Source organism: Paraburkholderia sediminicola, from assembly GCF_046027355.1.
GTDB lineage: Bacteria > Pseudomonadota > Gammaproteobacteria > Burkholderiales > Burkholderiaceae > Paraburkholderia > Paraburkholderia sediminicola_B.
On record NZ_JAQQEK010000018.1, the window covers coordinates 56,399 to 112,337 of the forward strand.

Sequence of the window (55,939 nt, forward strand, 5' to 3'; positions counted from 1 at the left end):
TCGGGCAAATTGGCTGGAGATGCCCATTCCATGGGCACCCTGTCAGATTCGACCCGCTCGATGTCGTTAAAAAAAGTCAATCAAATCAATGCTTTCTGGGTGCGGCCCACAACGTACCTTTCAGTTGTTTCAAAATCTATCTGGAACGTGCGCGTGTGCATAAGTCAAGTCTTGACAGCATATTTTTTGCCTCATCAGGAGCCAAAAGCCCGGCGATATTGGATCGCTTCGCCGATCTGCGCGGCGCTCGGCATGGCCGTGCCGGCGAGGTCGGCGATGGTGCGCGCGACCTTCAGAACCCGGTAATACGCACGCGCCGACCAGCCGAAGCGCTCGCCGGCTTCGCGCAGCAAGGCTTCGCCCGCTGAGTCAGGGCGGCAGACCTCGTCCACTTCCCGTCCTCCCAGTTCACGGTTGGTTTTGCCCTGACGGCTCAATTGCCGCTCGCGGGCGAGACTGACGCGCGCCGCAATGGCCGCGCTTGTCTCGCCGGCCGCGGTCGGCCGGGCGGACAGTTCCGCCGGCGTGAGCGCCGGAATCTCGAGTTGGATGTCGATCCGGTCGAGCAAGGGGCCGGAGAGCTTGCGCAAATAGCGCGCAGCGATCTCGGGTGTACAGCGGCAGCGGCCGTTGGGATCGCCGCGCCAGCCGCATGGGCACGGATTCATGGCGGCGATTAACTGGCAGGCTGCTGGAAAATCCGCCTGCAAGGCGGCGCGTGAAATCGTGATGCGGCCGGCCTCGAGCGGTTCACGCAGCGTTTCGAGCACATGGCGATCGAACTCGGGAAGTTCGTCCAAAAAAAGTACACCCAGATGCGCCAGCGTGATTTCACCTGGCTGCGGCGGATTGCGCCCGCCGACCAGCGCCGCGGCGCTCGACGAATGATGCGGCGCGCGAAACGGCCGTCGACGCCATTGCGAGGGCGCGAAGCCGGCCCGGCTTGCGGACAGCAACGCAGCGGAGGCGAGCGCTTCGTCGTCGGTCATGGGCGGCAGCAGGCCCGGCAGGCGGGCGGCGAGCATCGATTTGCCCGCGCCGGGTGGTCCGACTAGCAAGACGTGATGCCCGCCGGCCGCGGCAACTTCGAGCGCCCGGCGCGCGCCGCGCTGGCCGATCACGTCGCCCATATCCGGGACGACCGCATCAGCGCTTTCAGCGAGGTCCGGCGCGGCAACCGGATACAGCCGCGCGTCCGCCGCTCCCGCGAGATGAGCGCACAACGAAGGCAGATCAGCGGCGCCGTAGACATCGACGCCGGGTACGAGCGCCGCTTCCGCCGCGCTCGCGGCGGGCAAGTAGAGCTGAGGCGTGGAATGCGCGGGCGCCTCGCATGCAGCAAGCTCGCTCGCAATCCCGGTGGATTGTGGCGCACCGCCTCCTTGAGCCACCGCGCTGCGCGCCGTTCCGCATGCCATGGCGAAAGCGCCGCGCATCGGCCTGAGCGCACCAGTCAACGACAGTTCGCCCGCGAATTCACGATGCAGCAAGGACTCGGCGGGAATCTGGCCGCTCGCCGCCAGAATGCCCAGCGCGATTGGCAGATCGAAGCGGCCGGATTCCTTCGGTAGATCAGCGGGCGCGAGATTGACGGTGATGCGTCGGACGGGGAAGTCGAAATTGCAGTTCTGCAGCGCCGCGCGCACGCGCTCGCGGCTTTCGCGCACTTCCAGATCAGGCAGGCCGACGATCGAAAAAGAGGGTAATCCGTTCGCGAGGTGGACCTCGACGGTTACTTCGGGCGCGCGGCCAGAGGCCGGCGCGCGACTGCGCACCACGGCAAGCGACATGTTTTCTCCCGTCGGACGGCGCGCCGAGGGCGCGCGCAAGTCCCCTAAAACGCTGATGACGTCACGGCTCGCTTGCCTGTGATGTGCAGCACTGCGCGGCTACTACGCCGCGAGCAAAGCGTTACGGCGTTTGCGTGACCGGCAGCTTCTGTTCGAGCTCGGCGACGCGGCGCTCCAGCTCTTCCAGGCGAGCGCGCGTGCGCACCAGCACCTGGGTCTGGGTATCGAATTCCTCACGCGTGACCAGATCGAGCTTCGAGAAACCCTGCGACAGCATGGCTTTGACGTTGCGTTCGACATCTTTGGCCGGCGAGTTCTTGAACAGCTCGCTCATGCGGGCCTGAAAGTCGTTAAAAACATCGTTCGGTTGTTTCATGGTGTTCCCCTTGGTGCACAAAAAATGTGCATGTTTCGTTACGCCTGTGCTTTGTGACAGCAAATGATCGGTGTTGGTGCATGTCCCGTTGCGTGCCGTTGCCGCATGAGCCCCTTTGGTGCGCGCCCGTGCGTTCAAAACCTTCGAACACTCTAGCAACGATCCATACGCCGCGCCAGCGTGCCCCCGCCAACGTTGGCCGTCCGGCCAGGGCGGCTTGCGCCCCTTTTGCAACGTCCACGGTGCGGAGTCTGACACAACATGGCATGCGAGTTGCTGTTACTGCCCCGCGCGCACTGCCGGCGCCTTTTTACCGGCAGCGGAACGAGACCACGCGAACGGTTTACAGGTACGCAACGAGAGTTACGCAAACGGGTTACGCAACTAAGCGAGGGATTTCATGAAACTCATTACCGCAATCATCAAGCCGTTCAAGCTCGATGAGGCGCGCGAAGCCTTGTCGGCCATCGGCGTCTCGGGCATCACGGTGACGGAAGTCAAAGGTTTCGGTCGCCAGAAGGGCCACACGGAACTGTATCGCGGCGCTGAATACGTCGTCGATTTTCTGCCGAAGGTGAAGATCGAGGCCGCGGTCTCGGACGACATCGTCGACCAGGCAATCGAGGCGCTTGAGCGCGCGGCACGCACCGGCAAGATCGGCGACGGCAAGATCTTCGTCACGCCGATCGAACAAGTGATTCGGATCCGTACCGGGGAGACCGGCGCGGACGCTCTGTAATACCAAAAGATAGCGACACAGATAGCGACAAGAGGAAACGAAAGATGCGCAAATTAATGATGTCCTTGCTGATGGCCGGTTCGCTGCTCGCGGGCGGTATCGGCGCCGCCCTCGCGGACGACGCTTCCGCCCCCGCAGCCGCTTCGGCCGCTGCTTCCGATACGACGGCGAGCGCGCCGGCACCGGACGCCTCGGCAGCACCCGCTGCCGCCGCGGCTTCGGCACCGGCCGCTGACGCGTCCGCCGCACCGGCTGCCAGCGCGGCCGCCGCCGCACCCGCAGCATCGGACGCTGCGCCGGCTGCCCCGACCGCGCCGTTCTCGGTCGATTCGTCGAAGATCAATTCGGGCGACACCGCCTGGATGCTGACCTCCACCGCGCTCGTGCTGTTCATGACGATCCCGGGTCTGGCGCTGTTCTACGGCGGCATGGTCCGCAAGAAGAACGTGCTCGCGACGCTGATGCAAAGCTTCGCGATCACCTGCCTCGTGACGATCATCTGGACGGTGGTGGGCTACAGCCTCGCCTTCACGCCGGGCGGTTCGTTCATCGGCGGCTTCTCGCGCGTCTTCATGGCGGGCATGAACTACATCAAGGGCGACAAGGCCACGACGCTGACCGTCAGCCATCTGGCCCCGACGATCCCGGAAACGGTCTACTTCGTCTATCAGATGACGTTCGCGATCATCACCCCGGCGCTGATCACGGGCGCGTTTGCCGATCGTATGAAGTTCTCGGCGATGCTGGTGTTCATGACGCTGTGGTCGATCATCGTCTACTCGCCGATCGCGCACATGGTCTGGGAACCGACCGGCTGGCTGGCTAGCGCGGGCATCCTCGACTTCGCGGGCGGCACGGTGGTGCACATCAACGCCGGTGTCGCGGGTCTGGTCTGCTGTCTGGTGCTCGGCAAGCGTGTCGGCTACGGCAAGGAAGTGATGGCTCCGCACAACCTGACGCTCACGCTGATCGGCGCGTCCATGCTGTGGGTGGGCTGGTTCGGCTTCAACGCGGGTTCGGCGGTGGCGGCTGACGGCCGTGCCGGTTTCGCGATGTTCGCAACGCAAGTGGCAACCGCTGCAGCAGCACTGGCCTGGATGTTCGCTGAATGGGCCGCCAAGGGTAAGCCTTCGGTGCTCGGTATCGTGTCGGGCGCGGTGGCAGGTCTGGTGGCGATCACGCCGGCTTCGGGCTTCGTCGGTACGCTCGGCGCGCTGGTGATCGGTATCGTGGCCGGCGTGGTCTGCTTCTGGTCGGCAACGTGGCTCAAGCACAAGTTCGGTTACGACGACTCGCTCGACGCGTTCGGCGTGCACTGCATCGGCGGTATCGTGGGTGCGCTCCTGACCGGCGTGTTCGCGGTCAAGGACATCGGCGGCGCGGACGGCAGCGTCATCCTGCAGGCCAAGGGCGTGCTGACGACGCTGATCTACAGCGGCGTGGTGAGCTTCATCCTGCTGAAGGTCATCGACATGGTGATGGGCATCCGCGTGACGGAAGAACAGGAACGCGAAGGTCTGGACGTGAGCCTGCACGGCGAACACGTCGAATAAGCAACACACTGCGAGCCCGCGCTCCCGGGCTCGCTGGATCACGACTAAGCGCAGCGATTTTGGCCCGCCTTCATGGCGGGCTTTTTTCTTGCGCGCTATCTTGTAAACAGTAGTTTTCCCCGCCTATGATGGCGATAGCGAGAATGCATTCGCGTCCGCTTGCGAATGGAGAAACCGTCCCCAAATGGACAAAGCATTTGCTCTACAATCTTTTTTCTCCAGTCTGCGAGTGATCAATGGTTCCGCACCTAGTTACGGCGTTAAACGGCCCGCTGCTCGATCTTGAGCGGAAGATCCTCGACGCTACCCCCGCCATCGAACGCTGGTTCCGGCTCGAATGGCAGGAGCACACGCCGCCGTTCTACTGTTCCGTCGATCTGCGCAACGCGGGCTTCAAGCTCGCGCCGGTCGACACCAATCTGTTTCCTGGCGCATTCAACAATCTGCCGCAGGAAGTGTTGCCGCTCGCGGTGCAGGCCGCGATGGCATCGATCGAGAAGATCTGCCCGGACGCCAAGAACCTGCTGGTGATTCCCGAGCGCCACACGCGCAACGCGTTTTATCTCGAGAATGTCGCCCGTCTGGCCGCGATCATGCGCCAGGCCGGCTTGAACGTGCGTTTCGGCACGCTCGACGAAACCATCAACGGACCGGTCACGATCGCGCTCTCCGACGGCCAGAAGCTCGTGCTCGAACCACTCGAGCGCTCGCAGCGGCGCCTCGGCCTGAAGAATTTCGACCCGTGCTCGATTCTGCTGAATAACGATCTGTCGGGCGGCATCCCGCCCGTGCTCGAAAACCTGCACGAGCAGTATTTGCTGCCGCCGCTGCACGCCGGCTGGGCCGTACGCCGTAAATCGACGCATTTTTCCTGCTATGACGACGTCGCGAAGAAGTTCGCGAAGATGGTCGAGATCGATCCGTGGATGATCAATCCGTACTTCGCGCATGTGGAGGGCGTCGACTTCCAGGAACGCACCGGCGAGGAAGCGCTGACGGACGCGATCGACGGCGTGCTGAAGAAGATCGCCAAGAAGTATCGCGAGTACGGCATCTCCGAAAAACCGTATGTCGTCATCAAGTCGGATGCGGGCACGTACGGCATGGGTGTGATGACCGTGCACGACGCGTCGGAAGTCGCCGCGCTCACCAAGCGCGAACGCGCCAAGATGGCCGCGACCAAAGACGGTCTGGAAGTGCATGACGTGATCGTGCAGGAAGGCGTGTACACCTTCGAGCGCATTGGCGAAGAAGTGGCAGAGCCGGTCGTGTACATGATCGACCGCTATGTGGTGGGCGGCTTCTATCGCGCGCACGGCAGCCGCGAGCGCGATCAGAATCTGAACGCGCCGGGCATGCACTTCGTGCCGCTCGGCTTCGAGCATACGGCGCTGCCCGATGCGCACGCCAAGCCCGGCGCGGCGCCGCCGAACCGCTTCTATATGTACGGCGTGGTGGCGCGGCTCGGACTGCTGGCCGCATCGGTGGAACTGGAAAAGACCGATCCGGAAGCGATTCAGGTCTAAGCCACCTTGGGTGGTCGATGGCGGCATGCGTGCCGCCATCGCCATTTTCAACGACTATATTTACGATCAATGCCAAGCCCGTCAGGGCGCACCGGGACCTTCATGGACATTCTTTTCATCGCCGATCCGCTCACGCAATTCAAGATCTACAAAGACTCGACCTACGCGATGATGGCCGAAGCGGCGCGCCGCGGTCACGTGCTGTACACGTGCGAGCCGAAGCATCTGGCGTGGACGGGTGGCGACGTCGAGGCGAACGTGCAGCGCTTTGCGATTGTCGGCGACGTCACCGATCTGCATCGCGAAGTCTGGTACGACGCCGAACCGGCCACGCCGCGCTCGCTCAAGAGCTTTAGCGCCGTGGTGATGCGCAAAGACCCGCCGTTCGACATGGAATATGTCACGTCCACGTGGCTTCTCGAAATGGCCGAACGCGGCGGCGCGCGCATCTTCAACAAACCGCAGGCGATTCGCGATCACTCGGAAAAGCTCGCGATCGGCGAGTTTGCGGAGTTCGTCGCGCCCACGCTGGTTACGCGCGACGCGAGCCGTTTGCGTGCGTTCCATGAAGAGCACGGCGACGTGATCCTGAAGCCGCTCGACGGCATGGGCGGTATGGGCGTGTTTCGCGTGAAGGCCGACGGCATGAACCTCGGTTCGATCATCGAAATGCTCAGCCACGACGGCGCGCGTTCGGTGATGGCGCAGAAATTCATCCCCGAGATCAAGGAGGGCGACAAGCGCATCCTGCTGATAGGTGGCGAAGCCGTGCCGTATTCGCTCGCGCGTATTCCTCAGGGTAATGAGGTGCGTGGCAATCTCGCGGCCGGTGGCCTTGGCGTGGCGCGTCCGCTGACCGAGCATGACCGCAAGATTGCCGATACGCTGGCGCCGGTGCTGGCCGCGCGAGGTTTGCTGCTGGTGGGGCTGGACGCGATTGGCGACTGGCTGACCGAAGTGAACGTGACGAGCCCGACGTGTTTCCGCGAGATCATGGATCAAACCGGCTTCGACGTCGCCGCCATGTTCATCGACGCATTGGAGCGCGCAGCGGGCTGATGGCGTGGCCCGGTGCGGGCACTTGAATGCCCGCCATGTCCCCCAAACTGTGTAGTAAATCCGCATCACGCAGCACGCCGGATTTGGCGCGAAAATGAGCCTGATACAATGCCCGCTCCTCCGCGCCAGGCGCAATTGCTGGCACCCAAACGGGTGTCACTGGCATGGTTTGCGGACTGTAGGCGAGCAATGTTTCGCTAGCGCAGGCGCGATGCCATGCGCGGCGGGCCGCTCGTCAAACGATGCGTTCCGGCCCTCATGGCCCACGGCCGGCAGAGGGCGCTGACGAACCGGGCTTCGGCCCGGTCCACGGTTCGGGGCCGTTCTTTTGCAGTAAGGCTGACATGGCAGGCATTCTGATCATTGCGCACGCTCCGTTCGCCACCGCGTTGCGCGATTGTATTTCGCACATCTATGGTGGCTTGCCGGCTCGCATCGGCGTGATCGACGTATCGCCGGATTGCGATCCCGCACAGCAGGTTGCGTTTGCGAATTCGGAAATCGAGCGTCTGAAGGAAGAAAACGGCGCGCTCGTCCTCACGGATATGTTCGGCGCCACGCCGGCGAATATCGCCGGACGGCTCGCGTCGCTGCCGGACGTGCGCGTGCTGTGCGGCGTCAATTTGCCGATGCTGGTGCGCGCGGTCTGTTATCGCGCCACGCCGCTCGACACGCTGGTCGACAAGGCACTCGCCGGCGCCACCAAGGGCGTGCATGCGATCGGACCGGCGACTCCGGCGCCCGTCGCGCCCACCGCGGAGTCCGGCGACTGTTTGCCGGCTCTGCCGCCCGATGCGGCGTGCGGTGGCGCTTGCATGCCCGCGTTGCCGGCCGACGCCGATCTGACGCAGAAAGCCGACTCGGCCGGCTTGTAAGTCGATCGGCCGCCTCGCCTGGGTGTCAAACGCATTGCAACCGGTTAGCAGTTTCACCTTTCACAACAACTTACCCGCGCTTCGGACCATCACATGCTGCAACACGAAACGACTATTGTGAACAAGCTGGGGCTGCACGCGCGCGCGTCGGCCAAGTTGACCCAACTCGCGGGCAACTATCAGGCGGAAATCTGGATGAGCCGCAATGGCCGCCGTATCAACGCCAAGAGCATCATGGGTGTGATGATGCTGGCCGCGGGCATCGGCAGCACGGTGCTGATCGAAACGGAAGGCTCGGACGAAAAAGAAGCGATGGACGCATTGTTGAAACTGATTGCCGATAAATTCGGCGAGGGCCAATAAGGCTAGCGCGTCCACGTTGCGATGAGCAAAAACGCCGCGGTTGTCCGCGGCGTTTTTTTTAGCGCGTGACAATGGACAGACGAAACGCGCGTGAGGGCGCGCGCGTCGACATGCACATGCAGGATTCGCGTTGCCGAAACGCGAGACGGATGAAGGCGCATCACTAAGGCTGCTTACGGTAATTCGTGCTGCACTGCACACAACCCCAGCGCGCCTGGAAAGGGCGCGGAATTTATAATGATGAACAGTGTCTGAGAGCATTGCAGCGGTTTGCCGCGGCATCACACAACTAGAGGAGGTGCGCGTGTCCTTCACGCTGCATGGAATTCCCGTGTCACGCGGTATCGCCATCGGGCGGGCTTATCTGATCGCCCCGGCTGCACTTGACGTAGACCACTATCTGATCGAACCCGCCCAGATCGAGAGCGAGATCGAACGCTTTCGCGTGGCCCAACAACACGTGCATTACGAGCTCGAGATGCTGCGCGCCGATCTCGCGGCGGACGCGCCCAGTGAAATGGGCGCGTTCATCACCGTTCATTCAATGATCCTGAACGATGCGATGCTCGTGCAGGAAACCTTCGACCTGATCCGCACGCGACGCTACAACGTGGAGTGGGCGCTGACCGAACAGCTCGAGCGCCTGTCGCGCCATTTCGACGATATCGAAGACGAGTACCTGCGCGAGCGCAAAGCCGACATCGAACAGGTGGTGGAGCGCGTGCTGAAGGCGCTTGCCGGCGCGTCGGTGGCGCTGGGCGATGGCGTGCACGGCGCCTGCGACGAGATGATCGTGGTCGCGCACGACATCGCGCCGGCCGACATGATGCAGTTCAAGACGCAGACGTTTCAGGGCTTCGTCACGGACCTCGGCGGCCGCACGTCGCATACGGCGATCGTCGCGCGCAGCCTGGGCATTCCAGCCGCGGTCGGCGTGCAGCACGCGAGCGCGCTGATTCGCCAGGATGACCTGATCATTGTCGACGGCGATCACGGCATTGTGATCGTCGACCCCGCGCCGATCGTGCTCGAAGAATACTCGTATCGGCAGAGCGAGAAAGCGCTCGAGCAGCGCAAGCTGCAGCGGCTGAAGTTTTCGCCCACGCAGACGCTGTGCGGCACCCGCATCGAACTGTGCGCGAACATCGAGTTGCCGGACGACGCGCTCGCCGCGATCGACGCGGGTGCGACGGGCGTCGGCCTGTTCCGCACCGAGTTCCTGTTCATGAATCACAAGGACCGTTTGCCGGAAGAGGAAGAACAGTTCGGCGCGTACCGTCGCGCGGTCGAGTTGATGAACGGACTGCCCGTTACCATCCGCACGATCGACGTGGGCGCCGACAAGCCGCTCGATTCGATGAGCGGGGGCGACGGTTACGAAACCGCCGCGAACCCTGCCTTGGGGCTGAGAGCGATTCGCTGGAGCCTCTCCGAGCCGCAGATGTTCCTCACGCAGTTGCGCGCGATTCTGCGTGCGTCGGCGTTCGGCTCGGTGAAGATTCTGATTCCGATGCTCGCGCATGCCCAGGAAATCGATCAGACGCTCGATCTGATTCGCGAAGCCAAGCGTCAGCTCGACGACGCGGGCATGGCCTACGATCCGAACGTGCAGGTCGGCGCGATGATCGAGATTCCGGCCGCCGCCATCGCCTTGCCGCTGTTCCTGAAACGGCTCGATTTTTTGTCGATCGGCACCAACGATCTGATCCAGTACACGCTCGCGATCGATCGCGCGGACAATTCGGTCGCGCATCTGTATGACCCGCTGCATCCGGCGGTGCTGCATCTGATCGCATTTACGCTGCGCGAAGCGAAGCGGGCGGGCGTGCCGGTTTCGGTGTGCGGTGAGATGGCGGGGGATCCGGCGTTGACGCGTCTATTGCTCGGCATGGGCCTCACTGAGTTCTCGATGCATCCGAGCCAGTTGCTGGTGGTCAAGCAGGAAGTGCTGCGCTCGCATCTGAAGACGCTTGAGAAGCCGGTGGCCGATGTGCTGGCTTCGTTCGAACCGGAAGAGGTGCAGGCTGCGCTCAAGCGTGTGATGCTGGCCTGAGTCGACGCGTTCGCTTCATCAGATAAGGAAACGCCGCCCATTGGGCGGCGTTTCTGTTTCAGCGTGCGGTTGAGGAGGCTCGAGTCAGGCGAGGTGCGTCTGCCCGCACACCGGGCAATCCGGCTGGCGCGCGATGCGCATTGTGGTCCACTCCATCCGCAGCGAATCGAGCATCATCAGGCGGCCGAGCAACGGCGTGCCGATTGTGCCGATTACCTTGAGCGCTTCGGCGGCCTGCATCGAACCGACAATGCCGACCGTCGGCGCGAACACGCCCATGGTCGAACAGGCGACTTCCTCGAACGGCTGGTCTTCAGGGAACACGCAGGCATAGCAGGGCGACGCTTCGTCGCGGAAATCGAAGGTGCTGATCTGGCCGTCGAAACGTAGCGCCGCGCCTGACACCAACGGCACGCCGTGCTTCACACAGGCGCGGTTGATCGCGTGGCGCGTCGCGAAGTTGTCGGTGCAATCGAGCACGACGGTCGCATTCGGCACGTGCGCGTCGAGCCACGCGTCGTCGACGCGCTCGGCCACCGCGTTCACCACGACTTCGGGATTGATCTGCGCGATCGCGTCGCGCCCGGACTCCACCTTTTTGCGCCCGATGGAAGCGGTCACATGCAGGATCTGCCGCTGCAGATTGGTCAGGTCGACCGTATCGGCATCGACCAGCGTCAAACGGCCGACGCCGGCCGCCGCCAGATACATCGCGGCGGGCGAACCCAGGCCGCCCGCGCCGACGATGATCGCGTGCGCATCGATAAAACGCTGCTGCGCCTCGATGCCGATTTCATCGACGAGGATGTGGCGGGAATAGCGAAGGAGTTGATCGTCGTTCATGGCGGGGCGCGTGAATGTGTCGCGCGATGTGATGCAGGACCGATGGGCCTGCCGTGCGCGTTTTCGATATTTTAATCGCGCCGGGAGCGGGTGTTCTTGCGGGTGCCGGGTATTACAGCGTGTCTTCGCAGCATGTTCCGCTGCGAAGACACGTCGGGCTTGCTGCTTAGTTGCTTTGCGAAGCAGGCGCCGATGCGCCCGGCACCGGTTGCGTCGGCTTCACCGCGACCGGCGCGGACGCCGACGTGGCCGGCTTGTTCTGCGCGAGACGGCGCTCGGTCAGCGACTTCGATTCCTGCACCGGCTTGCCTTCCAGCTTGTTCAGAGCCTGTTGCAGCATGAAGTCGTCGGTCGAACCGAATTCCACCGGCTTGCGCTCACGATCCTTCTGACGCTGTTCGGGCGTTTTCTTATCGTTCTGCTCTTCGAGCTGGCGCAACTGGTCCATGCGTTCCTGTTCGCGCTGTTCCGCTTCCTTCTTCTCGTTCGGGTCTTGCGTGTTCGCAAGGTGATTCGAGTAGTCGACTTCGCGCGTGACGAGCGCGTCGTCCGGATCGCCTTCTGCGTATTGATCGACCGCGATGTCAGGACGGATGCCCTTGTTCTGGATTGAACGGCCGCTCGGTGTGTAGTAGTACGCCGTGGTCAGACGCAGCGCGGTGTCCGCCGTCATGGGGCGCACGGTCTGCACCGAACCCTTGCCGAAGGTCGTCTTGCCGACGATCAGCGCACGATGCTGATCTTGCAGCGCGCCCGCGACGATTTCCGACGCCGACGCGGAGTAGGCGTTGGTCAGCACAATCATGGGCACGGTCTTGAAGATCGGCGCTTCGTCCTTCAGCGGATCGCTGTCGAAGGATTGCAGGCGGTAGTTGTCGTAGGTGTCGCGATAGACCTGCTTCGAATCCGGAATCTGGCCGTTGGTGGACACCACAACCGAATTCGGCGGGAGGAACGCGCCGGCCACACCGACCGCGCTTTGCAGCAGGCCGCCACCGTTATTACGCAGGTCGAGCACGAGACCCTTCAGATTCGGCTGCTGACGCGCAATGTCTTGCAGCTTCGCTGCGAGATCAGGCGTGGTGCGTTCCTGGAAGCTGGTGATCCGCACATAGGCGTAGCCCGGCGCGAGGATCTTCATCTTGACCGACTGGACCTTGATGATGGCGCGCGTCACGGTGAGCGGGAACGTGCGGTCGTCGGTCTTGCGGAAGATGGTGAGCGTGACCTTGGTGCCCGGGTCGCCGCGCATCTGCTTGACCGCCTGGTCGAGCGTCATGCCGCGCACGGGTTTGTCGTTGATACGCGTGATCAGGTCGCCCGGACGGATGCCGGCGCGGAACGCGGGCGTGTCCTCGATCGGCGAAATCACCTTGATCAGGCCGTCTTCCGACGAAATTTCGATGCCGAGACCGGCGAAGCGACCCTTGGTCTGCTCCTGCAGTTCTTCGTAATCGGTCTTGTCGAGATACGACGAGTGCGGGTCGAGGCTCGACACCATGCCCTTGATGGCGGCGGTGAGAAGCTTTTTATCGTCGACTGGTTCGACGTACTCGTGCTTGATTTGCCCGAAGACTTCGGCAAAGAGCCTGAGCTGGTCCAGCGGCAGCGGCGCAACAGCGTTCGACGCTGCGCTGGCGGGTTGCTGGGCCGAAGCCGAGAGTTGCAGGGTGGCAAATACACCGGTAGCAAGGCCCGCGGCAATCAGGCCGATATTTTTCAGGTTCTTTCGCATAGAGTCTGTTGCGGTCGGAAGCGCGTGGCAGCGTCGATAGAGATGGGGACGGACAAGTATAACTGCACACCCGCCAAGTCAGGGAGCGGCGCAGGCAATCGTGATTCGACAGCACGCGCCGGGCCTGGTTCGTGGGATTGCGCGCACAACGATGAAGTAATGTGCCGTAACGGATCGATGGCGGCCAGAACGGCGCGCTCGAATGACGCGAGCCGCGCTGACCGGTACGTCTTGCCGGTCGGCGCGGCCCTTGCGCCGCCCCTGCGCTGCATTTCTGACGGCAGCATGGCGGCAAGATGGCAGAATCAGCCCGCCTTACCCTGCTTGGCGACGGCGGCCTGCGCCTTGGCGATCGCTTCCTGGTCGCCCAGATAGTAGTGCTTGATAGGCTTCAGGTTTTCGTCGAGTTCATAGACGAGCGGCACGCCGTTCGGAATATTCAGGCCGACGATGTCGTCGTCCGAAATATTGTCCAGGTATTTCACCAGTGCGCGGATCGAGTTGCCGTGGGCGGCGATCACGATCTTGCGGCCCGACTTGATGGCCGGCGCAATCGACTCGTTCCACAGGGGCAGAACGCGCGCGACCGTGTCTTTCAGGCATTCGGTGAGCGGCAATTGCTCGCGCGGCACCTTGGCGTAACGCGGATCGTCGTACGGCGCGCGCTCGTCCGTCGGCTCGAGCGCCGGCGGCGGCGTGTCGTAGCTGCGGCGCCAGACCAGCACCTGTTCGTCGCCGAACTTGGCGGCCGTTTCCGCCTTGTTCAGACCCGACAGCGCGCCATAGTGGCGTTCATTCAGACGCCACGAATGCACCACCGGCAGGTACATCAGATCCATTTTGTCCTGCACGTGCCACAAGGTGCGGATCGCGCGTTTGAGCACCGACGTGTAGGCGATGTCGAACGTGTAGCCCGATTCCTTCAGCAGCACGCCCGCTTGCTGCGCCTCATTGTTGCCCTGCTCGGTGAGGTCGACGTCGACCCAGCCCGTGAAGCGGTTTTCCTTGTTCCACGTCGATTCGCCGTGGCGGATGAGAACGAGTTTGTACATGAGATTGCCGGTCGGTAGTGAGGAAGCGGTAAAGCGCTGCGGGGGTCCTCTGGAGGAGCGCCGCCATCGCGTCAGACGGTTATTTTATAATGGGTGGATTGCCCTTTTCGATTTCTCTCTTTTTCGGCGGATTTTCCGTGAAGTTTTTCACTGATTACACAAACCTTGTACTGATCGCGATCGTCCTCATCTCCGGTGGGTTGCTGCTGTGGCCGACGATCAGCCGGCGCGGCCGTGGCGGCCTGTCGGCCGCTGAAGCCACGCAACTGATCAACCGGCGCAATGCGGCGGTCATCGACCTGCGTCCGTCCGCCGACTACGCCAAAGGGCATTTGCCCGCGGCACGGCACCTTGAATTTGCAGAGTTGCAGGCGAAAGTCGCGCAACTCGTGAAGAACAAGAGCAACCCGGTGCTGCTGGTATGCCAGACCGGCCAGCAGTCGAACAAGGCAGCGCGTATCGTGCAGGATGCAGGTTACGCGGAAGTCCATGTTCTCGAAGGCGGTGTCGACGCCTGGCAGAAAGCCGGTATGCCGGTTGTGAAACAAGGAGCAGCCAAGTGAACAAAGTGATCATGTACAGCACCCAGGTGTGCCCGTATTGCCAGATGGCCGAACGTCTTTTAAAGTCGCGCGGCGTCGAGCACGTTGAAAAGGTACTGATCGACAAAGACCCGGCCCGTCGTGAGGAAATGATGACCCGGACCGGTCGCCGCACGGTGCCGCAAGTGTTCATCGGCGAGACGCATGTGGGCGGGTACGATGACCTCTCCGCGCTCGATCGCGCGGGCGGTTTGATGCCGCTGCTCGAAGCAACTGCCTGAATTCGCGCGCCCACGGGCGCGCGACAAGGGCGGGTGAACACCAAGCCGGCGCGGCCTCGCCTCTTCAGGGCGGGCGGCGCGCCGCAACGATCTGGCGGCCCATGCAAGCATGGGCCGCCGCCATGCATACCTATCAGGGAATCACTTCATCATGTCCGACGAGAATAACCAGCCGTTCTTCAACATCCAGCGCATCTATTTGAAGGACATGTCGCTCGAGCAGCCGAATTCGCCGGGCATCTTCCTCGAGCAGGAAATGCCCTCGGTCGAAGTCGAAGTCGACGTGAAGGCTGAGCGCCTCGCCGACACCGTGTTCGAAATCCTCGTCACGGGCACGGTCACGGCCAAGGTGTCGGACAAGGTTGCGTTCCTGATCGAAGCCAAGCAAGCCGGCATTTTCGACATCCGCAACATTCCGGCTGAGCAGATCGACCCGCTGGTCGGCATTGCCTGCCCGACCATCCTGTTCCCGTACCTGCGCTCGAACATCGCCGACGCGATCACGCGCGCCGGTTTCCCGCCGATCCACCTCGCCGAGATCAACTTCCAGGCGCTGTACGAGCAACGCCTCGCGCAGATGGGTGGCCAGGACGGCGCGGCGCAGAACGGCGTCACGCACTAACGTGTCGCAAGCAGTGCCGGCTATGAAGGTTGCTGTCCTTGGCGCCGGCGCATGGGGCACAGCGCTCGCCGGCCATCTGGCCGTACGGCACGACACGGTGTTGTGGGCGCGCGAGCCCGCGCTCATTGCCGATCTCTCCGCTTCGCACGAAAACGCCCGCTATCTGGCGGGCGTTGCTTTGCCGCCTGCGCTTCGCTATGAAGCCGATCTGAACGCAGCGCTCGACCACGCGCTCGCTGACGACGCGTTATGCGTCGTGGCGACGCCCGTCGCAGGACTGCGCGGTCTGTTTCAGGCCATGCGCGACGCGGGCAAAGTGCCGGCGCATGTGGTGTGGTTGTGCAAGGGTTTTGAAGCCGATTCGCAGTTGATGCCGCATCAGGTGGTCGCGGCCGAACTGCCGGAGCATGCCAGCAACGGCGTGCTGTCCGGTCCGAGCTTCGCGCGCGAAGTCGGGCAGGGCTTGCCGGTCGCGCTGACCATCGCGAGCGCGTCGGCGGCGTGCCGCGAGCGCACGGTCGCCGCGTTTCATCACGGCGCCATGCGCATCTATACCGGCGACGACGTCGTCGGGGTGGAAGTGGGCGGCGCGGTGAAAAACGTGCTGGCCATTGCAACGGGCATCGCCGACGGCCTCGGCCTCGGGCTCAATGCGCGCGCGGCGCTGATCACGCGCGGCCTCGCTGAAATGTCGCGCCTCGGCGTGACGCTTGGCGGACGGGCGGAAACGTTCACCGGTTTGACCGGCTTGGGCGATCTGATCCTGACCGCAACCGGTGATCTGTCGCGCAATCGTACGGTCGGCGTGCAACTCGCCGCGGGCCGCACGCTCGACGATATTCTCGGCGCCCTCGGTCACGTGGCGGAAGGCGTGCGTTGCGCGCAAGCCGTGCTCGCGATTGCTCGCGCGCATGCTATCGAGATGCCGATCACGCAAGCGGTCTGTGCCGTGCTGTTCGACGGCGTGGCGCCGCGCGACGCCGTCAGCGCCCTGCTGCGGCGCGACTCCAAAGCTGAATAAACCTTGTCTTTCAGCCGTTTAGCGCGCAATGCGCTGAACGGCTGCCCGCTCTCGCTGTCCACGTTTTTATCGACGCTTCGGATCAGCGAGGTTCCCATGCTCAGATTCAATCGTTGCACGCTGGAAGCACGCGTGGTCGACATCACCACGCTCGCCGTGGATGCGATCGTCAACGCCGCGAATACGTCGTTGTTGGGCGGAGGGGGCGTGGACGGCGCGATTCATCGCGCGGCCGGCACGGATTTGCTGCGCGAGTGCGAAACGCTCTGCGGCTGTGCGACCGGTGACGCGAAGCTGACCGGCGGCTACCGTCTGCCGGCTAAACATGTGATTCATGCCGTTGGCCCGGTCTGGCGGGGTGGTTCGCATGGCGAGGCCGACTTGCTCGCGTCCTGCTATCAGCGCTCGCTGGAGGTGGGGCGCGAGGCGCAGTGCAAGAGCATTGCGTTCCCCGCGATCAGTTGCGGCATCTACCATTTCCCCGCTGACGAGGCCGTGCGGATCGCGGTCGGCACGGTGCTCGACACTTTGGTGCGCACGCCGCAGATCGAACAGGTGCTGTTCGCCTGTTTCGACGACGCCATGTTCGCGCGCTACGAGGCCGAATTGGAACGCCGTCAGGCGCCGCCTTCGAAGCCGGTCTGACGCCACGCTTCGAACACCACGACCGCGACGGTATTCGACAGATTAAGGCTGCGGTTGCCCGGACGCATGGGCAGGCGCACCCGTTGCTCGTTGGCGAACTGGTCGAGCACCGAGTCGGGCAGGCCGCGCGTTTCGGCGCCGAACACGAACCAGTCGCCGGATTGAAACGCGTGCTCGTGAAAGCGGCCCGAGCCGCGCGTGGTGAACGCGAACATGCGCGCCGGGTCCGGCGATTCCTTGGCGATGAACGCCGCCCAGTCCGGATGCACGTTCATTTGCGCGTACTCGTGATAGTCGAGGCCGGCGCGGCGCAACTTGGCGTCGTCGAGTGGAAAGCCGAGCGGCTCGATCAGATGCAGCCGGGCGCCAGTGTTGGCGCACAGGCGGATCACGTTGCCGGTGTTCGGCGGGATTTCCGGTTCTACGAGAACGACATTGAACATGGTGAACTCAGGTGGAGACTAGTTTTTCGGCGTGCGCAGCGCGACGAAGTTGGTGACCCGCCGCGCGCCGGCCGCCTTGAGCGTGCGCGCCAGCGCTTCGAGCGTTGCGCCGGTCGTCATCACATCGTCGACGATGCCGACGTGCAGGCCTTGCACGGACCCGGCGACCTTGAACGCGCGGCCCACGTTCAGGCGGCGGGCGTCGAGATCGAGCCGCGACTGCGGCGCGGTGTGAATCACGCGATTCAGCAAGGTCGCGTCGCTGCGTACTTTCAGCGCGCGGGCGAGCGGTCTCGCGATCTGCCAGGCCTGGTTGTAGCCGCGCTCGGTGAGACGTTTGTTTGCAAGCGGCACGGGTGTGATCACATCCGGCCATTCAGCAAGGTCTTGCCCGGAATCCTGTGCAAGACGCGCGAGCCGTTGTGCAAACTCGCGCGCCAGCATCAGCCGGGCGCGAAATTTTAGACCGACCGCCAACGTGTCGAGCGGAGCGCGGTAGTCGGCGAGGGCGAAGGTTACGTCGAACGGCGGCGGCTCGCCGATGCAATCCGCGCAGCGATATTGCGCGTGCGCCGCCCATCGCGAACTGGATAAAGGCACCGCGCAGACGGTGCAGCGCAACCGCGCTTCGTTCCAGTAGGCTTCGTCGCAACCGGCGCACAGCGTCGTATGCGACAAATTGCCGCATAACGCGCAGAGGTTCGGCAACGCAGCGTGCATCACGCGCGGCCAGGCTGAATGTAAGCCGCGCGCGAAACGCGCGAATCTGCCGCCGGAAAATGACGAATTGGGCCGGATTGGCATGACTGGACCGCCCGCGAAGGCCTTTCACGCTGAATGGAAGGAAGCGAGCGAGTATACTTCCTGCTCCACGCCAGCACGACACTCATGTCCCCAACTCCCGCTCAATCAGGCCGTCCGGCCTATGATTCCCGGCGCCTCCGGCGGATCTTCGACCGCCGCGCAGCGACTTTCGGCGACGTCGCATTCCTGCCTCGCGAAATCGCGCAACGCATGCGCGAGCGCCTCGACTACATCAAGGTCACACCCGCGAGCGTGCTCGACGCCGGCTGCGGCGCGGGCGAAGACATTCCCGCTTTGCGCGAGCGTTTTCCCGAAGCGCCGGTGTTCGGCTCCGACCTGTCGCACGGCATGCTCACGCGCGCGCTGCAGCACGATTCCGGTGACACGAGCTGGCGGCGCTTTCTGCCGGCCTCGCTCGGCAAGGCGCTCGGCGCCCGCGGGCCGCGGTTCGCGCAAGCCGACTTTTCGGCGCTGCCGTTCGCGGCCGGCGCCTTCGAATTCATCTGGTCCAATCTGGCGCTGCACTGGCACTCGCGGCCCGATCTCGTGTTTCCCGAGTGGCAGCGCGTGCTCAAGGTCAATGGGCTGCTGATGTTCAGCACGCTCGGCCCCGACTCCCTCAAGGAATTGCGCGGCGCCTACGCCGAAGTCGAGGCCGCGCACGGCGTCGCCTCGCGCAAGCATGTGATCGATTTCGTCGACATGCACGATCTCGGCGACATGCTGGTCGAAAGCGGCTTCGAGATTCCCGTGATGGACCAGGAAGTCCTCACCATTACCTATCAGTCGCCGCAGTCGCTGCTCGCCGACGTGCGCCGCTGGGGCGCCTATCCGTTCGAGCGCGAAGCGTCGTCGAGCGCCGCCGCGCGTCGGCTGCACAAGGCTTTGCTGGCGGCCCTCGAAGCCCGCCGGCGCGCCGACGGTACGATCGCGCTGACCTTCGAGGTGATCTACGGACACGCATGGAAAGCCGTGCCGCGCACTACGGCGGAAGGTCATGGCATCGTCCGGATCGAGGACATCGGACGCGGTTCGTCGAGGAATCGTTGAGGAATCGACGAGGCGGTAAAGAGGACATCTGTTATGTCTGAAATTACCGCTTCAAAAGACGCGCAAATGGTGCGTCAAAACGGCGCGGAGGCTTGTCGCGCCTGGCTTGTGGGCCAATCGAGGCTTGCTTGTGGATGCTATGGATCGCGCCTATAATGCGTCAGTTTGTCGCCCGGAGTTCCCACATTTGGGGCGGCAGGCCCGAGGCACAGGGCAGCAAGATAAGATGACGCGGCGGTGATCGAGCGGCCGGAATAACGGTCGCGAGGAATGACCGCTGGCGGCGATTGGAGACAATCGGCGGGAGGCAGCGATGGAAGCATCAGATCTGCTGGCGGATTCAGAACCAGTTCTCAAAGACTGGACGATGAAACGCAACTGTTCGATATCGCCGCGGCAGTTCGTATGTTTCTACGTGTCGCTTGCGTTGTTCTCGTTGGCAATTGCTTTCATGCTGGTTCTGGTCGGCGCCTGGCTGGTGTTGCCGTTCACCGGTGTCGAATTGCTGGCGGTGGGCATCGCGTTTGCCATCTATGCGCGTCATGCTGTGGATTACGAGCGTATCCGGTTGTTTCAGAACCGGCTCGTCATCGAGCAGGTCAGCGCCGAGCAGCTCACGCAGTTCGAGTTCAATCCGCGCTGGGTGCGGATCGAGGCGGGCGCAACACCGCGTGACCGGATCAAACTGGTCTCGCGCGGCCAGACGATCATGATCGGGCAACATCTCGCGCAGTATCGGCGCGCGCAGTTCGCAGGCGAATTGCGTATGTGGCTCACGCGTTGTTAGACGTATGAAGTCACGCGGCGTTCACGGGGAGCGCGAGGCAACCTGCCAGCGGGGTCGAGGGTTTGAATGGAAATTTTGGGTAAGGAAGCTATGAAAACAATCAAGCGAGCCCTCATGGGCGTGCTGGCGATGAGCGGACTGCTTTTCGCCGGCGCGGCCCTGGCAGTGGGCGATGTTCCGGGCGGCCCTGCCGTCAACGAGATCAATCTCCAGCCGCCTGCGACCAAGATCGCTGAGGAGCTCTTCAGCCTCCACATGTTCATGCTGGTACTTTGCCTGGTCATCTTCGTCGGTGTGTTCGGCGTGATGTTCTATTCGATCTTTGCTCACCGCAAATCGAAAGGCCACAAAGCTTCCAACTTCCACGAAAGCACGACCGTCGAAATCATCTGGACGATCGTGCCGTTCATCATCGTCGTGTTGATGGCACTGCCCGCCACCAAGACGGTGGTCGCAATGAAAGACACCACCAACGCCGACGTCACCATCAAGGTCACCGGCTATCAGTGGAAATGGGGCTACGACTACGTCAAGGGCCCGGGCGAAGGCATCAACTTCCTGTCCACGCTGGCCACGCCGCGTGCGGAAACCGATGGCCGCGAGCCGATTTCCACCACGTATCTGCAGGAAGTCGACAATCCACTGGTCGTCCCGGTCGACAAGAAAATCCGCATCATCACCACCGCGAACGACGTGGTCCACTCCTGGTACGTGCCGGCTTTCGGCGTGAAGCAGGACGCGATTCCGGGTTTCGTGCGCGACACGTGGTTCAAGGCTGAGAAGACCGGCACGTTCCGCGGCTTCTGTACCGAACTGTGCGGCAAGGAACACGCGTTCATGCCGGTGGTGGTCGAAGTGCTGTCCGCCGACGACTACGCGAAGTGGGTCGACACGCAGAAGAAGAAAATGGCCGCCGGTCAGGACGATCCGAACAAGACCTACACCATGGCCGAGCTGATGGAGCGCGGCGGCAAGGTCTACGCGGCGAATTGCGCGGTCTGCCACCAGCCGACCGGCAAGGGCGCGGGCGCATTCCCGGCGCTCGACGGCAGCAAGATCGCCAATGGCGCGATCGCCGAGCACGTCAGCCTGGTGCTGAAGGGCAAGAACGCGATGCCGTCGTGGGCGCCTACGCTGAACGACGTCGAAATCGCTTCGGTGGTCACGTACGAACGTAACTCGTGGGGCAACCACACCGGCGATATTCTCCAGCCGAAGCAGGTCGCGGACGCCCGTAACGGCAAGCTGCCGGAAGGCGGCAACCATCTGGCCGACGCAGGTGCAGCGGCGAGCGGCGCGGAAGCGGCTTCGGGCGCGGCGGCAGCTTCGGGTGCCTCCGGTGCTGAAGCGGCAGCGGCCGGTTCGGACAGCGCGGCAACACAAGCGGCATTGCCGGCGAGCATCTACTTCGAAACCGGCAAGAGCACGTTGCCGGCCGACGCGAAAGCGGCGGTCGACGCAGCCGCGGCCTACGCGAAGGCGCATCCGGACGCGAAATTCACGCTGTCGGGCTTCACCGACGCCACCGGCTCCGCCGACCTCAACGCGAAGCTCGCGAAGAGTCGCGCCGAAGCCGTGCGCGACGCGTTGAAAGCAGCCGGCATTGCCGAAGACCATATTATTTTGAAGAAGCCGGAAACGATCACGGGCGGCAGCGACGCGAAAGAAGCCCGGCGTGTTCAGATCAGCCCGGCTGCCTGACGTGTTCATGGTCAGCACCGCAGTATTCGCTTTAGGAGATTGTCATGTCTAGCATCGGACACGATGTAGTCGCAGGCCACGAACACGTGCACGGCGACCATGCCCACGAAACGCCGCATGGCTGGCGCCGTTGGCTGTTCGCAACCAATCACAAGGACATCGGTACGCTGTACCTGATCTTCTCGTTCACCATGTTCCTCTCCGGGGGCGTGATGGCGCTGATGATCCGTGCCGAACTGTTCGAGCCGGGCTTGCAGATCATGCGTCCCGAGTTCTTCAACCAGTTGACCACCATGCATGGCCTGATCATGGTGTTCGGCGCGATCATGCCGGCTTTCGTCGGCTTCGCGAACTGGATGGTGCCGCTGCAGATCGGCGCATCGGACATGGCTTTCGCCCGCATGAACAACTTCAGCTTCTGGCTTCTGCCGGTGGCGGCTGTCCTGCTGGTCGGTTCGTTCTTCTCGCCGGGCGGCGCGACCGCCGCGGGCTGGACGCTGTACGCGCCGCTCTCCACGCAGATGGGCCCGGGCATGGACTTCGCGATTTTCGCGGTCCACTTGATGGGTGCTTCGTCGATCATGGGCGGGATCAACATCGTCGTGACGATCCTGAACATGCGCGCACCGGGCCTCACGCTGATGAAGATGCCGATGTTCGTCTGGACGTGGCTGATCACCGCCTACCTGCTGATCGCCGTGATGCCGGTTCTGGCAGGCGCGATCACCATGGTGCTGTTCGATCGTCACTTCGGCACGTCGTTCTTCAACGCGGCAGGCGGCGGCGACCCGGTCATGTACCAGCACATTTTCTGGTTCTTCGGGCACCCCGAGGTGTACATCATGATCTTGCCGGCGTTCGGGATCGTGTCGCAGGTGATTCCGGCGTTCTCGCGCAAGCCGCTGTTCGGCTATAGCTCGATGGTGTACGCAACGTCGTCGATCGCGATTCTGTCGTTCATGGTCTGGGCGCACCACATGTTCGCAACCGGTATGCCGGTCACGGGCCAGCTGTTCTTCATGTACGCCACCATGCTGATCGCCGTGCCGACGGGCGTGAAGGTGTTCAACTGGGTCGCGACGATGTGGCGCGGTTCGCTGAGCTTCGAAACGCCGATGTTGTTCGCGGTTGGCTTCCTGATCGTGTTCACGTTCGGTGGTCTGTCGGGTCTCATGCTGGCAATGGCCCCGCTCGACATCCAGTATCACGGTACTTATTTCGTCGTCGCGCACTTCCACTACGTGCTGGTGGCGGGCTCGCTCTTCGCGCTGTTCTCCGGGTGGTACTACTGGGCGCCGAAGTGGACCGGCTGGATGTACAACGAGACGCGCGGCAAGATCCACTTCTGGGCGTCGCTGTTCTTCTTCAACCTCGCGTTCCTGCCGATGCACTTCGTTGGTCTCGCAGGTATGCCGCGTCGTTATGCTGACTACCCGGCGCAGTTCACGGACTGGAACCAGGTCATCTCGATCGGCGCGTTCGGCTTCGGTCTGGCGCAGGTCTACTTCCTGTTCGCGGTTGCACTGCCGGCCTACCGTGGCGGCGGCGAACTCGAAAAGGCTGGCGACAAGCCGTGGGACGGCGCAACGGGCCTCGAATGGACCGTGCCGAGCCCGGCTCCGTTCCACACGTTCGAAAACCCGCCGACCGTCGAGTAATCGGCGCACGGTGAGATTGCCGGCTCCGGCAGCGCAGCAGTTCGTTACCTGAGCCGGCGATCACGAAAGTAGTGGCGGTACCCGTAGTCAAAAAGCATTCAGAAAGTCGAGCATGACGCGCAATCCTCAAGAAAGACGTACACCCGAGCAGATTCGCGCGGGCAACCGGCGGATCGGTTTCGTGATGTTCGTGATCGCCGCGGTCTTTTTCGCGAGCGTCATCATTCATCAGAAGTGGTTCACCTGACGGTGCGGTTCAAGTCCGTTTGCAGGTTTGTTGAGGATTGAGATGTCGACGCAACCGCCGGCTCAGGCCGACCGCTCTTTTAACCGTTCGATGCTGATCAAGCTGTTCATCGTCGCGTTGATGATGTTCGGTTTCGGTTTCGCGCTGGTGCCGATGTACCGCGCGATCTGTCAGATCACCGGTATCAACAACCTCGTGCAGCGTGATGCCACGGTGCGCGAGGCGAAGAATACGCAGGTCGACATGAGCCGCACGATTTCGATCGAATTCGATGCGAACGCGCGCGGCCCGCTGGGTTTCAAGCCGGAGCAGCGCAGTCTCGACGTGCATCCGGGCGAAGTGACGACGGTGATGTACGAGGTGAGCAACGAACAGGCGCGCACGATTCAGGCGCAAGCCATTCCGAGCTACGCGCCGAAGCAGGCCACCGAGTACTTCAAGAAGATCGAGTGTTTTTGCTTTACGCAGCAAACGTTGACGGCGAATCAGACGAAGCGCCTGCCGGTGGTGTTCGTGGTCGATCCGAAGTTGCCGAAAGACGTGAAAACGATCACGTTGTCGTACACGTTCTTTGAATTGAATACGCCGGCAGCGGCGACGGCCGGAGGCGCGGCGCCCACGGCCAATACGGCTACAAGCGCGGCCACCGCCGCCAATCCCGCCTGACGGCTCACGTCGCAGGCGAAGGAAGAAGAAACGAGATGAGCGATAACGGCGGCAGCCCGCGCAAGAGCAGTTTTGGTCAGTCGATGCGTGCGGTGTTCTGGTCGTTTTTCGGGGTGCGCAAGCGTCGCGATCTGGAGGCGGACGCCACGCAGTTGAACCCGCTGCATGTGATCGCGGCAGCGTTGATCTGCGCGGCAATTTTTATCGTGGCGCTGATTCTGATCGTGCGCGTCGTAGTAGGCTGAAGCACCAGACGCACACGTAGAATCGGGCGAAGCAGCGCCCAACAATTAGAGCGAAGCGGTGCGGTATCGACGCGCCGCCGAAGATACAGCCGGAAATTCCGGAACAACTGGACTGAAGTGGAGAATCAAGAATGAGCGGTCAAAACGAGAGCCCGTACTATTTCGTACCGCATCCGTCGCGGCATCCGATTAGCGCCGCTGTTGGGTTGCTGGTCATGCTCGGATCGCTTGCGGCCTGGATCAACGAACATGACTGGGCGCCGATCGGCGTCGTCGCCGGTTTGTTGTGGCTGCTCTTTACGCTGTGGCACTGGTTCGGCGACGCGATCGCCGAGTCGGAAGGCGGCATGTACGGCAAGAATGTCGACAAGTCGTACCGCTGGAGCATGAGCTGGTTCATCTTCTCCGAAGTGATGTTCTTCGGTGCGTTCTTCGGCGCGCTGTTCTATGCGCGTGAGATCGCGCTGCATCAACTGGGCAGCCTCGATTACAAACTGATCTGGCCGGATTTCTCGGCCGTGTGGCCGAACAACGGTCCGGCAGCGCTGGTCTCGACCTTCAAGTCGATGCAGCCGTGGCCGGTGCCGACCATCAACACGGCGCTGCTGCTTTCCTCGGGCGCGACGTTGACGGTCTCGCACCACGCGCTGCGTGAAGACCATCGCAAGAAGGCGATCATCTGGCTGGCCGCAACGCTCGTGCTCGGCGTCTGCTTCCTGTTCCTGCAAGGCTTCGAATACTTCCACGCATACAACGAGCTGAATCTGACGCTGTCGTCGGGCGTGTATGGTTCGACGTTCTTCCTGCTGACCGGTTTCCACGGCTTTCACGTGTTCCTCGGCGGCACGATGCTGGCAGTCGTGCTGGCGCGTATGATCCGCGGCCACTTCACGGCGGAGCATCACTTCGCGTTCGAAGGCGCGGCCTGGTATTGGCACTTTGTGGACGTCGTGTGGCTTGGGCTGTACGTCGTCGTGTACTGGCTGTAACGCAGTCTGGCCTGCGCCTACCGACAACTTCGGAATGTGTGCAGGCCGTTCGCGCCAGATCCTGCGGGGCGCTGCGCACGAGCAACCACGCAAGACAGCAGCAGTTCGTAAAACTACGCAGCGCCGCCCTCGACCCTGTCAGGGCGGCGTTTTGTTTGGCGGCGTGGAGATTTTTCCGCCGGGCTCAGCGCCCGTAAGGAATACCGGTCGACTGAATCCAGCCCATCCAGTGAGCGAACAGGATGAACAGGAACAGCGAGATCGACAGGCCCACCCGCGTGGCGAGCGACCAGACCATCCGCTTGGTTTTGCCCTTGTCATGCATCATGAAGTACAGCGCCGACACCATGCTGGCGATGATCAGGACGAAGGCGATGGGAACGAGAATGTGCATGGAACCAGCTGAAACCAGGAAGCGCAGAGGCAAGACGTTTATTATCGCACCGCGCGCCTGCGTTTGCCGTGGGCTCCCCGTGACGCCGCAGGTGTCGTTGGAGCGTGCGCGATGAAGTTCCGCCTCGTTCCCGCGCTGTTGATTCTGCTGGTGATCGTGGTGACCGTGCGGCTAGGTTTCTGGCAGCGCGACCGCGCGCATCAGAAGGAAGCGCTCGAAGCGCACATCACGCAGTTCGAGAACGCACCCGCGCAACCGGTGAGCGGCGCGCCGATCGAGCTAAAGGACATCGAGTTTCATCGCGTGAAGGCGCGTGGCAGTTTCGTCGCGGACAAGGTCGTCTACCTCGATAATCGTCCGTATAACGACCAGCCGGGCTTTTACGTCGTGATGCCTTTTAAACTGGCCGACGGCGGCTACGTGCTGGTCAATCGCGGCTGGTTACCGCGCAACATGAACAATCGCGAGACCATCGCGCCGTACACCACGCCGCAAGGCGACATCGAAATCGAAGGCATTGCGCGGGCCGACGCCTCACGCGCTTATGAGTTGGGGCAGGGTGGTTCGGCCGAGCATCAACTGATCCGCCAGAATCTGGATGTCGCTGCGTACGCCGCGGAAACCGGCCTGCCGCTGCAATCGTTCGTGATTCAACAGTTGAGCGATGACGGCGACAAACTGGTGCGCGATTGGCCCGCGCCTACTAGCGGCGTCGAGCGTAACTATGGCTACATGTTCCAATGGTGGGGTATGGCGGCCGCCGCGCTGGTCTTCGGCCTGTATGCCGCGCGCCGCGCCGCCAGGAAAGAGCACGTCCCGGGCGTATAACGCAGCACAGCACATGCGGTTTGCGGTCCAACTTCGCAAGCCGCGCAAATCATTGAAAGAGGTCCAGTAGTGTCGACGCAATCTCCCCGTTCACCGCAAGCCGGCAAACCCGCAGCGCCCCGAGCGATGCCCGGTCAACCCAACGGCAAAGGCTCGTGGAAGCGCGGCCGCTGGATGCTGCTGCTGGTGGCGATCATCTGCGCCGCTCCGATCGCCGTGTCGTATTTCACGTACTACGTGATCCGGCCGACCGGCGGCACCACGAGTTACGGCACGCTGGTCGAACCGCAACGCCCGATTCCCGATTCGCTCATGGTCACCGGCGAGGACGGCAAGCCCGTCAAGTTCGACACACTGCGCGGCCACTGGCTGATGATTTCGATCGACAACAGCGCGTGCGACAAAGCGTGCGTCACCAAGCTCTACTTCATGCGACAAATCCGCGCAGCTCAGGGCCCGGAACGCGAGCGCGTCGTGGAAGTGTGGCTGCGCACCGATGCAGGCAACGTCTCGGACGTGATACAAAAGGCCTATCCCGACACCGACATGATGATCGCCGATCCGGCGCAGGTGTCCGCATGGCTGCCAACGGATAGCGGCACCAAGGTTACCGACCACATCTACCTGGTCGATCCGAACGGCAATCTGATGATGCGTTTCCCGAAAGATCCGAACCCCAGCAAGATCAAAGGCGACCTGACCAAGCTGCTCAAATGGTCGCGCATCGGCTGATGCCGCAATATAGGTAAGAGAGATGTTCGTACTGCAACTGGCCCTGATCGGCTTGTGTATCGCGTTGTTGCCGCTGTCCTACGTGTGGGTCAAGGCTGACGACAACAAATTCCGCAAGCTGGTCTGGCTCACCACCTTTCTCACGCTCGATCTGGTGATGTTCGGCGGCTTCACGCGACTCACCGATTCCGGGCTCGGCTGTCCGGACTGGCCGGGCTGTTACGGCACCTCGTCGCCGTTCATCGCGCATGCGGCGATTACAGCCGCGCATCAGGCGATGCCCACCGGACCGGTCAGCATGACGAAAGCCTGGATCGAAATGATCCACCGTTACTTCGCGATGGCGATCGGCGTGCTGATCATCGCGCAGACCCTCATCGCGTGGACGGCGCGCATCAAGCGGCGTCCGTTGCATGTGTCGCCGTGGTGGCCCACCTCGCTGTTGCTGCTGATTCTGGTGCAAGGCGCGTTCGGCGCCTGGACCGTGACGATGAAGCTGCAACCGATCATCGTGACGACGCACCTACTGCTCGGACTCGCGCTACTGGGCACGCTCGGCTGGCTGGCCGCACGGCAAACGCCGTTGCCCGCTTACGAGCCCGAAGCCGCGCGCTGGCGCGCGGCGGCAATCGCAGGTCTGGTGCTGCTGATCGCGCAGATCGCGCTGGGCGGGTGGGTCAGCACGAACTACGCGGTGCTCGCGTGCACGGATTTCCCGACCTGCAACGGTCAATGGGTCCCGCCGATGGATTTCGCGCACGGCTTCCACCTCTGGCGCGCGCTCGGCATGACCGGCGACGGCGACATGATCACGCAGGATGCACTGGTGGCGATTCATTGGACGCATCGCACATTCGCCATCGTCGTGGTCGCCTATCTGGTGTGGTTCGCGCTGAAACTGCGCCGCTTCGAGTCGCTGCGGCGCCCCGCAAACGGCGTGCTGCTGGTCGTGCTGATCCAGTTCATCACCGGGCTGTCGAACATCGTTCTGCAATGGCCGTTGCCCATTGCGGTCGCGCATAACGGCGGGGCCGCGATCCTGCTGCTTCTGCTCGTTATGTTAAACTTTCGGATCGCTTATAGCCGTCCCGGCCGCGCCGTGCTCCCTGCGCGCGATGCCGCGCCAGCGTGACTCCACATGGACAGCACAACACTCTCCCAAACGCCCGGTAGCCGGGTCTCCCAGTACATCGCCCTGACGAAGCCGCGCGTCACGCAACTCGCCGTGTTCTGCGCCGTCATCGGCATGTTCCTGTCGACGCCCGGCATGGTGCCTTGGACTCCCCTGATCGGCGGCACCGTCGGCATCTGGTTACTGGCCGGCGCGGCGTTCGCCATCAATTGCCTCGTCGAGCAGAAGATCGACGCCAAGATGCGCCGCACCTCGTGGCGCCCGTCCGCGCGCGGCGAAATCACCACCACGCAGATTCTGCTGTTTTCGGCCGTACTCGGCGGCCTCGGCATGTGGACGCTCTACACGTTCGCCAATCCGCTCACCATGTGGCTCACGCTGGCCACGTTCGTCGGCTATGCCGTCGTCTATACGCTGCTGCTCAAGCCTGCCACGCCGCAGAACATCGTGATCGGCGGCGCCTCGGGCGCCATGCCGCCGGCGCTCGGCTGGGCCGCGGTCACCGGCCACGTGCCCGGCGACGCCTGGATCCTGGTGCTGATCATCTTCGTGTGGACGCCGCCGCATTTCTGGGCGCTCGCGCTGTATCGCCGCAAAGACTACGAAAACGCCGGCCTGCCGATGCTGCCGAACACGCACGGCGAGAAGTACACGCGCCTGCATATTCTGCTGTACACGGTGATCCTGTTCGCGGTCACCATGATGCCCTTCATCTCCGGCATGAGCGGCGTGGTGTATCTCGCGTCGGCCGTGTTACTGGGTGCCGTGTTTCTTGCCTATGCGTGGAAGATCTATCGCGAGTACTCGGACGATCTGGCGCGCAAGACCTTCCGTTATTCGATCGTCTATCTCTCGCTGCTGTTCGCCGCGCTGCTGATCGACCACTATGCGCGCGTCCTGATCGGCGCGTAATACCATGCTCAATAACCGCTTCGCGCGCACGGCGCGTGCTGCTGTGATCGCTTGCGCGCTCGGTGGCGCCTTGCTGGTCGCAGGCTGCGGCAAGCAGCCGCCGGCGTTCCAGAATCTCGACATCACCGGCAATACCCAGTTCGGAAGCAACTTCTCGCTGCCCGACACGGCCGGCCACATCCGCACCTTGGCGGATTACAAGGGCAAGGTGGTGGTGCTGTTCTTCGGCTACACGCATTGCCCGGACGTTTGCCCGACCACGATGGCCGAGCTCTCGCAAGCGTTGCAGCAACTCGGCCCCGAAGACGCGAAGCGCGTGCAGGTGCTGTTCGTCACCGTCGATCCCGAGCGCGATACGCCGACCTTGCTCGCGCAATACGTGCCGGCGTTCAACCCGACGTTCGTCGGCTTGCGCCCGGCCGATCAGGCGCAACTCACCAAGATCACGAAGGACTTCCGCGTCTACTACGCGAAGGTGCCGGGCAAGACGCCTGACAGCTACACGATGGATCACACGGCAGCGAGCTATGTGTTCGATACGGACGGCAAGCTGCGTCTGTTCGCGCGTGACGGCCAGGGCGCAACGCCGTGGGTGCACGACATCAAGCTGCTGCTCGACTGACACGCGCAGCAGTAAGGGCGCGTGTCGTATCACGCGTCCGTTTTCAAATTCCTCCGCGCTTCAAGACTCAAGCCGGCATCGGCAAACTCAATCCGGGCGCTAGCCGCGTCGCCTTGAACTCCGTCACCTCGTAACGCGCAAGGTTTTGTTGCGCGAACGGGTCGTTGGCGAGAATCTCATCCAGCTTATCGCGCTCGATGCGCACCGCCAGAATGATGCCGCCGTCGCGCGGCACTTTCGGTCCGGCGGCGATGAACACGCCCGCTTCGAACTGTTGCGTCAGAAACGCGCGATGGGCTTCCAGCGCGTCGTCGACGCGTTCGAGCGGTGCGGTGTAGATAAGGTCGATGACGTACATGGGCGTTCTCTCCAGCAATGGAATGTGCCGCTAAAACGTGCGGCCGCAGCCTCGGATTATCGGTCAGAGAACGATTCGGCGTGCGCGATCAGCCTGCACGCACGCCGCATTCGCCAGGCGGCTGGTTTCCTTACAGTGTCTCTCAAGTTGGCCGTTTGTCTTGCCGTTATATCGATAGCAATCGTTTGCGCGCGATACGTAGTCGCGCGCTTGCGACTGCGAACGGAACACGAATCACACGAGAGAGACCACAACAATGAGCAGGATGAGTTTGAATCGCAAACTATGGCTGTCGCTCGCGCTCGTCTGGCTGGGGCTGCTGGGTGTCGGGCTGTGGAGCGCGGTCGAAACGCGCAGCACGATGCTGGCCGAGCGCAAGGCGGGCATGGTGAATCTGGTCGATGCCGCGCAGGGCGTCGTGAACGGTTATTACGCGCTCTCGCAGAGCGGCAAGCTGAGCGAGGCCGATGCGCAGCGCGAAGCGCTCGCCCGTCTCGCGACCATGCGCTATGGCGAATCCGGCTATCTGTTCGTGATGGATTCGAAGCCCGTCGTGCTGATGCATCCCACGTTGCCGCAAATGACCGGCAAGCCGGTCGGCGACTTCAAGGACCCGGACGGCAAGCTCCTGTACGTGGCGATCGTCGACGCGGCCAAGGCAAGCGGCCGCGGCTTCGCGGAATATCGCGGACGCCTGCCGCACAGCGAAACGGCTGTGCCGAAAATCAGCTACGTGGTGCGTTTCGCGCCGTGGGACTGGAACATCACGAGCGGCGTGTTCATCAAGGACATTGACACTGTTTACTACGAGACGCTGCTCGGCCACCTGGCTGTGGTGCTGGTCATCGGCGCGATCATCTCGCTGGCGATGGTGCTGATCATCCGCAACGTGCGCGCGAGCCTCGGCGGCGAGCCGGACCAGGCGGCGCGGCTTGCGGCGAGTATCGCGCAAGGCGATCTGACGCAAGTCGTCGACGTTCGTCCGCAGGACAAGACCAGCATGATGGCGGCCATGCATGAAATGCAAAACCGGTTGCAGCGGACCATCGGCGAGATTCGTCGCTCGGCGGAATCCATTGCGTCGGCGACGCAGCAGATCGCGGCCGGCAACGGCGATCTGTCGCAGCGCACCGAGCAGCAGGCGGCTTCGTTGCAGGAGACGGCGGCGAGCATGGAAGAGCTCACCGCGACGGTCAAGCAGAACGCCGACAACGCGCGGCAGGCGAGCGGACTCGCGCATAACGCGTCCGAAATCGCAACGCGCGGCAACGATGTGGTGAGCCGCGTGATCGGCACGATGGGCGAGATCAACGACAGCTCGCGGCAGATCGCGGACATCATCGGCGTGATCGAAGGCATTGCGTTTCAGACCAACATTCTTGCGTTGAACGCGGCCGTGGAAGCGGCGCGCGCCGGTGAGCAGGGGCGCGGCTTCGCGGTCGTCGCGGGCGAGGTGCGCAGCCTCGCGCAACGCTCGGGAACGGCGGCGAAGGAGATCAAGCAGTTGATCAGCGCATCGGTCGAGCGCGTGCACAACGGTTCGACGCTGGTGCAGCAGGCCGGCACAACGATGGGCGAGATTCTGCAGGCGGTGCAGCGTGTCACCGACATCATGGGCGAGATCGCGGCGGCATCCGAAGAGCAGAGCAGCGGCATTTCCCAGGTCGGGCGCGCTGTCACGCAAATGGACGAAGTGACGCAGCAGAACGCGGCGCTGGTCGAGCAGGCGGCGGCCGCGGCGGCTTCGTTGCAGGATCAGGCGGGGCGTTTGCGCGACACGGTGAGCGCGTTTCGCGTGAATGGCGCTGAAGGCGCCGCGCCGGGTTCGGCGGCGGTCGCGGTGCGTAGAGTGACTGCGACGGTGGCGACCGCGACGGCTGCGGCGCCGCAAGCAGCCGCAGCGGCAGCGGCAGCGCGCGAAACCGGCGCGGCATCGCACTCTGCGTCGGCATCGCCGCGCGCGGAGCCGAAGCTGTCGGCACCTGCAAGGACGTCCACCGCGTCGGCTTCGGCATCGACCCGAGTCTCGGCATCGCCCGCGCATCTTACGAGCGCCAGGCCTGCCGCGACAAACGCGCCACGCGCATCAACCGAGGCAGTAAGAGCCACCCCGCCGGACGACGACTGGACCACCTTCTGATTCTCCGCTGGAGCGACCGCGTGCCTCTCATGAGCACGCGGTCCCGCGCCGTTCAAGGCGCATAACCATATGCGATCGTGATATTTCCCATCTCGCTGGGACTATGAGACCATTTCAGGTCCAGTTGGCGGCACATCGTCAAAAGCAATGTCCGCCGCCGGCTTCCACCCGAATCTGACACCGATCAGAAGTCGATGAGCCGTCGATCAAGTCACCGATCAAGCCATCGATTAGAAACAAGCGAGAATCACATGCAGCGCAGAAACATCCTCAAAGCCCTCTCGGCAGTCATCGCCAGCACGGCGATCCTCACCGGCTTCGGCGCGCACGCCGACGACAAAGTCATCAAGGTCGGCACCATCGGTGGCCCGGACGCGCAAATCTGGGAAGTCGTCACGAAAGTAGCGAAGCGCGAAGGCCTGAACGTGAAGGTCGTCGAATTCAACGACTACGTGCAGCCGAACGCCGCGCTCGACGCCGGCGACCTCGACGCGAACAGCTTCCAGCACCAGCCGTACCTCGATAGCCAGATCAAGCAGCGCGGCTACAAGATCGTCAACGCCGGTCTCACGTACATCTCGCCGCTCGGCATCTATTCGAAGAAGCTGAAGTCGCTGAAGGATCTGCCACAAGGTGCGAAGGTCGCGGTGCCGAACGATCCGTCGAACGAAAACCGCGCGCTGCTGTTGCTGCAAACGCAAGGCGTGATCAAGCTGAAGGCCGGTGCGGGCACGAACGGCAATAACGCGACGCCGCTCGACGTCGCCGACAATCCGAAGAAGATCAAACTGGTCGAACTCGACGCCGCGCAACTGCCGCGCTCGCTGTCGGACGTCGACGCCGCCGCGATCAACACGAACTTCGCGCTGGCCGCCGGCCTGCAACCGACCAAGGATGCGATCGCGCTCGAAGACGTGCATAGCCCGTACGCGAACCTGATCGCCGTGCGCACGCAGGACAAGGACAAGCCGTGGGTCAAGAAACTGGTTGCTGCTTACCAGTCGGAAGACGTGCGCCAGTTCATCAAGACGCAGTTCAAGGGTTCGGTGGTGCCGTCGTTCTAAGCAAATACGTTTCTACAAGCCCAATTCCCATCGCTCGACCGTCAGGTCCTTGCCGAAACGGCGCTCAGCCGCGGTGCCGGCAAGCCTGAACCCGGCGCGCTCGCACAGGCGCCGCGGTTGTTCGAGCGACGCGGCCGTTGTCAGCGTGAGCTTCGTATAGCCCGCACGCCTCGCAAAGCGCACGCATTCGCTCAGCAACTGCGAGCCGATCCCCAAACGCTGCACATCCGGCTCGACCCACAGGAGCCTCACGCCTGCCACCGTCGTCGACACGCCGACGATGCACACCGAGCCGACCACCACCCCTTCCTGATCGGCGACCCAGCACATCTCCCGCACCGGATCGTTGCGTTGCGTGTAATCGGCGACAACTCGCGCAAGCAATCCCTCGAACGATTGATCCCAGTCGTATTGGGCGGCAAACCACTGCGCCTGCCGATGCACGAGCCAGCCGCATTCGCCTGGGCGCGGCTGGCGGAGCACCACGAGTTCGTGCCTCGGCATGTCGCCGAGCAGCCGCTCGATGATCTTCATCGCGGCGATCAACTGATCCTGGGAGAGGGCGGTGAGGCCGGCAAGCAGCGTCGACACTTCTTCGATCGCCGCGTTATCGAGCGGTGCGTACGCTGCGTGACCGCTGTCCGTAAGCGCGATCAGCGACTGGCGCGCGTCCGTCTCGGACGGGCGGCGCGTGATCAGATCGCGTCGTTCGAAGCTGGTCAGGAGACGACTGAGATAGCCGCTGTCGAGACCGAGGGACCGCCCGAGCACCGAGGCCGTTTGCGCACGTCCGCGGGAGAGCTCGTGCAGTACGCGCACCTCGGTCAGTGAGAACGCGCTCTTTGCCAAATGCTCATGCAGTGCGCCGATGTGTCGGGTATAGAAGCGGTTGAAATGGCGGACGGCCTGAGCGCGCCGCAGCGCCTCGGAATCTGTCAAATGCTGCTCCCAGGGGAATTGTTATAGCTTGCTACCCAGCACTATATTGGAACGAACCCCTTTACAAAAGCCACGCCGGCAAAGGGTCGATCGGCACTGGTATTAAAAAGGTATCGATCACGGCCAAGATGTCAGCGTGTTGAAACCACGTTTGAGCCCGCAGGCGGCTTTCCGAAGCCCAGTGCGGGTAAATCCTGGGCTCCAAAAACTGCTCTCCAGTGCCTCCGTATGCCCCTCTAAGCCTTGTTCAGCAAGGCTTTGCGCCGGATCATACCAGCATGGAACCAATCCGTTGACTGGTATTATGTTGGTTATATAATGGGCTCTCATTTTTCGTAGGCCTTACCTTTTCGCGACGGCCGCCGGAGCCCCATGGAAACTCTCTGGTCCGCACTGATGCCTGACGCCCGCAACGTCACGCCGCTCTATTTGCAGCTCGCGCGCAATCTTGCGACAGCGATCCACTGCGGCGTGTGGTCGGCCGGTGAGGCGCTGCCCTCGGAGCGCACGCTCTCGGACGCGATCGGCGTGTCGCGCATCACGGCGCGCAAGGCGATCGAGTTGCTGGTCGAGCAAGGTTTGATCCGGCGGGCTCGCGGCGCGGGCAGCTTTATCACGCCGCGCGTCGAAGACCCGCTTTCGCGGCTCACCGGTTTCACGAAGAAGATGCAGCAGCGCGGTTTCCGGCCGGATTCGGTGTGGCTCGAGCGCGATATCCGCGCCGCCAACCGTGACGAGCTGGTGCACCTCGGGCTGTCGCCCGGCGCGGCGGTGACGAGTCTACGGCGCTTGCGGCGCGCCGATGGCATCGTCATGGCGGTCGAGCATTCGGCGTTGCCGGCGGCGATCGTGCCCGATCCGCACGCCATCGGCGACTCGCTTTACAGCTATCTCGAACGCCGTGGCGCCGCCGTCGTGCGCGCCTTGCAACACTTCCGCGCGGTCAACGCTTCGAGCGAGATCGCTTCGTTGATGGACATCGAACCGCGCTCGGCGCTGCTGGTCATTACCCGTATCGGCTATAGCGCCGACCAGCGCGCAATCGAACTGACCGATACGTATTGCCGCGACGATTACTACGACTTTGTCGCTGAATTGCGCACCTGAGCTGACCGGCTGAGCCCGTGCGCGAAGCCCGCAAGTTCAGATGCGGCGCAGGAAAAGCGCCATTCAGCCACGCCCCGTATCACGCCTCACCAGAGAGACTCATGCTGACCGGAAACATACTCACCACCGATGGGTGGATTCACGGCACGCTCGAATACGAAAACGGCCGCATCACGGCGCTCACCGGCGAACGCGTCGATCCGTCGACGAACGACGCGCCGTACATCCTGCCCGGCTTCATCGATCTGCACGTGCATGGCGGCGGCGGCTCGGACGTGATGGAAGGCGGCAACGCGATCGAAACCATCACGCGCACGCATGCGCGTTACGGCACGACCAGCCTGCTCGCCACCACCATGACGGCGCCGCGCGACGAACTGATGAGCGTCGTCGCGGAGCTGGGCAACAACGCGCGAATCCGCACGCCCGGCGGCGCGCGCGTGCTCGGCGTGCATCTGGAAGGGCCGTACATCAACCCCGGCAAGCTCGGCGCGCAACCGGACGCGGCCGTCTCGGCGGTGATGGACGAAGTGCTGAAGTATCTGTCCATCGCGCCGATTCGCGTGGTCACGCTGGCGCCGGAAATTGCCGGCCATATGGAGATCATCTCCGAGATGGCGGCGCGCGGCGTGCGCGTGCAACTGGGCCATTCGCTCGGCACCTACGACGACGCCGTCGCCGCGCTCAAGCACGGCGCCTGCGGCTTCACGCATCTGTTCAACGCCATGTCGCCGCTGCACCATCGCAATCCAGGCCTGGTCGGCGCGGCGCTCGCGCACGCCGAGTTCGCCGAAATCATTCCCGATCTGCTGCACGTCCATCCGGGTGCGATCCGCGCTGCGTTGCGCGCGATTCCGCGTCTCTATGTGGTGACGGACAGCACCTCGGCCACCGGCATGCCGGACGGCGAATACCGCCTCGGCAGCCAGCATGTGACGAAGTGCCTCGGCGGCGTGCGTCTCGCCGACGGCACGCTCGCCGGCAGCACCCTGACCATGGATCAGGCGCTGCGCAATCTTGTGTCGATCGGCTTGCCGATCGCCGATGTATCGAACCGTTTGTCGCGCTACGCCGCCGACTACCTGGGCATTGAAGACCGCGGCCGCATCGCGCGCGGTGCATGGGCCGATGTGGTCGTGTTCGATCGTGAACTGGCGTTGACCGCGACTTACGTCGAAGGAGAAGCAATTGTCGAATATGCTTAAAGAGGCGCTGGCGTCCGCTGAAACGGTCGCCGCGCAGCTCACGGATACCTCGCGCGTCGAGGCATTGGCGGCGAAGCTTGCACAGCAGCCGCGCCATGTCGCGCTGACGGTCGCGCGCGGCAGCTCCGATCACGCGGCGAGTTACTTCGCCAGCCTGACGATGAGCCGCCTCGGCGTGCCGGTCGCCTCGCTGCCGATGTCGGTCGCCACGCTGCAACAGGCGCCGCTGCAAGTGCGCGATCAGCTCGCGCTGGCGTTCTCGCAATCGGGCAAGAGCCCGGATCTCGTCGGCACGATGGAAGCGCTGCGCCAAGCCGGGGCACTAACTGTCGCCGCCGTGAACGTGTCGGGCTCACCCTTGGCCGACGCGTGCGAATTCGAGTTGCCGCTCGAAGCCGGTCCGGAACTCAGCGTCGCGGCCACCAAGAGCTACATCGCGATGCTGTCGATTTCCGCGCAGCTCGTCGCGCATTGGCAGAACGACGCTGAACTGCTCGCTGCGTTGAGGACGCTGCCCGAAGCACTGCGTACCGCGGGCGAACTCGACTGGTCGACCGCCGTAGAGGAGTTGCGCGGCGTCGAACGCATGATCGTGATCGGCCGCGGTCTCGGTCTTGCCATCGCGCAGGAAGCCGCGCTGAAACTGAAGGAAACCTCCGGCATCCAGGCCGAAGCATTTTCGAGCGCGGAAGTGCGTCACGGTCCGATGGAACTGATCGACCGCGACTACCCGCTGCTGGTCTTCGCACCGCGTGGACCCGAGCAGGCCGGCTTGCTGCAACTCGCGCGCGACATGAAGGCGCGCGGCGCCCGCGTTCTGCTCGCGGCGCCGGCCGACGTGCCGGAAGCCACGCTGCCGCTTGCCACCACCGCTCATGCGGCGCTCGATCCGATCGCCGCAATCCTGTCCTTTTACGTGATGGCCGCCGGCCTTGCCGCCGCGCGCGGGCGCAATCCCGATGCGCCGCGCCATCTCAACAAAGTCACCGAAACTCACTGACGAGAAATCAGATGCGACGTGTCGAGGAGTCCCGCTTGATGAGCCATTCTGAAGGCCATATTGTTTTACTCGCGCCCATGACCGGTCCGGTCGTGCCGCTCGCGAACGTGCCCGACCCTGTGTTTTCGGGCGGCATGTTCGGCGACGGCATCGGCATCGATCCGCTCGAGGGCCGACTCGTCGCGCCGTGCGACGGTACTGTCACCCATCTCGCGCGCACCGGTCACGCCGTGACGCTGGCCACCGCCGAGGGTGCCGAGATTCTGCTGCATATCGGTATCGATACGGTCGAACTGAACGGCAAGGGCTTTGCGCCGATGGTCGCTCAAGGCGCTCACGTGCGCGCCGGCGACGTGCTGATCGAGTTCGATCAGGATCAGGTCGCGCTGAATGCGCCGAGCCTCGTGTCGGTGATCGCGATTGCCAATTCGGATGCGTTCGAGATCGTCGAACGCGTGCAAGGCGGCGTGCTGAAGGCGGGTGAAACGCCGTTGCTGGTGCTGCGTGCGCGCAGTGGTGTGGCGGCCGAGGCCTCGCGCCAGGCGAGTGCGACGAACGTGACGGAAGAAGCCCGTCAGCAAGTCACGCTGGTCCACGCAGGCGGTCTGCATGCACGTCCGGCGGCGCGTGCGCGTGAAGCGGCACGCGGCTTCGATGCACGCGTGGAAGTGCGTTACGAAGGACGCAAGGCGGCGATCGAAAGCGTGGTTGGTTTGCTGGGCCTCGGTGCAGGCGAAGGCGCGACCATCGAGTTGCTCGGCGTCGGTCCGCAAGCAAAAGCTGCGATCGAAGCGATCGCGCATGAACTGACGCGTGAAGCACACGGCGAAGTCGAGGAAAAACCGGCACGTCAAAGTTCGCCGGCGCCGCAAGCGGTCGCGCATCCGGCCGGCGAAGCGCTCGCGCCGAATACGCTCGCCGGTGTCTGCGCGGCGCCGGGCGTCGCGGTCGGCAAGCTGGTGCGCTGGGACGACGCGGACATCGATCCGCCCGAAAAGGCGAGCGGCACGTCGGCTGCGGAGAGCCGCCTGCTCGACAAGGCGATTGCCACCGTCGATACAGACCTCGGCACGACCGTGCGTGACGCCTCGCAGCGCGGCGCAGTCGGCGAAGCGGGCATTTTCGCGGTGCATCGCGTGCTGCTCGAAGATCCGACGCTGCTCGACGCCGCGCGTGATCTGATCAGCCTCGGCAAGAGCGCCGGTTTTGCGTGGCGCGAAGCAATCCGCGCACAGATCGCCATCCTGACGAATATCGAAGACGCGTTGCTCGCGGAACGTGCCGCCGATCTGCGCGACATCGAAAAGCGTGTGCTGCGCGCGCTGGGTTACACGAACGCCTCGGCGCGTACGCTCCCGGAAGAAGCCGTGCTCGCGGCTGAAGAGTTCACGCCGTCTGATCTGTCCACACTGGATCGCTCGCGTGTCACCGCCTTGGTGATGGCACGCGGCGGCGCGACCTCGCACGCCGCGATTCTCGCGCGCCAGGCGGGCATTCCCGCGCTGGTGGCAGTCGGCGACGCGCTGCATGCGATTCCCGAAGGCACGCAAGTGGTGGTGAACGCCACGACCGGCCGCCTCGAATTCGCGCCGACTGATCTCGACGTAGAACGCGCGCGCACAGAGCGCACGCGTCTCGCCGATGTACGCGAAGCGAATCGCCGCACCTCGCAGCAAGCGGCGGCCACGTCCGACGGACGCGCAATCGAAGTCGCCGCGAACATCGCCACGCTCGACGACGCGAAAACCGCCGTCGAAAACGGCGCCGATTCCGTCGGCCTGTTGCGCACCGAACTGCTGTTCATTCACCGCGCGGCCGCACCAACCACGGACGAACATCGTCAGAGCTACCAGGGAATTGTCGATGCATTGAGCGGTCGCACCGCGATCATCCGCACGCTGGATGTCGGCGCGGACAAGGAAGTCGACTATCTGACGCTGCCGCCCGAACCGAATCCCGCGCTCGGCTTGCGCGGCATTCGCCTCGCGCAAGTGCGCCCGGATCTGCTCGACGATCAGTTGCGCGGTCTGCTGGCGGTGCAGCCGCTCGGCGCCGTGCGCATCCTGCTGCCGATGGTGACCGACGTCGGCGAACTGATCCGTATCCGTAAGCGCATCGACGAATTCGCGCGCGAGTTGGGCCGCACGGAGCCGATTGAAGTCGGCGTGATGATCGAAGTGCCGTCGGCGGCGCTGCTTGCCGATCAGCTGTCGCAACACGCGGATTTTCTGTCGATCGGCACCAACGATCTGACGCAATACACGCTCGCCATGGACCGTTGCCAGGCTGACCTGGCCGCTCAGGCGGACGGCTTGCACCCGGCCGTGCTGCGCCTGATCGCAGCCACCGTGCAAGGCGCGGACAAGCACGGCAAATGGGTCGGCGTGTGCGGCGCGCTTGCCGGCGATCCGCTCGCCGTGCCGCTGCTCGTCGGCCTCGGCGTGACCGAGCTTTCGGTGGATCCGGTCTCGGTGCCGGGCATCAAGGCGCGGGTGCGCAACCTCGATTATCAGCTGTGCCGTCAACGCGCCCAGGATGCCCTGGCGCTCGAATCGGCACAGGCGGTAAGAGCAGCAAGCCGCGAAACCTGGCCTTTGGACTGAACCCCACACGGTCCGCAGCCAGCTTCGCTCAGTCATTACACGTAGCTACAACACTCAACGACGCCGTTTAGCCACGGCGTTCAACGACGAGACAAGGATTGGAGGTATCAATGGATGGGAATCCGTTTCTGAAGATTCAGCGCCTGGGACGCGCGCTGATGCTGCCGATTGCGGTGCTGCCGGTTGCCGGCTTGCTGCTGCGCCTCGGCCAACCCGATGTGTTCAACATCAAGATGATCGCCGACGCCGGCGGCGCGATCTTCGACAACCTGCCGCTGCTGTTCGCGATCGGCGTGGCGGTCGGCTTCGCGAAAGACAACAACGGCGTGGCGGGTCTGGCGGGCGCGATCGGCTATCTGATCGAAGTCGCGGTGATGAAGGACATCAACGACAAGCTCAACATGGGCGTGTTGTCCGGGATCGTGGCGGGTATCGTCGCGGGCTTGCTGTACAACCGATACAAAGACATCAAGCTGCCCGACTACCTCGCTTTCTTCGGAGGGAAACGCTTCGTGCCGATTGTCACGGGGGTGGTCTGCCTCGTGCTCGGCATAGCGTTCGGCTACGTGTGGCAACCGGTGCAAGCTGTGATCGATACGGCCGGCCACTGGCTGACCACCGCGGGCGCGCTCGGCGCCTTCGTGTTCGGCGTGCTGAACCGCTTGTTGCTCGTCACGGGTTTGCATCACATCCTCAATTCGCTGACGTGGTTCGTGTTCGGCACGTTCACGCCGCCGGGCGGCGCCGCGGTGACGGGAGACCTGCACCGCTTCTTCGCGGGCGACCCGACTGCCGGAACCTTCATGACGGGCTTCTTCCCGGTCATGATGTTCGGCCTGCCGGCTGCGTGTCTCGCGATGTTCCATGAAGCGCCGAAGGAGCGCCGCGCGGTCGTCGGCGGCCTGCTGTTCTCGATGGCACTGACGTCGTTCCTGACGGGCGTGACCGAGCCGATCGAATTCAGCTTCATGTTCCTCGCACCGGTGCTGTACGTGATCCACGCGCTGTTGACGGGCCTCTCGCTCGCCATCTGTTCGGCGCTCGGCATTCACCTCGGCTTCACGTTCTCCGCGGGCGCAATCGACTACGTGCTGAACTACGGTCTGTCGACTCGCGGCTGGTGGGCGATTCCGATCGGCGTCGTCTACATGGTGGTGTACTACGGCCTGTTCCGCTTCTTCATCCGCAAATTCAACATGGCGACGCCGGGCCGCGAACCCGCCGCCGCCGATGAGCAAGTCGACTCGTTCGCCGCGGGTGGTTTCGTTTCGCCGGTCGCCGGTGCGGCTGTGCCGCGCGCGCAGCGTTATATCGCTGCGCTAGGTGGCGCGTCGAATCTGTCGGTAGTGGATGCTTGCACGACGCGTCTGCGTCTGTCGGTGGTCGATTCGAACAAGGTCTCCGAAAACGAGCTGAAGACGATCGGCGCGCGTGGTGTGCTCAAGCGCGGCTCGACCAACGTGCAGGTGATCATCGGACCGGAAGCGGACATCATCGCGGACGAAATTCGTACGGTGATCGCGCAAGGCGGTGGTGATGTGGTGAAGCCGACGGCTTCCGCTGCGGCTCCGGCTGTGGCGGCCGCGCCGGTTGCGGCAGCGGGTGCTCACGGTAGCGGTCCGCTCGATCCCGATCCGCTGCGCTGGCTCGCCGTGTTCGGCGGCGCGGACAACGTAGTGTCGCTGGATGCGATTGCGGCCACGCGTCTGCGTATCGTCGTGCGGGATCCGTCGTCGGTCGATCGTCAACGTCTGGCGACGCTCGATACGGCATGGATTTCCGCGGACACGTTTCATATCGTCGTCGGCGATGCAGCGCAACGCTACGCTGAAAAGCTGGCGACGCGCACGACGCAAAGCGGCGGTGCAACGCCTTTGCCGGCATGACGCAGTGCTGAAGCAGGAGCGGCTCGCGCTGCTTCGCCTCCAGTAGTCATGCAGCAATAAGAAAAGCGGCACCTTGAATCATTCAAGGTGCCGCTTTTCCGTTTACCGGCCCGTAGCCGGTACATGCTGTTCTAGCGTGTTTTCCGCGTGCCGGCTTCCGACGACCGGCGCGATTCCAACCACATCACGTTGATGACGCCGAACGCCAACGCCACGCCGATCCCGAGAATCCAACTGAAATACCACATCGTAAACTCCTGTTAAACGTCTTGCCGATCAATACATCGTATGGTGATTTTCTTCGAGCGCCGCGGCGGTGACCTTGCCGCGCATCACGCGATACACCCAGCTCGTGTAGATCAGGATGATCGGCAGGAAAATGATCACGGCGATCAGCATGATCTGCAGCGTCATGCGGCTCGAGGTCGAATCCCACACGGTGAGGCTGCTGCGGCCGTCGAGCGAGGAGGGCATGATGAATGGGAACATCGAGAAGCCCGCCGTCAGGATCACGCCGATGATCATCAGCGAAGTCGACAGGAAGGCGCTCTTTTCAAAGCGCGAGCGCGCGAGCAACGAGGCCAGCACGCCGCCGACGAGACCAGCCACCGGCGCGCTGACCATCCACGGATAGTTCGCGTAGTTGGTGAGCCACAGCCCGGGTGCGCCGATCACGTTCTTCATCAACGGATTGGCGACCGTGTCGAGCGGCGGGGCGTCGATTACCTGATAGCCGCCGATCATCGTGGCGATCAGCGCGCCGGCAATCAGGAACAGCACCACGCAAGAAAGCGAAGCGATCCGCAGCGCAAGCGAAGCGCGCTCGGCGACGATGTCGTCCGCTTTCATCTTGACGAAGGCGGCGCCGTGCGCGGCCAGCATCGAGACGCTGACGAGGCCGGACAACACCGCGAACGGGTTGAGCAACTCGAAGAAGCCGCCGTGATAGGTGACGCGCAGGTCGGTATCGAACGAGAACGGCACGCCTTGCAGCAGGTTGCCGAAGGCGACGCCGAACACCAGTGCCGGCACGAAGCCACCGACGAACAGCGCCCAGTCCCACGCAGTGCGCCAGCGCGGGTCTTCACGTTTGCCGCGATAGTCGAAGCCGACCGGCCGGAAGAACAGCGCGAACAGCACCAGCAGCATGGCGAAATAAAAACCGGAGAACGATGCCGCGTACACCAGCGGCCACGCGGCGAACATCGCGCCGCCCGCCGTGATGAGCCACACCTGATTGCCTTCCCACGTCGCACCCACCGTGTTCACGACGATGCGCCGCTCGGCGTCGGTCTTGCCGATGAACGGCAGCAGAATCGCCGCGCCCATGTCGAAGCCGTCGGTGAGCGCGAAGCCGATCAGCAGCACGCCGATCAGTGCCCACCAGATCAGTTTGAGGGTTGCGTAATCCATGATGATCTTTTCCCTTGAAACTCAGTGGCGGCGAATCATGCGGCCGTGTTGGTCGGCAGCGGCTGATTCAGCGGCTGTTGTTCGTGGTGATAGCGGCCCGTGTGCAGCGAGGAGGGACCGAGCCGCGCGTACTTGAACATCAGCATGATTTCGATGATGAACAGCACCGTGTAGAACACCACGAAGCCCGCGATACTCAGATACAGGTCATTTGGCGTCAGGCTCGAGGCCGACAGGTTGGTCGGCAGAATGCCCGCGATGGTCCACGGTTGACGGCCCACTTCAGCGACAATCCAGCCGAATTCCGCCGCGAGCCAGGGCAGTGGAATCGCCCACACGGCCCAGCGAAGGAACCAACGGCGCTTCTCCAGCAACAGGGAGCGCTGCGCGCAGAACCAGAACGCCAGCACGAAGGTGGCGAGGAACAGGATGCCGAGGCCCACCATCAGCCGGAACGAAAAGAACACGGGCGCCACGGGCGGGATCGTTTTCTTCGCGGCCTGGGTGATCTGATCCGGCGTGGCGTCGGTGACGTTCGCGGTGAACTGCTTGAGCATCAGGCCATAGCCGAGATCCTGCTTGTGCGCGTCGAAGGCGGCTTTGGCTTCGTCGGTGATGTCGCCTTGCTTCAGTTTCTGCAGGGCGGCGTAGGCCAGCATACCGTTCTTGATGCGCACCTCGTTGTGCGCCATCAAATCCTTCAGGCCGACCACCGGTTCATCGAGCGAACGGGTGGCGATGAGGCCGAGCGCGTACGGAATTCTAATAGCGTAGTCGGTGCGCTCTTCCTTCTGGTTCGGAATCCCGATGATCGTGAACGGGGCCGGCGCAGGCGCGGTTTCCCATTCGGATTCGATCGCGGCCAGTTTGACCTGCTGGACTTCGCCGGTGCGGTAGCCGGATTCGTCGCCGAGCACGATCACGCACAAGGTGGATGCCAAACCGAAGCCGGCGGCAATCGCGAACGAGCGCAACGCGAATTCAGTGTCGCGGCGCTTCAGCAGATACCACGACGATACGCCGAGCACGAACATCGAAGCCGTCACATAACCGGCCGACACGGTGTGCACGAACTTGACTTGCGCGACCGGATTGAACAGCACGGAGAAGATGCTGTCGAGCTCCATACGCATGGTCTGGTAGTTGAAGGTGGCGCCGACCGGATTGTTCATCCAGCCATTGGCCACCAGAATCCACAGCGCCGACAGGTTCGACCCGAGCGCCACGAGGAACGTGACGAATAAGTGCTGGACCTTCGAGAGCCGATTCCAGCCGAAGAAGAACAGGCCAACGAAGGTGGACTCGAGGAAGAACGCCATCAACCCTTCGACGGCGAGCGGCACGCCGAAAATATCGCCGACATAGTGCGAGTAATACGACCAGTTTGTGCCGAACTGAAATTCCAGCGTGAGGCCGGTGGTGACGCCCATCGCAAAGTTGATGCCGAACAGCTTGCCCCAGAACTGGGTCATGTCCTTGTAGATCTGCTTGCCGGTCATCACATAGACCGACTCCATGATGACGAGCAGCCAGGACAGGCCCAGCGTGAGCGGGACGAACAGAAAGTGGTAAAGCGCGGTGATGGCGAACTGGAGGCGCGACAGTTCTACGACTTCGCTAACGGGCATGTGGATCACCTTGGGACGAATGCGAGGCAGGCACGGACAACAGCGCCTGCGCGACTTGCTCAGGCGGCAGCGACATGTGCTCCGCCTGTGGATGATTGAAGAATGTGTACTTGAGCGCCATCAGCAGTACGAATTTGATGGCGAGGACGATGGCGATATCCCGCGCCAGCGTCGGACCGCGCACCCAGCCGTGGAACCGTTTGCGCAGGCTCGGGCGGCGGGTGGTGCTGCGATTGAGGGCTATGGTCATGATCGGTAGAAGGCAACTTCACACCGGTGAATCCGGCTGGCGCCAGGCCGCTTCGGCGGTTTGGCGAGTGCATCCCGATTCTAGGAGTAGAACCTCGCGCGCAACAGTTCGGCGCTGCGGCATTGGGTCGCGAGACTTGCCCCCTTCAACCAGTATTGCTGTCTGCTTTGTGATACGTCAAGAAACGCGTGTTGCTCGCTGATGTTCTTGCGTGAATGTGCGCGTGCGCGAAGACGCCGCGGCGTGGGCGAAAAAAAGCCCCGCCGTCTTGCGAGGGCGGGGCTTGGCGGCTGGATACCGCGCGCCGGGCGAACCGGCAGGCTGACAATCTTCAAACTTTACGCATATTCGGTGAGTGCACCGCGCATCTTCTTCATTGCGCTCGCCTCGATCTGGCGAATACGTTCGGCGGACACACCGAATTCGTCGGCCAATTCGTGCAGCGTCGAGCCGCCCGAACCGTCGTCTTCCACCTTCAGCCAGCGTGCCTCGATGATGCGGCGGCTGCGGGCGTCCAGTGCGTCCAGCGCGCTCGCGATACCGTCGCTTTGCAGCTTGTCGCGCTGACGCGAAGCCAGTACGGCGGTCGGTTCGCTATGCGAGTCGGCCAGATAGGCGATCGGCGCGTACGACTCTTCGCCGTCTTCGACCTGACCCTCCAGCGCGATGTCGCCGCCTGAGAGGCGCGTTTCCATTTCGGACACTTCTTCGCGCTTCACATTCAGCTCTTTGGCGAGACCTTCGATCTCGTCCGGCGTGAACGCGCCCAGCCCTTGCTTGTGGCTGCGCAGGTTGAAGAACAGCTTGCGCTGCGCCTTGGTCGTGGCGACCTTCACCATCCGCCAGTTGCGCAGAATGTATTCGTGGATCTCAGCCTTGATCCAGTGCATGGCGTACGACACGAGGCGTACGTTCTGCTCCGGATCGAAGCGCTTCACGGCCTTCATCAGGCCGATATTGCCTTCCTGGATCAGGTCGGCGTGCGGCAGTCCATACCCCAGATAGTTGCGCGCGATCGACACGACCAGCCGCAAATGCGACAGGACGAGACGGCGCGCGGACTCGAGATTGTCCTGCTCGCGAAATTCGGTGGCGAACTGGCGTTCTTCCGCCGGCGTCAGCATCGGAATCCGATTTACGGCCTGGATGTAGGCGTCGATATTGCCCAGTTGACCGGGCAGCAGCGAGGAATGCGAGAGCGCCAGTGCACCTGCCGAAGCGGCCTTAGCCGACGACGGGCTCAAAGTACTCGGAAGGGTCATTGCATGGCTCACGTAGGAAACTCCTTTGGAATCAGACAAAAGCTTATTCAGGTAACGACTCCAGCGTTGGATGTTAGCACTCTGATTTGCCGAGTGCTAATACTTAGAGGCCGTAGGGGCATCCAAGTTCCGTAAATTCCTATTGAAATTCACGATTCAATAGCCATGGTACGCCTCCCTTGGTTTCTCTGCACGGAGCGTAGAAGTTACCTAACAAATCACCTTCATTGTTATAAATACCCGATTTTTTATGGTTTTGAAGTGACTAATTGCGGAAAGTCGGGTTTCTTCATACGATCCACTAAATTGAGATTGTCTTTACAATACGCAAAACAGTTACGGATTGTTCAACGTTCGACGGAGCTCGGGTGTTAGATGAACAACAAAAAGAATGCTTTGCGTGATCTGGCTCTAAAAATCACGGCGGGCGCCGTGCTAGTGGGAACTTCAGGATGGGCTTCGGCGGACCAGTTCGGCGTGCAGGTAGCCGGTGGCCTCGGCGATCGCCACGTCAAGAAACTCGACCTCGGGTTCGTCTGGGACCCGGATCTGACCTGGTGGCAGATCGGTGACTGGCATTTCTCGCTGATCGGGGAAGCGCATGTGGCCTGGTGGCACACCAACGAAGGCAACGTGCACGACAACATCGGCGAAGTCGGCGTGACGCCGATCATCCGCTTCATCAAGGGATCGGGCTCGATCCGCCCGTACGCCGAACTGGGCGCGGGCATCCGGCTCCTGTCGAGTCCCCGGATTTCTTCGACCTTCACATTGGGCACTGCGTTCCAGTTCGCAGAAATGGCCGGTGTGGGCATGCAGTTCGGCAGCCACCAGCAGTACCAGGCGGGCTATCGCTTCCAGCATGTTTCCAACGGCGGTATCAAAGAGCCGAATCCTGGTATAAATTTCCACCAGCTATATCTGCAATATAACTTCTGACAACCGTGGCCACGTTCGGCTCACCGGTGCGAGGGGCTGAGCGATGACGGCAAAGATAATCGAAACGGTTCGCGAGCTGGAGCGAGAGCGTTTTCGCGCGATGGTCGACGGCGACGGGCAATCGCTCGACACGCTGCTCGCGGAGAACGTGAGCTACGTTCACACGAACGGCAAGCGGGAAATGAAACGGCAGTTCATCGACGGGATTACCGCGGGCCGCCGCCGTTATCGGCAGATCGAGATCCAGTCGCAAGAGGTGCTGCCGGTCGGGCGCGAGACCTGTGTCGTGACCGGCCGGGCGCTGATCGAAATGGAAGCGAACAACGGAGCGCTGCTGTTTCCGATCGCCTACACAGCGATCCATACGCAGGAAGACGGGCGATGGCGCCTGATTGCCTGGCAGGCGACGCGTTGCGCAATCGAGTGAGCCTTTTGAGCTCACTGTGTCCGGGTCGGCCGCGCCTTGTGAGTGGGCTGCTCCGGCTGACGCGAGCGCGCGGGTAGCGCGCTTGTGCGTCGGTTTTCGCTTCACCTCGCCCTGAGTCTCAGGCAGAGACGCTCTCCCGATCCACGCCGCTCCACTCGCGACGATCCGCCGCACCGGTTTCGGCCATTTCCGGCTCATGCACCGCGACGCCTTGTCGCTCCCCCCTTTTCGCGCGCATCGCCGCATCGCCCGCATACGGATGCCGCGGATGCACCGGCAACTGATTGCAGCGCTCCACGACGCGCCGGACCGCCTCGATATCCGAGAAATCGAGCCCCGTATCGACGCCTTGCGCAGCCAGATTCATCGCCAGCGCGACGAGATCGACGTTGCCAGTGCGCTCGCCATTGCCGAACAGGCAGCCCTCGACGCGGTCCGCGCCCGCCAGCAGCGCCAGTTCCGCGGCGGCCACCGCGGTGCCGCGGTCGTTATGCGGATGCACCGACAGCACGATGCTGTCGCGATAGCCGAGATTGCGGTCCATCCATTCGATCTGATCGGCGAATACGTTCGGTGTCGCCGCCTCCACGCTCGCGGGCAGGTTGACGATCATTTTGTGATCGCGCGTGGGCCGCCACGTCTGCGCGACCGCGTCGCACACCTCGCGTGAAAACGGCAGTTCGGCCGCATTGAAAGTTTCCGGCGAATACTGGAAGGTCCAGTGCGTGCCGGGCCGCGCCTGCGCATGCTCCTTGATGATTTGCGTGCCCGCCACGGCCAGTGCCTTGGTTTCGGCCTTCGACTGGTTGAAAACGATCCGGCGAAACGACGGGCAGATCGCGTTGTACAAATGCACGATGGCGCGCGGCGCGCCTTCCAGCGCCTCGAACGTGCGCGCGATCAGTTCCGCCCGCGACGGCATGAACACCTCGATGGTGACGTCGTCGGGAATGCGGTTTTCCTCGATCAGCTTGCGGACGAAATCGAAATCCGTTTGCGACGCCGACGGATAGCCGACCTCGATCTCCTTGAAGCCGATCGCGACCAGCATCTCGAAGAATTCGAGCTTTTGCGCGGCATTCATCGGCTCGATCAGCGCCTGATTGCCGTCGCGCAGATCGGTGCTCATCCAGACCGGCGCCTGGTCGATCGTGCGGCTCGGCCATTTGCGGCCGGACAGGCGCACGGTGGGGAAGGGGCGATATTTTTCAGCGGGATTTTGCAACATGGTGAGCCTCGTTCGTTGTGTCGGATGCGAAAGGATGTGGCGTCGAGCGGTTGGCGGACTGCCACGGGTGCACGGTCCGCCAGCCGATGGCTAGCGGCAACAACGAACGGGCGCGAACGAACGGCGTCATCGAGACAGCGAAAACGGACGTGGATAAAGCCCATGCGGCGTGCATTTGATCCTCGCGCTTCGTCCGCGTGGTAAACGGACGAATGCAGACGACTACAGGTTGTGAAGAACTACGCTTTGGGGATGAAACGGGAACTGCGAAACTGCTGGAGGGACCGCGCTTTGGGCAACTTGATGGACAACCTGAGTTGCCAACGCGCGGCGCTACGCCTGACTTACGCTAGGCGTAGCGATAGGGGCCGCGCTAGGCGGCCGGAGGTAATTCGGAGGGTGTTCGGAAGGGAACGCATGGGTCTAATGTATGACGGCGCGTTGCGGCGTGTCAACCCGCGCGGGTCGCCGCGGGCGACGGCAAGCGCGCCGCAGCGCTTACGCCGCGGCCGTTACACCGGCATTCTCGCGACGTCCACGATCAGTTCGACCTGCCGTTCGATCGCGCTCGGCACGGGTGCTTCGCCGCGTAGCACGGCGCTGATCCAGGCCGCTGTCGTCGGCGCGTCTTTGGCCTCAGGCAAGTCGACTTCCGGCGCATCGGGCGACGAGCGTTCATGCGGCACGCGCGTTTCGCAGACGCCGTCGTGCAGCCAGTCGACCTGCACCTGACGCCGCGTATCGGCCACCGCTTCGCCTTCGGTGCCGCGCGCAAGCAGCGCGCCGCCGGCGGCCGCGTCCGGATGCGTGTTGAACAGTTGCGTGAGGCTGTCGCGATACGGCGGGTGCGTGTAATTCACGAGGCGCAAACCCGCGGGCGCGAACGGCTGCAGGATTTTCACCAGCGTGTGGGTCGAGTTACGCACGCCCATGCGCCGGCGCAGCGCAAGAAGACGTGCGAGCTTCGGCGCGAGCACATCGATTGGAGCAAACGCAAGGCGGTGCTCAGCGAGACCGTCTTCGATATCGGCGTGTGATCGCGCATGCTGAATCTGCAGATGCGTGAAGATTTCCGCGCTCGTCACGCGGCCCGGATCTTCGGTGACGCCGTGCACCAGCACGGGCACGCCTTCGCGCGCCAGCAACAGGGCGAGCAGCGGCACCAGATTCGGCTGCTTGCGCGCGCCGTTGTAGCTCGGTATCGAGACGGGCCGGAACGTGCCGTGCGGCAGATGAACCGGCTCGAACGACGCGTGCGCGCCGGCCAGCATCGCGGCGAGTTCGTCGGCGGTTTCGCCCTTCACACGGTACGCGAGCAGCACCGCGCCGAGTTCGAGCTCGGCCACGCGGCCATCGAGCATCGCGGTGTAGAGCGCGCGCGTATCGTCGGCGGTCAGCGCGCGGGCGCCGTTCGGGCCGCGGCCGATTTCCTTGATGAAGCGGGCGCAGGGGAAGGGATTGACGGTGTCGGCGGAGTCGGTCATCGGGCGCAGTGGGACGTGTTGGCATGCCGCCTTGGAGCGGTTGGCCACGGTATTCAAGGGATGCTATTGAGTGTGAGTATCGCATCTATGGCGATCCCGCGAGACACCGCGCCAGCGGCGCCGGCCTTGCCGGTCCATGCCGAACTGGCGCGCGCGGCGCTTTGTCGCGCGTTACACTCGATGTTTTATCGCCGCGCTGGCGGCACACATCAAGAAACGGAGAGCGGGATGAGTTACGTATTTGCACCCGCACCGGTGGTCGCGGTGCCGGTTGTGGGGTCCAGCGAGCAGTTCGCGGTGCGTCGAATCTACTGTGTGGGCCGCAACTACGAGGCGCATGCGCGCGAGATGGGACACGATCCCGACCGCGAGCCGCCGTTCTTCTTCGCCAAGCCGGCCGATGCCGTGCTCTACGTCGCGCCCGGCGCCACCGGCGAGTTTCCGTATCCGTCGCAGTCGAAAAACGTCCACTTCGAAATGGAAATGGTGGCGGCGATCGGCAAGGGCGGCAAGAACATTCCGGCCGAGAGCGCGCTCGACCACGTCTACGGTTACGCGCTCGGTCTCGACATGACGCGCCGTGATCTGCAAGCCGAAGCGAAGAAGCTGGGCCGGCCCTGGGATACCGCGAAGGGCTTCGATCACTCGGCGCCGCTCGGTCCGATTCATCCGGTCACGACCGTCGGCCATATCGACAAGGGCGCGATCTGGTTGTCGGTGAACGGCGAGGAAAAGCAGAACTCGGACGTGTCGCAACTGATCTGGTCGGTGGCCGAGACGATCGCTTATTTGTCGACGCTGTTCGAACTGCAGCCCGGCGATCTGATTTTCACCGGCACGCCGGAAGGCGTCGGCGCGGTGGTGCAGGGCGATCTGATGAAGGGTGGCGTGGACGGGCTCGGCGAGCTCAGCGTGCGCGTCGTCTGACGGCCGGTTGGGGGAGACAGACAACATGAAGCTCTACAGCTATTTCCGTAGCTCGGCGTCCTATCGCGTGCGCATCGCGCTGAACGTGAAGAATCTGCCGTACGACTACGTGCCGGTGCACCTTGTGCGCGACGGCGGCGAGCAATTGAAGCCCGAATACCGCAAGGTGAACGCGGACGGGATCGTGCCCACCTTCGTCGACGGCAATGACGTGATGCCGCAGTCGCTCGCGATCATCGAGTATCTGGAAGAGACGCATCCCGAGCCGCCGCTCCTGCCCGCGACGCCCGCCGATCGCGCGTATGTGCGCGCGCTGGCGCTGCAGGTGGCGTGCGAGATCCATCCGCTGAACAATCTGCGCGTGCTGAAGTATCTGAAGCACACCTTGTGTCTCGACGACGATGCCAAGGACGCCTGGTATCGTCACTGGGTGGAAGCGGGTTTCGCGACATTTGAGACGCATCTGGCGGGCGATGCGCGCACCGGCAAGCTGTGTTTCGGCGATACGCCGACCGTTGCCGACACCTGTCTGATTCCGCAGGTGTTCAACGCGCAGCGCTTCAAGGTCGACACGGCGAAGTTTCCGACCATCCAGCGCATCTACGATCACGCGATGCAACTCGACGCGTTTGCCCGCGCGGCGCCTGGTGCGCAGCCGGACGCTGAGTGACCTGTCGCGATCCGGCAGGTGGAATGAAAAAAGGGCACTCCTCGGAGTGCCCTTTTTGCTGCTTTAGCCGCGAACGCTGTGGCGTTCAGCCGCCCAGCAGTGCGTCGGAAAACTCTTCCGCGCTGAACGGCTGCAAGTCCTCGACCTTTTCGCCGACGCCGATGAAATACACGGGAATCGGACGCTGCCGCGCGATCGCGGCCAGAATGCCGCCCTTCGCCGTGCCGTCGAGTTTGGTGACGATCAGGCCGGTGAGGCCGAGCGCGTCGTCGAAAGCCTTCACTTGCGCGAGCGCGTTCTGGCCGGTGTTGGCGTCGATCACCAGCAGCACCTCGTGCGGCGCGCCGTCTTGCGCTTTGCCAATCACGCGCTTCACCTTGCGCAGTTCTTCCATCAGATGCAGTTGGGTCGGCAGGCGACCGGCCGTGTCCGCCATCATCACGTCGATCTTGCGCGCGCGCGCGGCGCCGACCGCGTCGAAGATCACCGCCGCCGGGTCGCCGCTTTCCTGCGACACCACGGTCACGTTGTTGCGCTGACCCCAGATGGCCAGTTGCTCGCGCGCGGCGGCGCGGAACGTGTCGCCCGCGGCCAGCAGCACCGACTGGTCGAAACTCTGCAGATGCTTGGCGAGCTTGCCGATGCTGGTGGTTTTGCCCGCGCCGTTGACGCCGGCAATCATCATCACCAGCGGCTGCGCGCGGCCGAGCATCAGCGATTTTTCCAGCGGCTTGAGCAGGTCGACCAGCAGCGTGCGCAGCGCCGTTTTGACCTGCAGGGGATCGGCGAGACGCTCGGTGCGCACTTTTTCGTGCAGCGCTTCGAGCAGGAATTCGGTGGCGTCGACGCCCGCGTCCGACATCAGCAGCGCGGTTTCGAGCTCTTCGTACAGGTCTTCGTCGATCTTCGTGCCGACGAAAATGCCGGTCAGGTTCGAACTCGTCTTCGACAAGCCGGTCTTCAGACGCGTCAGCCAGGAGCGCTTCGCGCCCGCGTCTTGCAGTGGCGGTGGGACGATTTCGACGGTTTCTTCGACCGCGAATGCTTCCTGCTCGGGTTCGGGCTCGATCGCGGACGGAGCGGCCACGGGCGGCGTCTCGACGCGAACCGGAGCAACGGCCGGGCGCGGGGCGGCCGGCGCGACGGGCGCAGGCTCCTGAACGGCGGCGTCGAGCTCCGAGCCTTCTGGCGCGGTTTGCGACTCTTCTGGCGCGTTATCGGACTCTTTCGAACCCTTGAATCGTTTGAAAAAGCTGAACATGATCTGGCGTGGTGAGAGCGCGCGCCGATGCGCGCAGCCGGCACAAGACCGGCAGGAGCGGCAGGCAGCGTTGCGATGCGGGATGCAAGGCGCTGGAAGCCGCACATTTTATCAGGCGCGCCGCCGCCCGTCGTATCGGCCGAACGGCCAGGCTGGACGCGGGGCGTCGCTGTGGTAACGTTGGCGCTCCGGCCCGCATACATTGTTGTGGCGGGCGCTTTAATAACGTAATCGAAACTGCATGCCCCGTTCCGCACCTTCACGCGCTCATGGCGCATCGTCCAAAAGCGGCAAGCCGCACGCCATCCGTATCATCGGCGGCGACTGGAAGCGCACGCCTTTGCCCGTGCTCGACCTCGACGGCTTGCGCCCCACGCCCGACCGCGTGCGCGAGACGCTGTTCAACTGGCTCGGCCAGAATCTGGACGGCCAGCGCTGCCTCGATCTGTTTGCCGGCAGCGGCGCGCTGGGCTTCGAGGCGGCGTCGCGCGGCGCGGCACGGGTCTTGATGGTGGAGCGCAATGCGCGGGCCGCCAGCCAGTTGCGCGCGAACCAGGAACGCCTGTCGGCGCGCACGATCGAAATCGCTGAAGCAGACGGTTTACGCCTTGCCGCGAGTCTCGCGCCCGGATCGTTCGACGTGGTCTTTCTCGACCCGCCGTTCGGCGACGATCTGCTCGGCAGAGCGCTCGCGCTGGCGGTACCGCTCGTGAGCGCGGACGGATTTCTATATGTGGAAGCGGGCGAGGCGCTCGAGCTCGATGGGAACGAGACGCTCGCCGGGTGGGAAATCGTGCGGCAAGGCAAAGCGGGCGCTGTCCACTTTCATTTGCTGCAGCGCGAAAATAAGGAATAATGCGCGTTCCAAAACAAGCGCCGGGCGGTTTGTCGTCACGGGCGCGGTCGGTGCCAAATGCGTCGCGTGGACGCTTTGACGTGCCCCTTTGTCTGAAGAGAGGAGAAGTCTCATGGTAGTCGCCGTGTACCCGGGCACGTTCGACCCGCTGACGCGCGGTCACGAAGACCTCGTTCGGCGCGCGTCGAGCATTTTCGACACGCTGGTGGTCGGCGTTGCCGACAGCCGCAACAAGAAGCCATTTTTCACGCTCGAAGAGCGCCTCGACATCGCTCACGAAGTGCTCGGGCACTACCCGAACGTTCAGGTGATGAGCTTCAAGGGGCTGCTGAAGGATTTCGTGCGCACCAATAACGCGCGGGTGATCGTACGCGGTCTGCGGGCCGTGTCGGACTTCGAATATGAGTTCCAGATGGCCGGCATGAACCGCTATTTGCTGCCTGACGTCGAAACCATGTTCATGACGCCGTCCGATCAGTACCAGTTCATCTCGGGCACGATCGTGCGCGAAATCGCGCAACTCGGCGGTGATGTCAGCAAGTTCGTGTTCCCGTCGGTGGAAAAATGGCTGACGGAAAAGGTCGCGGCGATGGATCCGGCTAGCGGCGCGTCGGCGGGACAGCCGTAACCGGCGTAAACTGTCGGTTTGACGGATCAGAGCTGGCTGCGGCCGGCGTGAAGTGAGAGAAGTATGGCCTTGATGATTACCGACGAGTGCATCAATTGGCACGTTGCTCGCCGTGAGAGTTAGTCAAACTTCCCCTTACCGTACAAGGACTTAGCCAAGTTAGCCGCCACAAAGTGCCTCGAAAGTGCAACTAGAGTGCAAATGAGGCTTACAAAATGGCAAGCTTTGTCCCGCGTAACGGCAAATGGCTCGCGCGGGTAGCTGTAAAGGGCTACCCCAAGCAAAACAAAACTTTCGACACACAAGCAGAGGCCAAAGCATGGGCAGCAGAAGTAGAAGCTGCCATGTATAGCCGTTCCTACGTTGATACATCAGCAGA

General features: G+C 63.1%; 56 protein-coding genes and 1 pseudogene (1 of these 57 only partly in view). 39 read left to right on the forward strand and 18 right to left on the reverse strand.

Annotated elements, in window-relative coordinates; genetic code table 11:
- Positions 1-194 precede the first annotated feature (194 nt).
- On the reverse strand, positions 195-1,790 hold the full coding sequence (locus PQR42_RS27380) for a YifB family Mg chelatase-like AAA ATPase (protein ID WP_408494018.1): 1,596 nt from the start codon (positions 1,788-1,790) through the stop codon (positions 195-197).
- A 121-nt stretch (positions 1,791-1,911) separates the two neighbouring features.
- Positions 1,912-2,166: an accessory factor UbiK family protein gene (locus PQR42_RS27385; protein WP_012431591.1), complete on the reverse strand. Its 255-nt coding sequence runs from the start codon at positions 2,164-2,166 to the stop codon at positions 1,912-1,914.
- A gap of 400 nt (positions 2,167-2,566) precedes the next feature.
- Here PQR42_RS27385 and PQR42_RS27390 point away from each other — a divergent pair, with 400 nt between their 5' ends.
- From PQR42_RS27390 to ptsP (PQR42_RS27420), 7 genes are all read left to right on the forward strand, one after another.
- Positions 2,567-2,905 (forward strand): P-II family nitrogen regulator, encoded by a 339-nt coding sequence (locus tag PQR42_RS27390; RefSeq protein WP_006048089.1) that lies wholly within the window; start codon positions 2,567-2,569, stop codon positions 2,903-2,905.
- Between the two features lie 44 nt (positions 2,906-2,949).
- Positions 2,950-4,458 carry an ammonium transporter gene (locus PQR42_RS27395; RefSeq protein ID WP_408447284.1) on the forward strand — a complete coding sequence of 503 codons (1,509 nt, stop codon included), beginning with the start codon at positions 2,950-2,952 and terminating at the stop codon, positions 4,456-4,458.
- 236 nt (positions 4,459-4,694) lie between these two features.
- Positions 4,695-5,984: a glutamate--cysteine ligase gene (gene gshA, locus PQR42_RS27400; RefSeq protein WP_408389101.1), complete on the forward strand. Its 1,290-nt coding sequence runs from the start codon at positions 4,695-4,697 to the stop codon at positions 5,982-5,984.
- A 102-nt stretch (positions 5,985-6,086) separates the two neighbouring features.
- Positions 6,087-7,043 (forward strand): glutathione synthase, encoded by a 957-nt coding sequence (gshB, locus tag PQR42_RS27405; RefSeq protein WP_408389099.1) that lies wholly within the window; start codon positions 6,087-6,089, stop codon positions 7,041-7,043.
- Positions 7,044-7,387: 344 nt separating this feature from the next.
- Complete coding sequence (locus PQR42_RS27410) at positions 7,388-7,918, forward strand: PTS sugar transporter subunit IIA (RefSeq protein ID WP_408213364.1); 531 nt, start codon at positions 7,388-7,390, stop codon at positions 7,916-7,918.
- 93 nt (positions 7,919-8,011) lie between these two features.
- Positions 8,012-8,281 (forward strand): HPr family phosphocarrier protein, encoded by a 270-nt coding sequence (locus tag PQR42_RS27415; RefSeq protein WP_408213361.1) that lies wholly within the window; start codon positions 8,012-8,014, stop codon positions 8,279-8,281.
- Positions 8,282-8,585: 304 nt separating this feature from the next.
- Positions 8,586-10,334: a phosphoenolpyruvate--protein phosphotransferase gene (ptsP, locus tag PQR42_RS27420; protein WP_408213358.1), complete on the forward strand. Its 1,749-nt coding sequence runs from the start codon at positions 8,586-8,588 to the stop codon at positions 10,332-10,334.
- A gap of 84 nt (positions 10,335-10,418) precedes the next feature.
- Here ptsP (PQR42_RS27420) and PQR42_RS27425 read toward each other — a convergent pair whose 3' ends face one another.
- The 3 genes from PQR42_RS27425 to gpmA all read right to left on the reverse strand — a co-directional run bounded on the left by PQR42_RS27425 (position 10,419) and on the right by gpmA (position 13,964).
- Positions 10,419-11,177, reverse strand: coding sequence for a HesA/MoeB/ThiF family protein (locus PQR42_RS27425; RefSeq protein WP_408389097.1), 759 nt, complete (start codon positions 11,175-11,177; stop codon positions 10,419-10,421).
- Between the two features lie 166 nt (positions 11,178-11,343).
- A complete protein-coding gene (locus PQR42_RS27430; protein ID WP_408213352.1) occupies positions 11,344-12,912 on the reverse strand; it encodes a S41 family peptidase in 1,569 nt (522 codons plus the stop codon).
- Between the two features lie 305 nt (positions 12,913-13,217).
- Positions 13,218-13,964, reverse strand: a complete 747-nt coding sequence (gene gpmA / locus PQR42_RS27435; RefSeq protein WP_408213348.1) for a 2,3-diphosphoglycerate-dependent phosphoglycerate mutase — start codon at positions 13,962-13,964, stop codon at positions 13,218-13,220.
- 137 nt (positions 13,965-14,101) lie between these two features.
- Between gpmA and PQR42_RS27440 the strand changes: the two genes are divergently transcribed.
- From PQR42_RS27440 to PQR42_RS27460, 5 genes are all read left to right on the forward strand, one after another.
- The gene (locus PQR42_RS27440; RefSeq protein WP_012431601.1) at positions 14,102-14,527 is read left to right on the forward strand and encodes a rhodanese-like domain-containing protein; all 426 of its coding nucleotides are present in this window, start codon (positions 14,102-14,104) and stop codon (positions 14,525-14,527) included.
- Positions 14,524-14,787 (forward strand): glutaredoxin 3, encoded by a 264-nt coding sequence (gene grxC / locus PQR42_RS27445; protein WP_007179466.1) that lies wholly within the window; start codon positions 14,524-14,526, stop codon positions 14,785-14,787. The genes PQR42_RS27440 and grxC overlap by 4 nt, the downstream gene beginning before the upstream one ends.
- A gap of 151 nt (positions 14,788-14,938) precedes the next feature.
- Positions 14,939-15,409 (forward strand): protein-export chaperone SecB, encoded by a 471-nt coding sequence (secB, locus tag PQR42_RS27450; protein ID WP_007179465.1) that lies wholly within the window; start codon positions 14,939-14,941, stop codon positions 15,407-15,409.
- Between the two features lie 22 nt (positions 15,410-15,431).
- Entirely contained in the window at positions 15,432-16,430 is a 999-nt protein-coding gene (locus tag PQR42_RS27455; protein WP_408213345.1) for an NAD(P)H-dependent glycerol-3-phosphate dehydrogenase, read from the forward strand.
- A gap of 96 nt (positions 16,431-16,526) precedes the next feature.
- Complete coding sequence (locus PQR42_RS27460) at positions 16,527-17,075, forward strand: O-acetyl-ADP-ribose deacetylase (RefSeq protein WP_408389095.1); 549 nt, start codon at positions 16,527-16,529, stop codon at positions 17,073-17,075.
- On the opposite strand, the gene trmL is transcribed toward PQR42_RS27460, so the two are convergent.
- Both trmL and PQR42_RS27470 read right to left on the reverse strand, forming a co-directional pair.
- Positions 17,048-17,518: a tRNA (uridine(34)/cytosine(34)/5-carboxymethylaminomethyluridine(34)-2'-O)-methyltransferase TrmL gene (gene trmL, locus PQR42_RS27465; RefSeq protein ID WP_408213339.1), complete on the reverse strand. Its 471-nt coding sequence runs from the start codon at positions 17,516-17,518 to the stop codon at positions 17,048-17,050. The two genes, PQR42_RS27460 and trmL, sit on opposite strands and share 28 nt — an antisense overlap.
- A gap of 18 nt (positions 17,519-17,536) precedes the next feature.
- The gene (locus PQR42_RS27470; protein WP_408389093.1) at positions 17,537-18,322 is read right to left on the reverse strand and encodes a phosphoribosyltransferase family protein; all 786 of its coding nucleotides are present in this window, start codon (positions 18,320-18,322) and stop codon (positions 17,537-17,539) included.
- 84 nt (positions 18,323-18,406) lie between these two features.
- Between PQR42_RS27470 and PQR42_RS27475 the strand changes: the two genes are divergently transcribed.
- The 8 genes from PQR42_RS27475 to PQR42_RS27510 all read left to right on the forward strand — a co-directional run bounded on the left by PQR42_RS27475 (position 18,407) and on the right by PQR42_RS27510 (position 25,665).
- The gene (locus PQR42_RS27475) at positions 18,407-19,372 is read left to right on the forward strand and encodes a methyltransferase domain-containing protein (protein WP_408389091.1); all 966 of its coding nucleotides are present in this window, start codon (positions 18,407-18,409) and stop codon (positions 19,370-19,372) included.
- A 313-nt stretch (positions 19,373-19,685) separates the two neighbouring features.
- Positions 19,686-20,159 carry a DUF2244 domain-containing protein gene (locus PQR42_RS27480; RefSeq protein WP_408389089.1) on the forward strand — a complete coding sequence of 158 codons (474 nt, stop codon included), beginning with the start codon at positions 19,686-19,688 and terminating at the stop codon, positions 20,157-20,159.
- Between the two features lie 66 nt (positions 20,160-20,225).
- Positions 20,226-21,860, forward strand: a complete 1,635-nt coding sequence (gene coxB / locus PQR42_RS27485; protein WP_408389087.1) for a cytochrome c oxidase subunit II — start codon at positions 20,226-20,228, stop codon at positions 21,858-21,860.
- A 44-nt stretch (positions 21,861-21,904) separates the two neighbouring features.
- On the forward strand, positions 21,905-23,518 hold the full coding sequence (gene ctaD / locus PQR42_RS27490) for a cytochrome c oxidase subunit I (protein ID WP_106282189.1): 1,614 nt from the start codon (positions 21,905-21,907) through the stop codon (positions 23,516-23,518).
- Between the two features lie 112 nt (positions 23,519-23,630).
- Positions 23,631-23,765 (forward strand): cytochrome oxidase small assembly protein, encoded by a 135-nt coding sequence (locus PQR42_RS27495; RefSeq protein ID WP_097391202.1) that lies wholly within the window; start codon positions 23,631-23,633, stop codon positions 23,763-23,765.
- A 42-nt stretch (positions 23,766-23,807) separates the two neighbouring features.
- On the forward strand, positions 23,808-24,431 hold the full coding sequence (locus PQR42_RS27500) for a cytochrome c oxidase assembly protein (RefSeq protein WP_408389085.1): 624 nt from the start codon (positions 23,808-23,810) through the stop codon (positions 24,429-24,431).
- 35 nt (positions 24,432-24,466) lie between these two features.
- Positions 24,467-24,676 (forward strand): DUF2970 domain-containing protein, encoded by a 210-nt coding sequence (locus tag PQR42_RS27505; RefSeq protein WP_408389083.1) that lies wholly within the window; start codon positions 24,467-24,469, stop codon positions 24,674-24,676.
- A gap of 131 nt (positions 24,677-24,807) precedes the next feature.
- The gene (locus PQR42_RS27510; protein ID WP_132376152.1) at positions 24,808-25,665 is read left to right on the forward strand and encodes a cytochrome c oxidase subunit 3; all 858 of its coding nucleotides are present in this window, start codon (positions 24,808-24,810) and stop codon (positions 25,663-25,665) included.
- A 184-nt stretch (positions 25,666-25,849) separates the two neighbouring features.
- Here the strand turns inward: PQR42_RS27510 and PQR42_RS27515 are convergent, their stop codons facing one another.
- Positions 25,850-26,059, reverse strand: coding sequence for a twin transmembrane helix small protein (locus PQR42_RS27515; protein WP_007179452.1), 210 nt, complete (start codon positions 26,057-26,059; stop codon positions 25,850-25,852).
- A gap of 111 nt (positions 26,060-26,170) precedes the next feature.
- Here PQR42_RS27515 and PQR42_RS27520 point away from each other — a divergent pair, with 111 nt between their 5' ends.
- The 5 genes from PQR42_RS27520 to PQR42_RS27540 all read left to right on the forward strand — a co-directional run bounded on the left by PQR42_RS27520 (position 26,171) and on the right by PQR42_RS27540 (position 30,285).
- The gene (locus PQR42_RS27520) at positions 26,171-26,887 is read left to right on the forward strand and encodes an SURF1 family protein (RefSeq protein ID WP_408389081.1); all 717 of its coding nucleotides are present in this window, start codon (positions 26,171-26,173) and stop codon (positions 26,885-26,887) included.
- Between the two features lie 69 nt (positions 26,888-26,956).
- On the forward strand, positions 26,957-27,619 hold the full coding sequence (locus PQR42_RS27525) for an SCO family protein (RefSeq protein ID WP_408389079.1): 663 nt from the start codon (positions 26,957-26,959) through the stop codon (positions 27,617-27,619).
- Between the two features lie 22 nt (positions 27,620-27,641).
- The gene (locus PQR42_RS27530) at positions 27,642-28,751 is read left to right on the forward strand and encodes a COX15/CtaA family protein (RefSeq protein WP_408389077.1); all 1,110 of its coding nucleotides are present in this window, start codon (positions 27,642-27,644) and stop codon (positions 28,749-28,751) included.
- Positions 28,752-28,757: 6 nt separating this feature from the next.
- Positions 28,758-29,663, forward strand: coding sequence for a heme o synthase (gene cyoE, locus PQR42_RS27535; protein WP_408389075.1), 906 nt, complete (start codon positions 28,758-28,760; stop codon positions 29,661-29,663).
- 4 nt (positions 29,664-29,667) lie between these two features.
- Positions 29,668-30,285, forward strand: coding sequence for an SCO family protein (locus PQR42_RS27540; protein ID WP_408389073.1), 618 nt, complete (start codon positions 29,668-29,670; stop codon positions 30,283-30,285).
- 67 nt (positions 30,286-30,352) lie between these two features.
- On the opposite strand, the gene PQR42_RS27545 is transcribed toward PQR42_RS27540, so the two are convergent.
- Entirely contained in the window at positions 30,353-30,643 is a 291-nt protein-coding gene (locus PQR42_RS27545) for a YciI family protein (RefSeq protein ID WP_408389071.1), read from the reverse strand.
- A gap of 256 nt (positions 30,644-30,899) precedes the next feature.
- Between PQR42_RS27545 and PQR42_RS27550 the strand changes: the two genes are divergently transcribed.
- On the forward strand, positions 30,900-32,783 hold the full coding sequence (locus PQR42_RS27550; protein WP_408389069.1) for a methyl-accepting chemotaxis protein: 1,884 nt from the start codon (positions 30,900-30,902) through the stop codon (positions 32,781-32,783).
- A 251-nt stretch (positions 32,784-33,034) separates the two neighbouring features.
- On the forward strand, positions 33,035-33,847 hold the full coding sequence (locus tag PQR42_RS27555) for a MetQ/NlpA family ABC transporter substrate-binding protein (protein WP_408389067.1): 813 nt from the start codon (positions 33,035-33,037) through the stop codon (positions 33,845-33,847).
- Positions 33,848-33,859: 12 nt separating this feature from the next.
- Here the strand turns inward: PQR42_RS27555 and PQR42_RS27560 are convergent, their stop codons facing one another.
- Entirely contained in the window at positions 33,860-34,786 is a 927-nt protein-coding gene (locus tag PQR42_RS27560; protein WP_408389065.1) for a bifunctional helix-turn-helix transcriptional regulator/GNAT family N-acetyltransferase, read from the reverse strand.
- A 372-nt stretch (positions 34,787-35,158) separates the two neighbouring features.
- On the opposite strand from PQR42_RS27560, the gene PQR42_RS27565 reads away from it, so the two are divergent.
- The 5 genes from PQR42_RS27565 to nagE all read left to right on the forward strand — a co-directional run bounded on the left by PQR42_RS27565 (position 35,159) and on the right by nagE (position 42,587).
- Entirely contained in the window at positions 35,159-35,893 is a 735-nt protein-coding gene (locus tag PQR42_RS27565) for a GntR family transcriptional regulator (protein WP_408389063.1), read from the forward strand.
- 101 nt (positions 35,894-35,994) lie between these two features.
- A complete protein-coding gene (gene nagA / locus PQR42_RS27570; protein ID WP_132376141.1) occupies positions 35,995-37,098 on the forward strand; it encodes an N-acetylglucosamine-6-phosphate deacetylase in 1,104 nt (367 codons plus the stop codon).
- Positions 37,091-38,098, forward strand: coding sequence for an SIS domain-containing protein (locus tag PQR42_RS27575; RefSeq protein ID WP_408389139.1), 1,008 nt, complete (start codon positions 37,091-37,093; stop codon positions 38,096-38,098). Before nagA ends, PQR42_RS27575 begins: the two co-directional genes overlap by 8 nt.
- Before the next feature lie 38 nt (positions 38,099-38,136).
- Complete coding sequence (ptsP, locus tag PQR42_RS27580) at positions 38,137-40,701, forward strand: phosphoenolpyruvate--protein phosphotransferase (RefSeq protein ID WP_408389061.1); 2,565 nt, start codon at positions 38,137-38,139, stop codon at positions 40,699-40,701.
- A 110-nt stretch (positions 40,702-40,811) separates the two neighbouring features.
- Positions 40,812-42,587: an N-acetylglucosamine-specific PTS transporter subunit IIBC gene (gene nagE, locus PQR42_RS27585; RefSeq protein ID WP_408389059.1), complete on the forward strand. Its 1,776-nt coding sequence runs from the start codon at positions 40,812-40,814 to the stop codon at positions 42,585-42,587.
- A 131-nt stretch (positions 42,588-42,718) separates the two neighbouring features.
- On the opposite strand, the gene cydX is transcribed toward nagE, so the two are convergent.
- The 5 genes from cydX to rpoH form a co-directional block, all read right to left on the reverse strand.
- Positions 42,719-42,835, reverse strand: a complete 117-nt coding sequence (gene cydX / locus PQR42_RS27590) for a cytochrome bd-I oxidase subunit CydX (protein WP_408213289.1) — start codon at positions 42,833-42,835, stop codon at positions 42,719-42,721.
- A gap of 28 nt (positions 42,836-42,863) precedes the next feature.
- A complete protein-coding gene (gene cydB, locus PQR42_RS27595; protein ID WP_408389057.1) occupies positions 42,864-44,000 on the reverse strand; it encodes a cytochrome d ubiquinol oxidase subunit II in 1,137 nt (378 codons plus the stop codon).
- Positions 44,001-44,035: 35 nt separating this feature from the next.
- Positions 44,036-45,628 (reverse strand): cytochrome ubiquinol oxidase subunit I, encoded by a 1,593-nt coding sequence (locus PQR42_RS27600; protein ID WP_408213284.1) that lies wholly within the window; start codon positions 45,626-45,628, stop codon positions 44,036-44,038.
- The gene (gene cydP, locus PQR42_RS27605) at positions 45,618-45,878 is read right to left on the reverse strand and encodes a cytochrome oxidase putative small subunit CydP (RefSeq protein WP_408213282.1); all 261 of its coding nucleotides are present in this window, start codon (positions 45,876-45,878) and stop codon (positions 45,618-45,620) included. The genes PQR42_RS27600 and cydP overlap by 11 nt, the downstream gene beginning before the upstream one ends.
- Before the next feature lie 338 nt (positions 45,879-46,216).
- The gene (gene rpoH / locus PQR42_RS27610; RefSeq protein WP_007179432.1) at positions 46,217-47,152 is read right to left on the reverse strand and encodes an RNA polymerase sigma factor RpoH; all 936 of its coding nucleotides are present in this window, start codon (positions 47,150-47,152) and stop codon (positions 46,217-46,219) included.
- Between the two features lie 363 nt (positions 47,153-47,515).
- On the opposite strand from rpoH, the gene PQR42_RS27615 reads away from it, so the two are divergent.
- The gene (locus tag PQR42_RS27615; protein ID WP_408213278.1) at positions 47,516-48,079 is read left to right on the forward strand and encodes an acyloxyacyl hydrolase; all 564 of its coding nucleotides are present in this window, start codon (positions 47,516-47,518) and stop codon (positions 48,077-48,079) included.
- Positions 48,080-48,122: 43 nt separating this feature from the next.
- On the forward strand, positions 48,123-48,506 hold the full coding sequence (locus PQR42_RS27620; protein WP_408494026.1) for a nuclear transport factor 2 family protein: 384 nt from the start codon (positions 48,123-48,125) through the stop codon (positions 48,504-48,506).
- 187 nt (positions 48,507-48,693) lie between these two features.
- Here the strand turns inward: PQR42_RS27620 and PQR42_RS27625 are convergent.
- Positions 48,694-49,734, reverse strand: a pseudogene (locus PQR42_RS27625) (2-isopropylmalate synthase); the annotation flags it as partial.
- A 512-nt stretch (positions 49,735-50,246) separates the two neighbouring features.
- Positions 50,247-51,218, reverse strand: coding sequence for a DNA-binding protein YbiB (gene ybiB, locus PQR42_RS27630; RefSeq protein WP_408213273.1), 972 nt, complete (start codon positions 51,216-51,218; stop codon positions 50,247-50,249).
- A gap of 228 nt (positions 51,219-51,446) precedes the next feature.
- On the opposite strand from ybiB, the gene PQR42_RS27635 reads away from it, so the two are divergent.
- Both PQR42_RS27635 and maiA read left to right on the forward strand, forming a co-directional pair.
- A complete protein-coding gene (locus tag PQR42_RS27635; protein ID WP_408213271.1) occupies positions 51,447-52,145 on the forward strand; it encodes a fumarylacetoacetate hydrolase family protein in 699 nt (232 codons plus the stop codon).
- Between the two features lie 25 nt (positions 52,146-52,170).
- A complete protein-coding gene (maiA, locus tag PQR42_RS27640) occupies positions 52,171-52,815 on the forward strand; it encodes a maleylacetoacetate isomerase (RefSeq protein WP_408213268.1) in 645 nt (214 codons plus the stop codon).
- 85 nt (positions 52,816-52,900) lie between these two features.
- On the opposite strand, the gene ftsY is transcribed toward maiA, so the two are convergent.
- Positions 52,901-54,076: a signal recognition particle-docking protein FtsY gene (ftsY, locus tag PQR42_RS27645; protein ID WP_408389055.1), complete on the reverse strand. Its 1,176-nt coding sequence runs from the start codon at positions 54,074-54,076 to the stop codon at positions 52,901-52,903.
- Between the two features lie 241 nt (positions 54,077-54,317).
- On the opposite strand from ftsY, the gene rsmD reads away from it, so the two are divergent.
- The 3 genes from rsmD to PQR42_RS27660 form a co-directional block, all read left to right on the forward strand.
- A complete protein-coding gene (gene rsmD / locus PQR42_RS27650) occupies positions 54,318-54,932 on the forward strand; it encodes a 16S rRNA (guanine(966)-N(2))-methyltransferase RsmD (RefSeq protein ID WP_408213263.1) in 615 nt (204 codons plus the stop codon).
- A gap of 112 nt (positions 54,933-55,044) precedes the next feature.
- Positions 55,045-55,560, forward strand: coding sequence for a pantetheine-phosphate adenylyltransferase (coaD, locus tag PQR42_RS27655; protein ID WP_012431643.1), 516 nt, complete (start codon positions 55,045-55,047; stop codon positions 55,558-55,560).
- A 215-nt stretch (positions 55,561-55,775) separates the two neighbouring features.
- A protein-coding gene (locus PQR42_RS27660) for a site-specific integrase (RefSeq protein ID WP_408494028.1) crosses the window boundary here: on the forward strand, positions 55,776-55,939 show its 5' portion. It continues 826 nt past the right edge of the window; 164 of the gene's 990 nt are visible here — the first part of the coding sequence; its start codon is at positions 55,776-55,778; its stop codon lies off the right edge, out of view.

Bases quoted from the DNA above. Each gene is read 5' to 3' on its own strand.
- PQR42_RS27470 (WP_408389093.1), bottom strand. From the start codon at position 18,322: ATGCCAATCCGGCCCAATTCGTCATTTTCCGGCGGCAGATTCGCGCGT.
- PQR42_RS27385 (WP_012431591.1), bottom strand. From the start codon at position 2,166: ATGAAACAACCGAACGATGTTTTTAACGACTTTCAGGCCCGCATGAGC.
- cydX (WP_408213289.1), bottom strand. From the start codon at position 42,835: ATGTGGTATTTCAGTTGGATTCTCGGGATCGGCGTGGCGTTGGCGTTC.
- PQR42_RS27530 (WP_408389077.1), top strand. From the start codon at position 27,642: ATGTTCGTACTGCAACTGGCCCTGATCGGCTTGTGTATCGCGTTGTTG.
- PQR42_RS27545 (WP_408389071.1), bottom strand. From the start codon at position 30,643: ATGTACGTCATCGACCTTATCTACACCGCACCGCTCGAACGCGTCGAC.
- ybiB (WP_408213273.1), bottom strand. From the start codon at position 51,218: ATGACCGACTCCGCCGACACCGTCAATCCCTTCCCCTGCGCCCGCTTC.
- PQR42_RS27410 (WP_408213364.1), top strand. From the start codon at position 7,388: ATGGCAGGCATTCTGATCATTGCGCACGCTCCGTTCGCCACCGCGTTG.
- PQR42_RS27505 (WP_408389083.1), top strand. From the start codon at position 24,467: ATGAGCGATAACGGCGGCAGCCCGCGCAAGAGCAGTTTTGGTCAGTCG.
- PQR42_RS27540 (WP_408389073.1), top strand. From the start codon at position 29,668: ATGCTCAATAACCGCTTCGCGCGCACGGCGCGTGCTGCTGTGATCGCT.
- ftsY (WP_408389055.1), bottom strand. From the start codon at position 54,076: ATGTTCAGCTTTTTCAAACGATTCAAGGGTTCGAAAGAGTCCGATAAC.
- nagA (WP_132376141.1), top strand. From the start codon at position 35,995: ATGCTGACCGGAAACATACTCACCACCGATGGGTGGATTCACGGCACG.
- cydB (WP_408389057.1), bottom strand. From the start codon at position 44,000: ATGGATTACGCAACCCTCAAACTGATCTGGTGGGCACTGATCGGCGTG.
- coaD (WP_012431643.1), top strand. From the start codon at position 55,045: ATGGTAGTCGCCGTGTACCCGGGCACGTTCGACCCGCTGACGCGCGGT.
- PQR42_RS27425 (WP_408389097.1), bottom strand. From the start codon at position 11,177: ATGAACGACGATCAACTCCTTCGCTATTCCCGCCACATCCTCGTCGAT.
- cyoE (WP_408389075.1), top strand. From the start codon at position 28,758: ATGGACAGCACAACACTCTCCCAAACGCCCGGTAGCCGGGTCTCCCAG.
- rsmD (WP_408213263.1), top strand. From the start codon at position 54,318: ATGCCCCGTTCCGCACCTTCACGCGCTCATGGCGCATCGTCCAAAAGC.
- PQR42_RS27390 (WP_006048089.1), top strand. From the start codon at position 2,567: ATGAAACTCATTACCGCAATCATCAAGCCGTTCAAGCTCGATGAGGCG.
- PQR42_RS27555 (WP_408389067.1), top strand. From the start codon at position 33,035: ATGCAGCGCAGAAACATCCTCAAAGCCCTCTCGGCAGTCATCGCCAGC.
- nagE (WP_408389059.1), top strand. From the start codon at position 40,812: ATGGATGGGAATCCGTTTCTGAAGATTCAGCGCCTGGGACGCGCGCTG.
- gshA (WP_408389101.1), top strand. From the start codon at position 4,695: ATGGTTCCGCACCTAGTTACGGCGTTAAACGGCCCGCTGCTCGATCTT.
- PQR42_RS27415 (WP_408213361.1), top strand. From the start codon at position 8,012: ATGCTGCAACACGAAACGACTATTGTGAACAAGCTGGGGCTGCACGCG.
- PQR42_RS27620 (WP_408494026.1), top strand. From the start codon at position 48,123: ATGACGGCAAAGATAATCGAAACGGTTCGCGAGCTGGAGCGAGAGCGT.
- PQR42_RS27480 (WP_408389089.1), top strand. From the start codon at position 19,686: ATGGAAGCATCAGATCTGCTGGCGGATTCAGAACCAGTTCTCAAAGAC.
- PQR42_RS27515 (WP_007179452.1), bottom strand. From the start codon at position 26,059: ATGCACATTCTCGTTCCCATCGCCTTCGTCCTGATCATCGCCAGCATG.
- PQR42_RS27460 (WP_408389095.1), top strand. From the start codon at position 16,527: ATGCTCAGATTCAATCGTTGCACGCTGGAAGCACGCGTGGTCGACATC.
- maiA (WP_408213268.1), top strand. From the start codon at position 52,171: ATGAAGCTCTACAGCTATTTCCGTAGCTCGGCGTCCTATCGCGTGCGC.
- gshB (WP_408389099.1), top strand. From the start codon at position 6,087: ATGGACATTCTTTTCATCGCCGATCCGCTCACGCAATTCAAGATCTAC.
- PQR42_RS27380 (WP_408494018.1), bottom strand. From the start codon at position 1,790: ATGTCGCTTGCCGTGGTGCGCAGTCGCGCGCCGGCCTCTGGCCGCGCG.
- gpmA (WP_408213348.1), bottom strand. From the start codon at position 13,964: ATGTACAAACTCGTTCTCATCCGCCACGGCGAATCGACGTGGAACAAG.
- cydP (WP_408213282.1), bottom strand. From the start codon at position 45,878: ATGACCATAGCCCTCAATCGCAGCACCACCCGCCGCCCGAGCCTGCGC.
- PQR42_RS27565 (WP_408389063.1), top strand. From the start codon at position 35,159: ATGGAAACTCTCTGGTCCGCACTGATGCCTGACGCCCGCAACGTCACG.
- PQR42_RS27550 (WP_408389069.1), top strand. From the start codon at position 30,900: ATGAGCAGGATGAGTTTGAATCGCAAACTATGGCTGTCGCTCGCGCTC.
- PQR42_RS27520 (WP_408389081.1), top strand. From the start codon at position 26,171: ATGAAGTTCCGCCTCGTTCCCGCGCTGTTGATTCTGCTGGTGATCGTG.
- ctaD (WP_106282189.1), top strand. From the start codon at position 21,905: ATGTCTAGCATCGGACACGATGTAGTCGCAGGCCACGAACACGTGCAC.
- PQR42_RS27575 (WP_408389139.1), top strand. From the start codon at position 37,091: ATGCTTAAAGAGGCGCTGGCGTCCGCTGAAACGGTCGCCGCGCAGCTC.
- PQR42_RS27430 (WP_408213352.1), bottom strand. From the start codon at position 12,912: ATGCGAAAGAACCTGAAAAATATCGGCCTGATTGCCGCGGGCCTTGCT.
- PQR42_RS27495 (WP_097391202.1), top strand. From the start codon at position 23,631: ATGACGCGCAATCCTCAAGAAAGACGTACACCCGAGCAGATTCGCGCG.
- secB (WP_007179465.1), top strand. From the start codon at position 14,939: ATGTCCGACGAGAATAACCAGCCGTTCTTCAACATCCAGCGCATCTAT.
- PQR42_RS27395 (WP_408447284.1), top strand. From the start codon at position 2,950: ATGCGCAAATTAATGATGTCCTTGCTGATGGCCGGTTCGCTGCTCGCG.
- PQR42_RS27615 (WP_408213278.1), top strand. From the start codon at position 47,516: ATGAACAACAAAAAGAATGCTTTGCGTGATCTGGCTCTAAAAATCACG.
- PQR42_RS27635 (WP_408213271.1), top strand. From the start codon at position 51,447: ATGAGTTACGTATTTGCACCCGCACCGGTGGTCGCGGTGCCGGTTGTG.
- PQR42_RS27600 (WP_408213284.1), bottom strand. From the start codon at position 45,628: ATGCCCGTTAGCGAAGTCGTAGAACTGTCGCGCCTCCAGTTCGCCATC.
- trmL (WP_408213339.1), bottom strand. From the start codon at position 17,518: ATGTTCAATGTCGTTCTCGTAGAACCGGAAATCCCGCCGAACACCGGC.
- PQR42_RS27500 (WP_408389085.1), top strand. From the start codon at position 23,808: ATGTCGACGCAACCGCCGGCTCAGGCCGACCGCTCTTTTAACCGTTCG.
- coxB (WP_408389087.1), top strand. From the start codon at position 20,226: ATGGAAATTTTGGGTAAGGAAGCTATGAAAACAATCAAGCGAGCCCTC.
- PQR42_RS27475 (WP_408389091.1), top strand. From the start codon at position 18,407: ATGTCCCCAACTCCCGCTCAATCAGGCCGTCCGGCCTATGATTCCCGG.
- ptsP (WP_408389061.1), top strand. From the start codon at position 38,137: ATGAGCCATTCTGAAGGCCATATTGTTTTACTCGCGCCCATGACCGGT.
- PQR42_RS27455 (WP_408213345.1), top strand. From the start codon at position 15,432: ATGAAGGTTGCTGTCCTTGGCGCCGGCGCATGGGGCACAGCGCTCGCC.
- PQR42_RS27510 (WP_132376152.1), top strand. From the start codon at position 24,808: ATGAGCGGTCAAAACGAGAGCCCGTACTATTTCGTACCGCATCCGTCG.